Source organism: Undibacterium sp. KW1 (assembly GCF_009937955.1).
Taxonomy (GTDB): Bacteria; Pseudomonadota; Gammaproteobacteria; order Burkholderiales; family Burkholderiaceae_D; genus Undibacterium.
Map to the genome: position 1 here is coordinate 5,822,074 of NZ_AP018439.1, position 57,671 is coordinate 5,879,744.

Annotated in this window: 43 protein-coding genes (1 of these 43 running past the window's edge); 11 read left to right on the top strand and 32 right to left on the bottom strand. The window is 50.6% G+C overall.

Annotated elements, in window-relative coordinates; all coding sequences use genetic code 11:
- The 9 genes from UNDKW_RS26305 to UNDKW_RS26345 form a co-directional block, all read right to left on the bottom strand.
- Positions 1-48, bottom strand: partial view of an HlyD family type I secretion periplasmic adaptor subunit gene (locus UNDKW_RS26305; protein WP_162061171.1) — the beginning only. It extends 1,308 nt beyond the left edge of the window; the window shows 48 of its 1,356 coding nt (coding positions 1-48); its start codon is at positions 46-48; the stop codon falls past the left edge of the window.
- Between the two features lie 2 nt (positions 49-50).
- The gene (locus tag UNDKW_RS26310) at positions 51-1,841 is read right to left on the bottom strand and encodes a type I secretion system permease/ATPase (protein ID WP_304941434.1); all 1,791 of its coding nucleotides are present in this window, start codon (positions 1,839-1,841) and stop codon (positions 51-53) included.
- A 707-nt stretch (positions 1,842-2,548) separates the two neighbouring features.
- On the bottom strand, positions 2,549-3,856 hold the full coding sequence (locus tag UNDKW_RS26315) for a glycosyltransferase family 4 protein (RefSeq protein ID WP_162061173.1): 1,308 nt from the start codon (positions 3,854-3,856) through the stop codon (positions 2,549-2,551).
- A gap of 101 nt (positions 3,857-3,957) precedes the next feature.
- Positions 3,958-5,604, bottom strand: a complete 1,647-nt coding sequence (locus tag UNDKW_RS26320) for a tetratricopeptide repeat protein (protein ID WP_162061174.1) — start codon at positions 5,602-5,604, stop codon at positions 3,958-3,960.
- Positions 5,605-5,620: 16 nt separating this feature from the next.
- Entirely contained in the window at positions 5,621-6,214 is a 594-nt protein-coding gene (locus UNDKW_RS26325) for a methyltransferase domain-containing protein (protein ID WP_162061175.1), read from the bottom strand.
- 84 nt (positions 6,215-6,298) lie between these two features.
- Positions 6,299-7,003 (bottom strand): SapC family protein, encoded by a 705-nt coding sequence (locus UNDKW_RS26330; protein ID WP_162061176.1) that lies wholly within the window; start codon positions 7,001-7,003, stop codon positions 6,299-6,301.
- A 348-nt stretch (positions 7,004-7,351) separates the two neighbouring features.
- Positions 7,352-8,791, bottom strand: coding sequence for a tetratricopeptide repeat protein (locus tag UNDKW_RS26335; RefSeq protein WP_162061177.1), 1,440 nt, complete (start codon positions 8,789-8,791; stop codon positions 7,352-7,354).
- A 276-nt stretch (positions 8,792-9,067) separates the two neighbouring features.
- On the bottom strand, positions 9,068-14,191 hold the full coding sequence (locus tag UNDKW_RS26340) for a DUF4214 domain-containing protein (RefSeq protein ID WP_162059052.1): 5,124 nt from the start codon (positions 14,189-14,191) through the stop codon (positions 9,068-9,070).
- 512 nt (positions 14,192-14,703) lie between these two features.
- Positions 14,704-16,068: a FecR domain-containing protein gene (locus UNDKW_RS26345; protein ID WP_162061178.1), complete on the bottom strand. Its 1,365-nt coding sequence runs from the start codon at positions 16,066-16,068 to the stop codon at positions 14,704-14,706.
- Between the two features lie 203 nt (positions 16,069-16,271).
- On the opposite strand from UNDKW_RS26345, the gene UNDKW_RS26350 reads away from it, so the two are divergent.
- From UNDKW_RS26350 to UNDKW_RS26375, 6 genes are all read left to right on the top strand, one after another.
- A complete protein-coding gene (locus UNDKW_RS26350; protein ID WP_162061179.1) occupies positions 16,272-16,448 on the top strand; it encodes a hypothetical protein in 177 nt (58 codons plus the stop codon).
- Positions 16,449-16,481: 33 nt separating this feature from the next.
- Positions 16,482-18,362, top strand: a complete 1,881-nt coding sequence (locus UNDKW_RS26355; RefSeq protein ID WP_232063127.1) for a CHASE2 domain-containing protein — start codon at positions 16,482-16,484, stop codon at positions 18,360-18,362.
- A gap of 38 nt (positions 18,363-18,400) precedes the next feature.
- Positions 18,401-19,600 carry a M48 family metallopeptidase gene (locus UNDKW_RS26360; protein ID WP_162061180.1) on the top strand — a complete coding sequence of 400 codons (1,200 nt, stop codon included), beginning with the start codon at positions 18,401-18,403 and terminating at the stop codon, positions 19,598-19,600.
- A gap of 117 nt (positions 19,601-19,717) precedes the next feature.
- A complete protein-coding gene (locus UNDKW_RS26365) occupies positions 19,718-20,527 on the top strand; it encodes a Crp/Fnr family transcriptional regulator (RefSeq protein ID WP_162061181.1) in 810 nt (269 codons plus the stop codon).
- Positions 20,528-20,566: 39 nt separating this feature from the next.
- Positions 20,567-22,090: an MBOAT family protein gene (locus tag UNDKW_RS26370; RefSeq protein ID WP_162061182.1), complete on the top strand. Its 1,524-nt coding sequence runs from the start codon at positions 20,567-20,569 to the stop codon at positions 22,088-22,090.
- Between the two features lie 12 nt (positions 22,091-22,102).
- On the top strand, positions 22,103-23,080 hold the full coding sequence (locus UNDKW_RS26375; RefSeq protein ID WP_162061183.1) for a hypothetical protein: 978 nt from the start codon (positions 22,103-22,105) through the stop codon (positions 23,078-23,080).
- A gap of 34 nt (positions 23,081-23,114) precedes the next feature.
- Here the strand turns inward: UNDKW_RS26375 and UNDKW_RS26380 are convergent, their stop codons facing one another.
- Both UNDKW_RS26380 and UNDKW_RS26385 read right to left on the bottom strand, forming a co-directional pair.
- Positions 23,115-26,474 carry a glycosyltransferase gene (locus UNDKW_RS26380; protein WP_162061184.1) on the bottom strand — a complete coding sequence of 1,120 codons (3,360 nt, stop codon included), beginning with the start codon at positions 26,472-26,474 and terminating at the stop codon, positions 23,115-23,117.
- Between the two features lies 1 nt (position 26,475).
- Complete coding sequence (locus tag UNDKW_RS26385) at positions 26,476-27,765, bottom strand: bifunctional 2-polyprenyl-6-hydroxyphenol methylase/3-demethylubiquinol 3-O-methyltransferase UbiG (protein WP_162061185.1); 1,290 nt, start codon at positions 27,763-27,765, stop codon at positions 26,476-26,478.
- Positions 27,766-28,107: 342 nt separating this feature from the next.
- On the opposite strand from UNDKW_RS26385, the gene UNDKW_RS26390 reads away from it, so the two are divergent.
- From UNDKW_RS26390 to UNDKW_RS26400, 3 genes are read left to right on the top strand one after another with little or no spacing between them, the layout of a single operon-like run.
- A complete protein-coding gene (locus UNDKW_RS26390; RefSeq protein ID WP_162061186.1) occupies positions 28,108-29,562 on the top strand; it encodes a mannose-1-phosphate guanylyltransferase/mannose-6-phosphate isomerase in 1,455 nt (484 codons plus the stop codon).
- Positions 29,563-29,585: 23 nt separating this feature from the next.
- On the top strand, positions 29,586-30,380 hold the full coding sequence (locus UNDKW_RS26395; RefSeq protein WP_162061187.1) for an ABC transporter permease: 795 nt from the start codon (positions 29,586-29,588) through the stop codon (positions 30,378-30,380).
- A complete protein-coding gene (locus UNDKW_RS26400; protein WP_162061188.1) occupies positions 30,377-31,621 on the top strand; it encodes an ABC transporter ATP-binding protein in 1,245 nt (414 codons plus the stop codon). The genes UNDKW_RS26395 and UNDKW_RS26400 overlap by 4 nt, the downstream gene beginning before the upstream one ends.
- Positions 31,622-31,635: 14 nt before the next feature.
- On the opposite strand, the gene UNDKW_RS26405 is transcribed toward UNDKW_RS26400, so the two are convergent.
- The 8 genes from UNDKW_RS26405 to UNDKW_RS26440 all read right to left on the bottom strand — a co-directional run bounded on the left by UNDKW_RS26405 (position 31,636) and on the right by UNDKW_RS26440 (position 40,201).
- Complete coding sequence (locus UNDKW_RS26405) at positions 31,636-32,760, bottom strand: glycosyltransferase family 4 protein (RefSeq protein ID WP_162043801.1); 1,125 nt, start codon at positions 32,758-32,760, stop codon at positions 31,636-31,638.
- Between the two features lie 12 nt (positions 32,761-32,772).
- On the bottom strand, positions 32,773-33,957 hold the full coding sequence (locus tag UNDKW_RS26410) for a glycosyltransferase family 1 protein (protein WP_162061189.1): 1,185 nt from the start codon (positions 33,955-33,957) through the stop codon (positions 32,773-32,775).
- Positions 33,954-34,850: a GDP-mannose 4,6-dehydratase gene (locus tag UNDKW_RS26415; RefSeq protein WP_197893225.1), complete on the bottom strand. Its 897-nt coding sequence runs from the start codon at positions 34,848-34,850 to the stop codon at positions 33,954-33,956. The genes UNDKW_RS26410 and UNDKW_RS26415 overlap by 4 nt, the downstream gene beginning before the upstream one ends.
- An 8-nt stretch (positions 34,851-34,858) precedes the next feature.
- Positions 34,859-35,896: a GDP-mannose 4,6-dehydratase gene (gmd, locus tag UNDKW_RS26420; protein WP_162061191.1), complete on the bottom strand. Its 1,038-nt coding sequence runs from the start codon at positions 35,894-35,896 to the stop codon at positions 34,859-34,861.
- A 253-nt stretch (positions 35,897-36,149) separates the two neighbouring features.
- Positions 36,150-36,821, bottom strand: coding sequence for an orotate phosphoribosyltransferase (gene pyrE, locus UNDKW_RS26425; RefSeq protein WP_162043805.1), 672 nt, complete (start codon positions 36,819-36,821; stop codon positions 36,150-36,152).
- 82 nt (positions 36,822-36,903) lie between these two features.
- Positions 36,904-39,480 (bottom strand): glycosyltransferase, encoded by a 2,577-nt coding sequence (locus UNDKW_RS26430; protein WP_162061192.1) that lies wholly within the window; start codon positions 39,478-39,480, stop codon positions 36,904-36,906.
- Complete coding sequence (locus tag UNDKW_RS26435; RefSeq protein WP_162061193.1) at positions 39,480-39,908, bottom strand: glycosyltransferase family 4 protein; 429 nt, start codon at positions 39,906-39,908, stop codon at positions 39,480-39,482. The genes UNDKW_RS26430 and UNDKW_RS26435 overlap by 1 nt, the downstream gene beginning before the upstream one ends.
- 14 nt (positions 39,909-39,922) lie before the next feature.
- Positions 39,923-40,201, bottom strand: coding sequence for a hypothetical protein (locus tag UNDKW_RS26440; protein ID WP_162061194.1), 279 nt, complete (start codon positions 40,199-40,201; stop codon positions 39,923-39,925).
- 137 nt (positions 40,202-40,338) lie between these two features.
- Between UNDKW_RS26440 and UNDKW_RS26445 the strand changes: the two genes are divergently transcribed.
- Positions 40,339-41,112: an exodeoxyribonuclease III gene (locus tag UNDKW_RS26445; protein ID WP_162061195.1), complete on the top strand. Its 774-nt coding sequence runs from the start codon at positions 40,339-40,341 to the stop codon at positions 41,110-41,112.
- A gap of 73 nt (positions 41,113-41,185) precedes the next feature.
- Here the strand turns inward: UNDKW_RS26445 and UNDKW_RS26450 are convergent, their stop codons facing one another.
- The 3 genes from UNDKW_RS26450 to UNDKW_RS26460 all read right to left on the bottom strand — a co-directional run bounded on the left by UNDKW_RS26450 (position 41,186) and on the right by UNDKW_RS26460 (position 46,818).
- Positions 41,186-42,820, bottom strand: a complete 1,635-nt coding sequence (locus tag UNDKW_RS26450; protein WP_232063128.1) for a bifunctional UDP-sugar hydrolase/5'-nucleotidase — start codon at positions 42,818-42,820, stop codon at positions 41,186-41,188.
- A 182-nt stretch (positions 42,821-43,002) separates the two neighbouring features.
- Entirely contained in the window at positions 43,003-45,387 is a 2,385-nt protein-coding gene (locus UNDKW_RS26455) for a TonB-dependent receptor (protein WP_162061197.1), read from the bottom strand.
- A 528-nt stretch (positions 45,388-45,915) separates the two neighbouring features.
- Positions 45,916-46,818 carry a M48 family metallopeptidase gene (locus UNDKW_RS26460; RefSeq protein ID WP_162061198.1) on the bottom strand — a complete coding sequence of 301 codons (903 nt, stop codon included), beginning with the start codon at positions 46,816-46,818 and terminating at the stop codon, positions 45,916-45,918.
- Positions 46,819-47,134: 316 nt separating this feature from the next.
- Here UNDKW_RS26460 and UNDKW_RS26465 point away from each other — a divergent pair, with 316 nt between their 5' ends.
- Entirely contained in the window at positions 47,135-48,286 is a 1,152-nt protein-coding gene (locus UNDKW_RS26465) for an acyltransferase (RefSeq protein WP_162061199.1), read from the top strand.
- A gap of 29 nt (positions 48,287-48,315) precedes the next feature.
- On the opposite strand, the gene metW is transcribed toward UNDKW_RS26465, so the two are convergent.
- From metW to UNDKW_RS26515, 10 genes are all read right to left on the bottom strand, one after another.
- A complete protein-coding gene (gene metW, locus UNDKW_RS26470; protein ID WP_162061200.1) occupies positions 48,316-48,918 on the bottom strand; it encodes a methionine biosynthesis protein MetW in 603 nt (200 codons plus the stop codon).
- Entirely contained in the window at positions 48,915-50,102 is a 1,188-nt protein-coding gene (locus UNDKW_RS26475) for a homoserine O-acetyltransferase (protein WP_232063129.1), read from the bottom strand. The genes metW and UNDKW_RS26475 overlap by 4 nt, the downstream gene beginning before the upstream one ends.
- 241 nt (positions 50,103-50,343) lie before the next feature.
- Positions 50,344-52,110, bottom strand: coding sequence for a phosphoenolpyruvate--protein phosphotransferase (gene ptsP, locus UNDKW_RS26480; RefSeq protein WP_162061202.1), 1,767 nt, complete (start codon positions 52,108-52,110; stop codon positions 50,344-50,346).
- Between the two features lie 325 nt (positions 52,111-52,435).
- Complete coding sequence (locus UNDKW_RS26485; protein ID WP_162061203.1) at positions 52,436-52,705, bottom strand: HPr family phosphocarrier protein; 270 nt, start codon at positions 52,703-52,705, stop codon at positions 52,436-52,438.
- Positions 52,706-52,724: 19 nt separating this feature from the next.
- Positions 52,725-53,132, bottom strand: a complete 408-nt coding sequence (locus tag UNDKW_RS26490) for a PTS sugar transporter subunit IIA (RefSeq protein WP_162061204.1) — start codon at positions 53,130-53,132, stop codon at positions 52,725-52,727.
- A 70-nt stretch (positions 53,133-53,202) separates the two neighbouring features.
- The gene (gene gshB, locus UNDKW_RS26495) at positions 53,203-54,147 is read right to left on the bottom strand and encodes a glutathione synthase (RefSeq protein WP_162061205.1); all 945 of its coding nucleotides are present in this window, start codon (positions 54,145-54,147) and stop codon (positions 53,203-53,205) included.
- A 52-nt stretch (positions 54,148-54,199) separates the two neighbouring features.
- Positions 54,200-55,498, bottom strand: a complete 1,299-nt coding sequence (gene gshA, locus UNDKW_RS26500) for a glutamate--cysteine ligase (RefSeq protein ID WP_162043818.1) — start codon at positions 55,496-55,498, stop codon at positions 54,200-54,202.
- Between the two features lie 133 nt (positions 55,499-55,631).
- Positions 55,632-55,934: an antibiotic biosynthesis monooxygenase gene (locus UNDKW_RS26505; RefSeq protein WP_162061206.1), complete on the bottom strand. Its 303-nt coding sequence runs from the start codon at positions 55,932-55,934 to the stop codon at positions 55,632-55,634.
- A gap of 41 nt (positions 55,935-55,975) precedes the next feature.
- On the bottom strand, positions 55,976-57,010 hold the full coding sequence (locus UNDKW_RS26510; protein WP_197893029.1) for an AI-2E family transporter: 1,035 nt from the start codon (positions 57,008-57,010) through the stop codon (positions 55,976-55,978).
- Positions 57,007-57,396 carry an MAPEG family protein gene (locus UNDKW_RS26515; protein WP_162061207.1) on the bottom strand — a complete coding sequence of 130 codons (390 nt, stop codon included), beginning with the start codon at positions 57,394-57,396 and terminating at the stop codon, positions 57,007-57,009. The genes UNDKW_RS26510 and UNDKW_RS26515 overlap by 4 nt, the downstream gene beginning before the upstream one ends.
- Between the last annotated feature and the right edge of the window lie 275 nt (positions 57,397-57,671).

Here is a 57,671-nt window from a genome sequence, read left to right on the forward strand (position 1 = left end):
AGTTGCCACATCCGTGACATCACCTTTTTTGACCAATGCATTTTTCATGATTATTCCTCTTGTGCAGCTGTTGCATTAATTCTTTGCTGCGTATCTGCTGGTGGCTCTGCAGCTGCTGATTGCAGACCGCCCTGAGCCTGCTGTGCAGCCTGTTGTGCTGCTGCAGCTTGCTGAGCTTGTTGCATCTGCTGTGCCTGTTGTTGATTTGCCTGATTCAGCGCGGCCAATACCTGATCACGCGGACCAAAGGCCTGGGCTACACCATCGCGTAACAACAAGAGCTTGGTGGTGGCGCCCAGAATCGTCGTACGGTGAGTGATCAGTACAATTGTTTTACCACGTTGGCGCAAATCATTGACTGCCATTACCAGAGCTTGTTCACCGACATCATCCAGATTGGAATTTGGTTCATCAAGCACCAGCATGGATGGATCGTCATACATGGCACGTGCCAGACCGATACGCTGTTTCTGGCCACCAGAGAGGCCAGCGCCACCGTCACCCAGACGTGTGTCATAGCCTTGCGGGAAATGCAGGATCATGTCATGGACACCGGCGCGCTTGGCAGCCAGGATAACTTTTTCAGAATCCACTTCACCAAAACGGGCGATGTTTTCAGCCACAGTGCCGCCAAACAATTCTATGTCTTGTGGCAGGTAACCAATATTTGGTCCGAGCTGGTCTTTGTTCCATTGGTAGATATCAGCACCATCGAGACGCACTTTACCAACTGCAGCAGGCCAGACGCCGACCAGTAAGCGTGCCAGCGTGGATTTACCCGAACCTGAAGGGCCGATCACACCAAGTACGTCACCTGGCTGCAAGGCCATGGTCAGACCTTTGATCACGACAACGGTAGAACCCGGTGCAGCGGCGGTAACGCCTTCTACAGACAGGGCGCCCAGTGGCTTAGGCAAGTCCATGCCAGCCTGACGTGGTGGATTGGATGCCAGCAATTCATTCAAACGACCATAGGCACCCTTAACTGTGCTCCATTGTTTCCACACACCGATCAGTTGATCGATAGGACCAGTTGCCTTACCCAAGAGGATGGAGCCGGCAATCATCATACCTGGGGACATCTTGCCTTCAATCACCAGCAAGGCACCAAAACCCAGCACCAGCGACTGCACGGAAACACGCACAAATTTACTCAAAGCGGTGATAATGCCTGACTTCTCGCTCGCTTCTGCCTGCAATTGCAGGAAACGGCCATGCAGTTTGAACCAGCGCGACATCAGGTTAGGCAGCATGCCCATGGCTTCAATGACTTCTGCATTGCGCAGATTATTCGTCGCCAGATTGCTGGAGACGATGGCCATGGTATTGGCTTCAGTCAAAGGTTTTTTGGAAACCACTTCATTGGCGTACGCCAGGATCACCATGACGATCACTGCAGCCAGCGCAAACAAGCCGAGATAAGTGTCAAACATGAAGATCACGGCCAAATAGAATGGGAACCATGGTGCATCGAAGAAAGCAAACAAGCCTGCACCTGTGAGGAACTGACGGATTTGTGTCAGATCCTGCAAAGCCTGGCCGGCATTACCGCCACCACGCTTCAGGTTTTGTTCAAACGCAGCAGTATAAATGCGCTTGTTCATTTGCATGTCAAGCTTGGCACCCAGACGTATCAATACAAAACTACGGATATATTCAAGCGCACTCATCAAGGCGTAAGCACCCAACATCAACAATGTCAACATCAACAATGTGATTTCGTTGCGGCTTTGCAAAACACGATCGTAAACCTGTAACATATACAGGGAAGGTGCTAACATCAACAAGTTGATGATGGCACTGAAGATGCCAACGGTTCTGAAGGCACTTTTAAAGGTCATCAGAACCTGTGCAATTTCAGTTTGTGGAAGTTTTAGTTTCGAGATCATTTGTATTCTTTGCACACTGAAGTGCTAAAAACATCGCAATATAATAGGTGGCCGCTTGATGAGTAATCTCTTTGGAGGAGGAATTCATCGGCATTTTTAGGGCAAGGCGGCATTATCCCTGTTCACAACTCAATTAAATGTGACGTACATCACATTTTTCGAAAGCGTAACACAAGTTTTACGCTTTTAAAACGTGTTTCGTGTATCGAAGCCGATATATTTTGCATACCCCCCTCCTGTATATCAAAAATCTCCATATACTCTCTGCAGCGCTATTGATATTCCCGGGATACTCCCCATATATCGGTATCGCAAAAATTTTTGCCAATTGCTTCACATGCTCAATTGACATGCTTTTTAAGCATAAAATGCTGTTGATTTACAATCAGATATGCACATCCGGCACTTCGTTGAATGAATATCTCGCACTTGAAATTCTGCAATTTGCTGTGACTTAGCCAGGAATCACACCTGATGATGCCTAACTGACATTGAAGCTTGTCCAAGAGATATTGTTTTGGTGTCCAGCAGGGGGCGCACTGCACTGCAGAAGTTTAGGAATGCTTAAAGTCGCGAACGCGAAGTGGTATGGGAAAAAAAACGCCCCGCAATATCCGTTGCGGGGCGCCGAGTTCTTAATGGTCTTGCTGGCTACAGTTTTATTTTAACTCAATTACCACCGTGTTTACCAGCGGCTGTGCAGATATATCATTTTGAATGTTAACTTTTGTGTCTTCTGCCATGCCGTATACCCATTCAATTTGTGCTGGCAGACACACTTTTTGCAGGTCATAAAATTCACAGGCAAAACGACGGGCATTTTCGCCCAGACGCTGCCTTTCTTCGGGCTGGTCCAGCAAGTCACAGACCTCTTTGCTCAGCGCTGCCACATCAAAGAAATCAACCAGTCTGCCTGTCTCATTGTGACGTATGGCTTCACGCAAAGGCTGGGTATTCGACGCGACGATGGCGCATCCTGCACTCATGGCCTCAAGCAGGCTCCATGACAAGACGAAGGGATAAGTCAGATAGACATGGACACGCGACAATTGCAGTAAGGGAATAAAATGCTGGTAAGGGATATTTCCCAGGAAATGTATGCGTTCAAGTGCCCCCTCTGGTAATTGAGCACTTACTTCGCTGAGGAAAATCTCTTTCCATGACCTCCCACTTTCTGACTTGGCACCGTAACTGACATCATCTCCACCCACCATCAGTACGTGAGCATTGGGGCGCTGTGCCAGTATCTGTGGCAAGGCGCGCATGAAAATATGATAGCCGCGGTAGGGTTCCAGATTACGGTTGACGAAGGTAATGACTTCATCATCACGCGTCAGTTTCAGCCCTCCGGCCAGGGCCAGAGCCACGCCGGGATTGGGTGCGATCAGATCCGTGTTGATGCCATCGTGAATGACGCTGATGTGTTCACGGAAGGCGCTGGGGAAAGTGCTTGCTTGCCAGTGTGTAGGAGAAATGGCGGCATCCGCCATTTCTATATGCAAGAGGTTATTGATATTCTTGAGCTGTATCTTGCAGGCTTGCTCAATCGCGTTAGAAGAGAATTCAGGATCAAACCCGACATCTGCCCCCTGCGCGTGATAAAAGAATTCGGCATAGATGCCAAGCTTGGCTTTGGGCCATACTTTTTTCAGGAACAGGCTTTCACCCCAGCCTGGATGGGCGATGATCACATCAGGTACAAAACCCTGTTCGCGCAACTGGAGTGCGGCGCGCATGGCAGCCTCACCACGGATGACCTTGGGTTCGCTATCTGCCAGCCAGGGATGAATTTCTGCACTGGTGCCACGCGCCACCTGGTATGAGAACACCTTGACGCCATTCCACAGCGCGGGAGCAGCCTTTTGCATGGTCAGTGCGACAACTTCATTCGCCGGGTCTGCAGCAAGTGCTGGCGCAAGATGGACAAACTGCCCTGGAAAATTTTGGTGAACGAACAGGATTTTCATAGCGCAAATTGAGTAGGAATACGAACTTCGTAAATTGCTACAGTATAAACGCTATTCGGCAGCACAGAGTCATGCCGATGCACTCATGCTGCAGGCAAATCTCAGGAAGTGAGCAAATGACGGGAGAATGCTTCAATAATGCCATCCGGACGTAAATGATGCTCGTCTATATGCCATTGCTGATTCGATTTACCACCACCGCCATCGGTCAGGGTAAACACATCAAGAAAATCCAGACCCCGCTCTGCTACCTGCTGCTTCAGACTGGCATTGAACAATGTCAAAAACTGACCAAATTCCTGCAACTGATCTCCCGTATAGCCATTTTCATTGATGAAATAGGCAGGAACACCGCTGATGATGAGCTTTAGCTGGCACAGCCGCGCATGGGCAACAATAAAATCCAGGAAGGCCACTATGACATCCTGCACCCGCTGCGCCAGGCTGATGTTGGGAGTGTTGTGGGCATCAGTAGTGCCGGTGTTTGCAGATTTTTTACTGGCTTTCAGGATGCCGCTATCAATGCGGCAATCAATTTCACCTATGGTAATCAATACGCTGGACGCGACAGGCAGGGCCTGCAGATAATGCCGCATTAGTTGCTGGTAATGATTGGTTTCGACTTTACCGATTTGCCATTGTGTACAGCCTTCTATCCATAGCCCTTTGCATTGCAGATGTTGGCCCTGATAAGTGACCGGCAGATTATGGGCCGACAGGATGTGACTCTCACCTATGACATAGAGCGTGCCTTGCGCTTGCGGGTTTTGTGCCTGCTGCCTGTAAATCTGCCACCATAATTGGATTTTCAACATGAAGGCGCAGTAAATCAAAGAACCCTTGTCTTTAATCAGCGCATTGCCCAGCATGTCTTTTGCCACATGCAACAAAGCATCTACATTGGCCTGGTTACCAAAGACATAGTGCAGGATCGCCAGCTGTAACGCAGCATTTTGCCTGGGAAAACCGACCGTGGTCAGTTCCAGCACTTTGGCATAATGCTGAACCGCCTCATTTAACTGTCCAGTGATTTTATAAGCGTGAGCCAGGCAAGCGTGCAATTCTGGATTGTCGGGCGCGATGCTTAATCCCTGCTGGTAACTTTGCCTCGCCTCAGGCAGTCTTTCCAGTTTCAGCAGCGCGTTACCACGATTATTCCAGGATTGAAAATGACCAGGATGACTACGCAGCACATGTTCATAGTCAGCCAGGGCCTGCGCATACTGGCGCATGTCCATGTAAAGATTGCCACGGTTAAAATGCGCATCAGAAAAATCTGGCTGTTGGCGCAGCACATGCTCGTAACATGCCATGGCCTCTGCTTCGCGTCCCAAGGCACTTAATGCATTCGCCTTATTGTTGAGAACTTCGGCAAAATCAGGCATGGCTGATAAGAAGCGGTCATAACTGACAATAGCATCGGCGTGACGCTCAAGGTCCATTAAAACATTGCCGAGCGAAGCATGTATGATGGTATTGGCTGGCTTGATGGAAGCCGCCAAGGTCAATAAATCAAGCGCCTCTTGCAGTTGACCCGTACTTCGCCTGATCATGCCAAGGAATTGCAAGGCTTCAAAATGCCGGGCATCAATGGCTAGTATCTGCTGATAGATGGCAGCAGCATCAGCCAGGTTCCCGGCCTGATGTACCAGCAATGCCTTTTGCAACAACTGCGCCGCCTGGCTTGCCCCTGCATGGGAAGCAGGGCTAGCGTTTTTGGCCGCAGCAGGTATTTTCTTCTTATGCATATTCAGCGCTTGAAGTTTATTTCAATTGCGTACGCAACAAATTCTCCATCTCAGGAATAGGCCTGGCACTCTTGCTGCCTACCGCCCACAAATCAAAAGCTGACGGGCGCGATGCCGCTACTACAGTCTGAAAGCCTGCACCAGCGAGGGTATTCATCAATACTTTTTGGGTAAAACCACAACGGTGGGCCATAAACAAATTGCCTCTTTCCATGGCCGCGCGGTGTCCGTACAGAATATCGATAGGTGCAATCGGCCCGGCGGGGGATATGTAGGCAGGTTCGAGTAATTTGTCCTCAGCCACCAGTTTGCAGACCGATACCATATCAGGACAAGTCACCACAAAGATGCCGTCATCCTTGAGCACGCGCAAGATTTCCTTGAGCGCAAACGGCACTTCATGCGGATACAGGTGTTCAATATTATGGGAGGAATAGACTGCATCGATGGAGCCTGTTTCGACAGCACTCATATCTGTCAGAGTACCTTGTATGTCGGGATTGACCTTGGGATCGATATCAAAACGTACTTCCTGCCATTCATCTGACTGAAAGAAAGGTGTAGTACCAGATTTGTTTTGCGGGCCGCAGCCTACGTGTAGTAATTTCAAAGTATCACCTGTAGTTTAAACCAAAAGAAAATGGGGCATATAGCCCCATTTTCCATGCACATTCTATATCAAGTCAAATACAGATTACTGAACCTGATTTGGACGTGAAGAAGCCAGTGCCACTTTAGGCAGGTGACGGAAAGACGCCCAGTGCAATTCCAGCAGGGACATCAAACCACTACGTACCCAACGTGCCAGTGTTGCATCATCAAGTGCCAGTACTTTTTCACGATCGACAATACGGAAGCCACCGATCAGGTGAACTTCATCGCCTTCACGGAAGTTGAGGTCTTTGGCAACCAATACGCCTGTGGTTTCCAATTCATTCAGAATGAGGCGGCCTTCACGCAGGTTTTTCTCATAGCTGTTCAGCAGTTCCAATACCTTGCCAAAGCTGGGATTGAATTCAGATTTTTCTGTAAATACCAGTTCGCCTTCTTTGGTATTGAACTGTGGCGCATCCATATCAGCAGCCAGCACGTAGTCATCAGTGTCACCGATACGACCCAGGATGAATGGGTAGCGACGTACATGAACTGGTACATAGGCTTCAGTCCATTGATTTTTTTCATTCAGGAATACGTTGCGTTCTCTCAAACCCAGCACGGCAATCGGGTTGAGCAAACCGGATTGCGAGAACAAGACTGGATAGAACTGAGCGGCCTCAGGGATTTCTGTCGGTGCCAGTGGGGCAGTGGTCAGGCTACGAGCAAAAGCAAAGTCAGCAGCTGGTTGAAAGCGCAAAGAGGCATGCAGGTTCTTGTCCAGGGTTTGAGCATTTTGAAACATAGTAAAACTCCAATAACTAGAAAAAGCCCATTTCCATTGACGGCATGGGTTAAGCGCCAGGCTTAGATGACATTAAATCGCAAATCAGTATTTATTTTGATCAAAACACGCAAAAAGCGACTACTTATATTGAAATGAAGACGTTTTGGTCAAAATCAAGTGCAGTATTGTATCAGCAGCTTAAAGCGATGGCGCTTTTTTCAGCATACAGGCAGTTTCGGGGTGCTACGTGCTGCAAAATCAAGGCAGACCCTGGGTTGCAGGTGCAACGTTATTCACAAAAACGGTCAATGCCTGATTTTTTCATGCCAGAGCGATAATGGCATCATCACAGTCCAGTCGCCAATGCTAGCGCTTACGCCATATCAGCAGATAACCCGGAATGGCCTGCAAATTTTCCATTCTGATGGTCTGTGGCAAACATCGCAAAGATGCTAATCCATGTTCAGAGGCCAATTTGTCCAGATAATTGAGTTGATGCGCATAACGGCCACTATTGCGTAGCGTATAGCCGCCTATGCTACCGGGAGTGGTAGCAAGACCTGCATCAGCAGCTTCGACAGAAAAGGCAAACACGCCATCGGTGACCAACAAACGGCTGACTTCGGCAATGATGTTATCAAGCTGCCCCAGATAGACAAAGACATCTGCCGCCGTCACGACTTCATAGCTTGCATTTGCTTCTTGTTGCGTCATGCTCAGCAAATCTGCTTTGATCAACCTGTGATACAGCTGCCTGGCCTGGGCTTTTGCCAGCATTTTTTCAGACAGATCAACCCCAACGAGACTCACAGCCAGCGGTGCAAGTTCTTTCGCGACCAAACCGGTGCCGCAACCCAGATCCAGTATGCGCCATGCCTTCGTGTCAGCCACGCGTAATTGCCTGAGCTCCTGCCCAATAATGACAGGAATCTGGTATTCCAGCACTTCTTGCAAATGCTGGTCAAAACGCTCGGCATAATCATCAAATACTTTACTGACATAGCTGACTGGTGCCTGGGCACTGGCCTGGCCACTGAGAACATGGATGAAATGCTGGGCATTGCCGTGTTCCGGATCAAGGGCGACGGCACGCTGATAGCTGCTGATTGCCTGTGCAGTCTGACCGGCATCCTTGTAAATATTTCCCAGACTATTATGAATCTCTGCATGGTTGGGCTGCAGCACAGCAGCACGCTCTGCACATAGTATGGCCTGATCTATGTCCTTACGCTTTTGATAAATCAAGGCCAGGTTATTCCAGGGCTCGGCCAGTGATGGATTCAGGCTGCTTGCCCGTTTGTAGGCGGATATCGCCTCTTCCTGCTGTCCCATGTCCTTGTATACATTGCCAATATTGCTGTGTGCCTCGGCATAATCGGGCTTGAGCTTGCAGGCTTGCTGGAAACATGAGAATGCCTGCTCCGGCTGACCGGATTCCCGCAATGCCGATCCAAGATTATTCAGGGCGTAAAAATTCCGGGGATTGGCTTGCAAAGAGCGTTGGATAAATTCTATTGCATTTGCATACTCTCCAAGCTGGTGAGCAGTCACTCCAAATAAATGCAGGGTATCTGCGTGGCCCGGCTGTAGTGCCAGGATTTGCTGATAGATTTGCCTTGCCGCCTCAATTTGCCCATTGTGGTGCAAGCCCATGCCCTGCTCCAGCCAGGCAGCAATCTGGATTTGCAAGTCTTGCTTTTGCTTGCCTGCCTGCGCCTGAGCGGCGTCGTCTGCAGCCATACAACATTGCTTGTATTTCTTCCCACTGCCACAGGAACAGGGATCGTTACGGCTCAATTTTTTCATAGACGTTCGCAGGGCTGGCAAAACCAGGAACTCAGGATAGATGAAGCTGCATGCTAGCAAAGACTGGGCTTGAACTGCAGAATTTAATCGTCAACATTAAACAAAAATCTCAAACAAAAACCTTCAATAAAAATACTGCTGTCAGGAAGGATCAGCAATCATAAAAAAACCCACCGCTGTACAGAGGTGGGTTTTTTATTTTTACACAGCAGGGAGAATCTTCCCTCCCTGCTGCATGGGTAGCAAGCTACCCATTTTCCTGCATAGCTTACTGAATTAAGCGATGAAGTCGCCAGCGACGATGGAACCTGCGCCAGTGATTTTAACGATAAAGTCAGTTGCATCAACTGCACCAGTAGTGCCACCGATGTTTTGGAAGGCGTATGTACCAGCTGCTGTACCTGCGGCTACAGTGATGATGTAAGCCTGAGTGTTCGCTGCCAGAGCCGCGCCAGCACCAGTTGCTGCTGTAGCGATTGCTGCTGCCAGAGTTGCTACGTCAGCGTTAGCGATGTTCAGTGCGTTCAATGTTGTTGCATTAACGCCTGTTTTGAACACGTCAGCGCCAGCAACTTTGAAGTTTGCCACTGTATCGATAGAACCGATGTTGGAACGTGTTCCAGCAGTAGTTGCATCGATAGTTTCAGCACCAGTTGCAGTTGCAGACAGGTTAATTGTATCAACGCCTGTGTTACCGACTACTGATACTGCTGTAGCAGCTGTGCCAGCCAAGTTCAGAGTTTGGCCGCCTGTACCCAGAGCGACTACGTCGGCTACTGCGCCTTTGTTGAAGTTCAGTGTTACACCAGCACCGTTTTCGTTAGTGAAAGTGTAGCCAGTTGCAGCAGAGCCAGTCACGTTCAGAGTTTCAACGCCTGTGACCAGAGCATTGATATTCAAGTTAGCACCGATAGCACCGATGTTCAGTGTATCTGCACCCAAGCCGCCGTCCAGTGTTGTTGCGCTGGCGATTTGTGTTGCTGTGTAGTTGAATGTATCGTTGCCTGTGCCACCAACAACGCTCACTGTGTTAGTACCAGCAGTGAATGTGTTAGTACCGTTAGCCAGTGTGAAGCGTTCCAGCGCTGCGTTAGCAACGATAGTACCAGCTGTAGTCAGAGCGATAGTTTCTGTGTTACCAGCAGAGAATGCACCTGTGAAGCCATTGTACTGAGCTGCTGTCATGGTGTACACGCCAGTTGCTGCCAATGTCAGGTTTTCAAAGCCAGTGATGTTGGAACCAGCAACGTTAGCGCCAGCTGCCAATACCAATGTATCTGTACCTGCACCTGCACTGAAAGTACCAGTGTAAGTGAATGCACCCAATGTCAGTTGGTTAGTACCTGTACCCAGGTTTACATTACCAGCTGCGAAGGATGTACCAGCACCTGTCAGGTCAACAGTATCATTGCCTGTGCCACCGTTCACTGTAGTGATACCAGTGGTAGTTGCACCGAAGTTGAAGCTGTTAGCTGCGTTAGCCAGGTTCAGAGTCTTGATGTTGGTGATAGTACCGCCTGTTGTAGTGTTGCCGATATTAACAGTCAGTGCATCACTCAAAGTGATGACATCTGTATCAGCAGCATTACCGTTGACAGTTGTGCCACTCAAAGTTGCAGACAAACCTGTGAAGTTGTCGTTCACATTCAATGTGCTATTGAATGTTTGACCAGCTACCAGCGCTGTTGGGTTCAATGCTGTACCGCCACCGTTGACTGGGTTAGTACCAACAACACCTGTTGTTACTGTTGCACCGCCAGACAATGTCACTGCATTGGATGTAGTGATGTTGTTGACGCTGCCACCAGTTGCATTGGAGGAAGATGTTGTGTCGATGACCAATGTGCCGCTAGTGACAGAGATCAGGGACAGATCGATGTTGTTCACGCCAGCGATGTCATCAACGATAGTCAGTTGATGTGGAACATTGCCTGTGAATGTGATGACTGGTGTGCTCAGGGACAGAGCAGCACGGGCAGCAACCAGAGCAGCGTATTGGGAAGCAGTGATCACAACAGCAGAGTTTGCTGTGATGTTTTCAATACCGGACAGAGTTGCACCAGCCAGGTTGATCGCACCGTAAGTGACCAGTGTATCGTTACCTGTACCCAGGTTGATCGTGTCTGTCACAACACGTGCCACGGCATTTGCTGTGGATTGTGCGTTCAGGTTCACACCGTTTTCTGTCGTGTTGTAAGTACCGGCAACATAGTTACCCAGCAAGACAACGCGGTCAGCACCAGCACCCAGGCTCAGGAAGTTGGCGCCACGGGCCAGAGTCACGTCCAGAGCAGATTGTGCTGTCAATGCGCCTGCATCGATCGATACACCAACAGTGGCGTTAGCAACGTTGACGTTGTCCAGTGCGCGGATAGTCAGACGTTCTACGTGTGTTGTTGTGTTAGCAGCCTGGTAGCCGTCAACCAGTGCATCAACGATCGTGTCGTTCAACTGGATTTGGGACACTTGGGTGACTGCTGTGTCGTTGGTCAGTTCGATGTTACCGATGTTGCTGATACCGTTGAAGTCACCGATCGCTGCGTTTGTTGCATTGCGCAGTTCGATGACGTCATCATTCTTCTGGCTGTTGTTGGTGGTGTTGTTGTCCACTGCACCGCCGTTGATGGCGTGTGTACCATTGAAGTTGGCATCTGTGAAGATGATACGGTCTGCTGTGCGGCTTGCACCTTCTTCGCCGTTGTAGCTGAAGCGGCTTGTGGCGCTCAGGCTACGGGCGTCGATGACGACTGCGCTTTCAACGGCTGTACCAGCTGTGTCTGCGGCGTTAGCTGCATCATTGGCTGTGTCGTTGTCGTTGACGATAGCCAGAACACCACCGTTGTTGTTGGCAGCGATCAGGGCATCTGTCAATGTCAGACGGTAGTTACCTGCACCGTCAACACCGGCGTTGTTGGAGGTACCAACCAGACGGATTGTTTCGAAACCGGAAACGTTAGTCCATTCAGACGCGCCCAGAGCGATGGTGTCGCCCAGTGCTGCACCTGTCAGGTCGCCGTCGATGACGAGTGTGTCTGTACCAGCACCACCTACGACTGTGTCGGAGATTGTCAGGCCAGCACGTGTGTCTTGCAGGTTATCGAAAGTGACTGTGTCGTTACCAGCACCCATCTTGATGTTTTGCGCGCCGTTAGCTGCACCGCTGGTGGAAACACGAACGATAACGCTGGCTGTTTCTGCGGATGCATCGATGTTAGCGGCGATCAGTTTGATCTGGCCAGCTGTTTTGGACAACTCTTGTACGCCAGCGATGTTGGCTGCGGCGCCGCCTGTTGTGTCGATACGGTACAAACCACCGTTACCAGCGACTGTGGTGTCGAGGTTGAGGAATGTTGTTGTGGAACCAGCACCTGCTGTTGTACCAATCGTGATGGTGCCTGTGTGGGCAGCAACGTTGGCGAGAGCAACTGTGTTGGATTCTGTATCAGCATCGACCAGAGTGATGTTTTCAACAGCGTTGGTGTTCAATACGAAGTTGAAACGTGGGTCAACGTTCAAGCCTTCAGCGATCGTGACAGCAACGGTATCGGATGCACCAGTCGCAGTCGCCAGGTTGGCGTTGATGGTGGATTGGCCGATGGCGTTGGAGCCTGTGTCGCTATGACGGATGGTGATGGCTGCAGCTTGACCAACACTCAGGTTGTTGAGTGTGAACACGTCTGTACCAGCGACTGGTGCGGAGTTCGCAGGAGCTGCGACGTTGGTGTTGGAGACGTTGCGAACCAGTACGCCTGTGACGTCTGGCAGTTTGGCGAAGTCAACTGTGGAAGCGGCGTTGTTCAACAACACTTGCACTGCTTCTACTTTGGTGATGATGGAGGAACCAGCTGCACCGGCTGTGACGTTACCGCCGTTGACGATGACCAGGGTATCTGTACCGTCGCCGCCTGTGATGCTGTCGCCTGTTTCTACTGTGTCTGCCAGGTAGAATGTGTCGTTACCAGAACCGCCAGTGATGGTGACGTTTTGAACGGAACCGGATGTGTCAGCTTTACCAGTGGTGAAGATGCCATTGCCGAGGTTCAGGGTCAGGTTGCCTTTGAATGCGGATGCATCAATGGCGGACAGACGGCCTGCTGCTTGGAGGATACCACCGGAGAAGTTGGTGGATTCAATGGTTGTTACACCATTAACAACATTGGATGTTTGGGCCAGTGTGAGGTCTTTGTCGCCAGTGATGATGACTTTGCCTGCTGTACCTGTGTCCATTGGCAGGTTCAACGTGCCGATGTTGTTGGTGTTGCCTGTGCTGTTGATGGTCAGTGTTTCGTAACCTTGGTTGCCTACGCCTGCGGCGGATGTGCCGGAGGTGTTTTGACCAATGTTGACGGTACCAACTTGGACGTCGGACAGGTTCAGTGTACCTGCATTGGCGCCGAGCAGTGTGCCGTTGCCGAAGGAGAATTCAACGACGCCAGCGTTGTTGGCGTTGGTGCTTGTCAGGGACAGTGTGTCGAGAACGGATTTGATGTTTTCGATACGGGCAACGTTTGTACCTGCTGTGGAGGCGATACGGTTGATACCAACATTCTTCAAGCCAGTGGCATCTTGCAAGTCAACGGCAACAACGGCGTTGTTGTTGACGTTTTGTGCATCAGCAGAGCCAGTGAACGTGAAGTTCGCTGTCTGGATGTTTTTGAGCGTTGGGGTGATGATTGGCGCGCCGTTGTCATTGGAGTTACCCAGTGTGGCTGTCAATTTGTTGTTGGCTGTGGCGGATGTGTTGGAGCCTGTCAGGACGTCTTCGTCTTGCAGGGCGTTGACACGGGAACCACCGTTTGGTGTGTAGACGAGGCCAGCTGTGAAGTTTTCTGCTGTAGCGATGTCTGTGTTGCTGGTCAGTGCGAAGTCTTTAACACCACCACCGTTGACGATGGATGTCAGGACTGCATCTTGAACTGCGATCTGGGATGCTTGTGTGGCGGAATCCAACACTTTGCTCAACCAGTCCTTGGCCAGGGCTGTGTTGGCTGGCAGGGAGTAGGCAACGATTTCTTCGTTGGTGTCGATGGCTGTTGTGAAGGATGTCGCAGCGGCAACTTTGGAGTCAACGGCAACTTTGTCTGCACCAGTAGCACCACCGAGGATGGCCAGAGCGGCTTGACCCAGTGTGACTTTGCCGTTCAACAGTTGACCTGTCCAGTAGTTGAGACCGGCTACGTCAGCTTTGTGGCCGAACAGGTTGTTGTAGATGGTGTTGACGGTGTCTTCTGTTGTTTTACCAGCGAATACGGTGGCGTATTCTGCTTGTTTGGAGAAGCTGTCGGCGATTTGGTTCAGTGTCAAACCTTGGGCCATCCAGTAGGCCAGACCATTTGGGTCTGCTGGGCGGTTGAAATAAGCGATGTAAAGCTTTTGGATATCAGCAGCTGTATTAGCCATTTAGAACTCCTAATTTATGATTTAAAAGGTGCGAAGCTTGCTTTTTAGGCACTTACTCGCGTTACGGCAAGCAGATAATCGCAGAAGCACCCAACTGAAGATGTGACTGAAATCACATTTTCAAAAAAAAGCAAAACTTAACAACATTTGGCTTGTATTCCGAAATTTTTCATTTGCTCTGCAGAAACAGCTTTCAAATGAAAAGCCTAGATATGACTTTGCCAACCTACAATTATAAGGCCTGACTTGAAGTAAACCAAAATGAATATTTCGTTACATCAAATTACAAAACCATTTACATACTTCAGTATTAAATTAAGTACCAGAAAAGCTTGGCAATACACTGACCTGAACGACACTTTTAAGTTCAAGGCATATATATATACAGTCAATATTATTTATGCACTTAATCGTGTCATACAAATAAAAAGGGCTTCCGCAGAAGCCCTTTTTATTTAAGACTGTTTAAGACTGGTTTGGGCTAATTATTTAGCAAAACCTGGCACGAGCACTTATTGCTTGCCCCAATTTGTCACCCCGTACACCATACGGGTACCATCTTCATTTAATTTGGACTGGAATATATAAGCAGCTGTACCACCCTTTTCATTGGTCACAACACCTTGTACCGACATGTTGGCAGCAGGCACATATTGGTTAGCACCATACAAGATACCGGTGCTGGTCACAGAGCCCTCACCTTTCAAGGCGAATCTTTCGCTACCAGAAACAACATCAAATCCTGTAGTGAAGGTCGCCTTGGCAAAATCCAGTTGCAATTTGGCGTTTTCCAGCTTCGCTGCTGACTCCAGGCTCTTGATGTTATCAACAACAACTGCCTGGCTATCTTTCAGGGCAAAGCCCATAGAACCTGTCGTTGGTACTTGCCATTCGGTGTTTTTAGCCTGGAAAATAGCAAAATACGAATTAGTACCACGTGGCGATGCCCCATTCTGATCTTGCTTGGTAATATCAAAATCAGCCTTTTGGCCAAACAGCTCAAACCAGCGGCCCCAGATAATGGTATTCGTCAGGGCAGCGCCATTATTATTACCTGCACCGGTATTGTTTGGTGTCTTGTTGGCATTGGAAGCCAGTGTCTGTTTGACACCGCCAACCTTGCTGGGATCGAGATTAGGATCCGTTGCAGCAGGAGCGATCAAAGCAGCGCTGCTACCAGTTGCAGCCTTGCTAGCCGGCTCATCCGCCCTTGGAGGGGCGATGGCGTCTGGCGTCAATCCTGGCGCAGATTGCAATAATTGCGGCTTGTTCTGACCTTTATTAATCTGCAACAACACACCTTGCTGGCGGGCAAACAATTCGGCTGCAGCCGCGCCTTCACATGGACCTGCACCCTGTGGAGAGCACGCGCCGCCGAAGCCGCTGACGACAATACCGCCATCGACTACGACTACCCGTGTTGTATCCTTGTCAGTGAAAACCGTGAAATCCGTACCACGCACACCAATAGCGGCAACCGGCGTATTAAAGCGGAAATTTTGCCTTGCCTGCTTCACCGCATTACCCGACACACTACGCGCCACGCCAGAAATTAATTCCAGCTTGACGCGGGTATTCGCAGGATTTTGCTGATCAATATGGTAATTGACAATACGTGCCTCGCTATTCGGACGCACGATCAGCAAGCCATCATCTGCGGCTTTCAAATAAATATAGCCATCTGCACCGGTTTTGATAATGGCACCCTCGGCAACCGCGCTATCAACACTAGCGGATTTACCATTGATCTCAACCTTACCCCACACCTGAGACACTTTGACAGCATCCTCTGCAAATGCCATCGCAGGAATCGCCAGCACGAAAGCCAGCGTCCACCTGACCGCCTGGCTCAGCACATTCTGTGTTTTATTCTTCATATTTCATCCTCGCTTGCCCTGAAACCGGCAAAGTCTTTCATACCGTCGCACATTGCGCCGGTTCGCACAGATCTACACCTGCACATATTTTTAGCATTATCCTCTGATACGCAAAAAATATTGTGACGACGGTCACAATTTACAAATTCAAGCTACTATAACAGTTTTTTGCTAAGCCATTGAAATCAGAAGGATTATCATGGATGCGCAAAGAAATACAGGACAAGCAAGTATTTTCACAAAAATCGGCTTCCGGTTTATTGCTGCTCCGCAAAAAGATGTACAAGCTTCAACATATTTTATTTAATCCGGCTTATGATGCTGCCAAAATCATTTTGACTGCTATGAACTTCCAGATCACCTCATTGCCCAGTGAATAATTCAACGGACCTTATTACGCAATCATGAGGCCTGTGTCTGAGTTTTTTTTGCGTATTTCTGCCAAAACCTATTTGTGGCTGCTGATCGCTGTCATGGCAGTGGGCTTGTGTGCGCTGAATGAATATTTGCCGGAAAATGGCAGGCCGCTACCAGGCGATGAATGGCTGCGGGATCAGTTTGTGCAATTGCGCGCAAAAGACCAGGCAGAAGAACGACTGGCATTGATCGATATTGACGATCACAGTATTTCCGTTTTGGGAGCAGCCCCATGGCCGCGGGAGCGCATTGCCGATCTGATAGAAAAACTCATCACCGAGTTTGATGTACGCGGCGTAGCGCTAGATATTTACTTTGAAGAACATAAAGACACGGTAGGAGACCAAAGACTGGCGGCATTGGCGGAGCATGGCCCGGTGGTGCTGGCACAAGCCTTCGACTTTGACAAAAACAAGCAGACACCGGCACGCAATGGCCAACTGACAGGTGGCAAACCAGTTGCGGCTTTTAACCAGGCCGAACTTGCCAGTATGGCGCAGGCTACCGGCTATATTGCCAATCACTCTGGTCTTAGCAATGCGCGTTATGTCAGTAATATTGGATTTGTACCTGATCTTGACGGAACTTTAAGACGGATTCCGGTTCAGACTCGCTTCGACGGAAAAGTTTATTCAGAATTGTCACGTGCTTTACTGGAATGTTGCTCCAAACTGAGCGCGAATCAATTGTTTGCGCACAAAAGCCGCTTTTCAGATGTGGATGAAAATGGATTTTCGCGCGTTGAGTACAGCCGGACATTGTCTTCGTATGAAGTCGTACCCGCCTTGAGCGTATTGCAAGATACGGCTCCGCTTGAAGCTTTGCGTGGCAAATACATCATCATCGGCTCGTCCTCTCTGGCACTGGCTGACCGGGTACCGACTCCCCTATGGTATTCAACCAGTGGTTTTCTGGTACATGCCCAGGCCCTGAGCACCATGCTTGATGAGCACGAAGGCAGGGCGTATGTGAGGTGGCCAGGACGTTTGATCGCTTTATTGTTTACAGTACTGACAGCAGGGGTGGCGATGTTCATGTTTCCGCGCTTTTCTGCCTGGTCAAATACCCTGATGCTGGGCCTGGCTTCGGTGGCTTGGGTAGCACTGGCTTATCTGGTGGTTGATCACGACATGTGGTTTTCCCCGGTTGGTCCTCTGGCAGCAAACTTTTTTTTATTGGCGGTTGCGGTGCCTTTTGGCTGGCAGACTGCACAACGCAAGTCGAGAAGATTATTAGGAACCCTGCAACAATATGTCGCCAAAGCAGTGGTGCAAGAATTATTACGCAGTGATTTGAAAGACCCGCTGGCACCAAGGCAGCTACATGTGACGACCCTGATTGCGGACATGGAGGGGTATACCAGCCAGGTAGAAAACCTGCCTATGGAAGGGGCGGCCAATCTGACACGGGAATTTCTGGAATGCCTGACCGGCCCTGTACTGGCCAAGGGCGGCACTCTGGATAAATATACTGGTGACGGCCTGGTAGCATTTTGGGGAGCACCGCTGCCGGTAGAAAACCATGCCGACCTGGCCCTGGATGCCGCGATAGAAATTGTCAGAAATGTCAGGAAATTGAGTGCCCAATACGAACAACAAGGGAGAAAAAAGATTAGAGTCAGAATCGGAATAGAAAGTGGCATTGCAATTGCAGGAGATTTTGGCAGTTCTTTCCGCAGCATCTACACTGCCGTTGGCGACAGTGTCAATACGGCCTCACGTCTGGAGGATGCGGCACGTCACTACCCGCACGACATCATCATTGGGAAGGGTACGGTTGAAGGTTCAACCAGACATCAATTCCAGGCGCTGGGTGAGCGCCTGCTGAAAGGCAAGGAAAAGCCAACTACCATCTACACGGTAGAGGTTACTGCATGAGGATGATGCACAGAATAGCGCGTCAATTACCATTGCTGATGCTATTGCTCATCTTTGGCAATACAGTCGCAAAAGCCGACAACGAAGCTGAAAGCGAAAACCTGTATCTGGAAGCATTAAAAGCCATCAGCGAAAAACGCAATGATGATGCCAAAGCCATGCTCAGCACCCTGATAGAGAAAAAACCCCTGCATGCCGGTGCCTGGCTGGATCTGGCCATGCTGCAATGCAAATTGGGCAACAAAGAAGAAGCCGACAAAGTATTACTTAAAATGAAGCAATACCTGCCTTTATCAGAAGAACAATTGTATAAACTGGAATTATGGCAACCCAAGAGCTGCATTCCCGCCACGCCAGAGAGGCGCATCGCCATTGCTGTAGAGGCCGGATATGACAGCAATGTGAATCAGGGGGCTAGCAATCCTTTTTTCACTTTCGGTAGCGGCACTGAGCAAATTACCTTGCAGCTTTTACCAGAATATCAGCCCAAAGCGGACCGGTTTGCCGGATTGTCTGGCAATATCTCCCAGGAAATCAACAATAACGGCACCATAGGTTTTGCCCAGGCACGTCTGCGCAGTTATGACAGCCTGAGCGCCTACAATACTCTGGCACTTGCCCTTGGCGTGGAAAAACCATGGAAATGGCGGGATTACGGCATCCGGGGTACTGCCCTGGTCAGCGCACTGAGCCTCGGTGGTACGCTGTATCAAAAACAGGAAATTGTACAATTACGCCTGTCACCAGCAGTCAGCCAGGGCAGCTCCTGGCGTTTCAGTACCATGGCCGGATTCACCAATGTACAGTACCCTACCCTGGGAAATTTCGATGCACACACCTGGGAATTACGCGGTCTGCTATCCTATGAAACCCAGAAATACCAGCTGCAAGCTGGTTTGGCAGCCATGGCCGACCGGGCTCATGCAGACAGACAGGGTGGTCACAGGACTGGCTACTATGGAAATTTGAATCTGAGACGACAATTGACCCAGCAAAGCGAGCTGGAATTAGGCTGGAGCAAACAAATATGGCAAAGTGCTGAAATTTACTCGCCCAACCTGATAGATGTAGCAAGGCGACAAGATCTACAGCTTGTAAAAGCGGGATTGAATTGGTATTTCACGGACAAGCAGTCGCTGCAACTGGAATTCCGTGCGATAAATAACAAGGAAAATATCTCCATCCTTCAATACAATAGCAAGTCGGTACAATTGAGCTGGCAATGGCAGAATTTCTGAATCTGGATTTTTATGCCGATGTCACCATTTACTATATCGATGAATCAAGAAATATTGAAAACGAATGAAGGGCCATCACCATCGCAAGTCATGGGTTCTTCACAATCGGATTGACCAATGACGGTATCAAATAACGAAGTCGCTGTTATTCACAACAAGGCACCGGCCGGGGAGTCGCAAGCGCCCCTGCCTGGGCAACTGCAATTAAATGTTCCCATACAGACCAAAGTGCAGGTCAAGGTCAACCAGATCACGGTCAACTTGCGCAACATCCCTTTGTTAATGGGTTTGAGCGATGAAGACATGAACAAGGTGAAGAGTGACATGCGCGTGCGTCACTTCAATAAACGGGATGTGGTGTTGCAAAAAGGTGGTATTGGTGACAGCCTGTTATTTTTGCTCTCAGGACAATTGCAAGTCGTCGATGTGACTGAAGATGGCCGCGCAATTGGCTTGCGCATGCTCAAGGAAGGTGATTTTTTTGGTGAAATCGCCATCATCAATGGCACGCCACGTTCTGCCTCGGTAGTCGCTCTGAGCAACGTGCTGGTGGGGTTTTTACCTAGTGCTACGGCACTGCATTTGTTTTCACATTCACCAGCAATGGCAAACATGATGTTGCGCCATCTGGCCGAAAAAATACAACGCGATTCCGAATTCCGTGCTTTGCTCAGCATAGGCAATACCTCACGCCGCATCTATGCCTTCATCGCCCTGTTCAAGAAAATCATGCCCGGCAATCTGGAGGTTATAGAAAACCTGCCCACCCATCAGGATATTGCCATGATGATCAATACCAGCCGCGAAACAGTCACCCGCGCGCTCCTCCATCTGGCCCAGCAAGGCATAGTCGAAAAAGACTTGCATCGCCTGATCATACGCAAACCCGACGAATTGCAGAAACTGGCGCTGGGCGTTACTGCGTGAACGCAGTAACCGGCATGACCCCAGGCCTGACTGCACACCATGTTATTTAATTCCTTTGCATTCCTGTTCCTCTTCCTGCCCGTCACCCTGGCAGTATGGACGCTGTGCAAACGTCAATGGGGATTAAGGCCCGCACTGGGATGGTTGGTGCTGGCTTCACTGGTATTTTATGCAGTCTGGGATGTGCGCTATCTGGTGGTGCTCCTGAGCTCAATCAGCATCAATTTCTGGCTTGGTGGCCGTATCTTGAAAGCCAGGCAGCAAGCGCTGGACCTGCATGCAGCAAGATGGATGAAAGCAGGCATCATCTTTAATCTGCTGGTACTGGGCGGTTTCAAATACACCTATTTTTTGCTCGCCAATCTTTTTGCTGTATTCCATGCGACACCACCAATAGACCCCATCGTTCTGCCGCTGGCTATCTCCTTTGTCACCTTCCAGAAAATCGCCTATCTGGTTGATTGCCGGCGCGGTGACGTGCAAAGACATAATGCGCTCGACTATCTGTTTTTTGTTTCTTTTTTCCCGCAACTGATCGCCGGGCCTATCGTCCATCACAAGCCTCTGATTGCGCAAACCAGAGCAAATGACAATCCTCTGTTCAGACAAAAAGAAGCACTGATCACTGGTGCCTGTTTTCTGGCCCTGGGCCTGTTTAAAAAAACCATACTTGCTGACAGCATGGCGCGCTATGCCAGCCCGGTATTTGAATTGGCCAGACAGGCAATACCGGGTGGCGAAGCGGCATGGCAAGCCATGCTGGCGTATACCCTGCAATTGTATTTTGATTTTTCTGCGTATTCCGACATGGCGATAGGCCTGGCACTGATGTTTGGCTTCAAGCTGCCTGTCAATTTTTTCTCGCCTTATAAAGCCACTTCCATCATCGATTTCTGGCGGCGCTGGCACATGACACTGTCGAGTTTCTTGCGCGACTATCTGTACATTCCCCTTGGTGGAAACCGTCACGGCCAATTCATGCGTTACCGCAATCTGTGGCTGACGATGTTGCTGGCGGGTGTGTGGCATGGTGCAGGCTGGAATTTCTTCTTATGGGGTGCTTTGCATGGCAGCGCGCTGCTCATCAATCATTTCTGGCACCATGTATTGGAAAGCAGTCCCACGCTCACTAAACTCTGGGGCAAGCTGCCGAAGACAATTGCGGTTGCTGTGACTTTCATTCTGGTCGCTTTTGCCTGGGTACTGTTCCGCTCACCTGACATGACAAGTGCGGCACACATGTATGCCGCCCTGTTGCAACCTGGTTCAGGTACATATCTGCCTGCCTTGCCCTGGCAAAATCTTGCCCAGGTAGTTGAAGGATTATTGAGCACTTCACCGGATGTCGGCTGGTTGTGGATAGGCATAGGCATGGCTGTTGTCTGGCTTTTGCCAAACACCACGGAATTACTGAATTACGACCCCAGCCCGAATATCGCCGTCACACCACTCAGCGAAAAAAGACAAATCGCTTTGGGCATCATTGCAGGTACTTGCCTGTGGTTTGCACTGAAATGGATGGCCGTCCGGCCATCCACAGAATTTTTGTATTTCAATTTTTAAGCGGGCGAGGACATGAAAAAATTCTTGCTCGCTTTGACTGGCAGTTTCCTGGCTCTCAGCCTCTTATGGGTAGTCGGTATCAAATACCAGCTTGGTTCGCCGACTGCCAGTTCACGCTGGGTTTATGATGCCTACCAACATAAAATCCACGCAGCACAAGAAATCAAATCACCACGTGTATTGGTCGTGGCAGGTTCAAACGCCATGTTTGGCATAGATTCAGGCATGCTCGAAAATTACTGGCAAAAACCTGTCATCAATCTTGCGGTGAATGCAGGGCTAGGCCTGCCTTATATACTGGATGTATCGCGTCGTGTTGCTCGTCCCGGCGACACCATACTCATGCCCATGGAATATGCGCTCTATCTCGACGAGGGCAAAGCCAATTCACAGATTATCGACTATGTCATGGCCAGGGATCTGGATTACTGGCGCAGCCTGTCGCGCATTACTCAACTACAGTATGCAGCAGGTTTGGGAGCAGACCGCTGGCTGCATGGCCTGCGGCATTTGGCTGATGGCCCGGTCACCATCGGTACTTATGGCGCCCATCATCTCGATGCAAGAGGTGATCAGACCCACACCAGCGCAGCAGACCGCAGCGCTGGCGATATCGCCGCAGTCAAAGCGACCAAGGCCTGGGATTACGCGCACAGGGCAGCCACAGAGACCGGTGGCTGGAAACTCATGGAAAATTATGCGCAATGGGCAAAGTCCAACAACATCTGCCTGATCGCCATGCCCACGGTACTTTTGCATCATGCCAAATACGATACGGATGCTGAAGACCTTGCCTTTTATGCAGGGCTACCGGAGCGCATGAATAAGCTGGGCATAGAATATCTGGGAAAGCCAAAAGACTTCATGTATCCAGAGAGCTGGTTCTTTGACACCGACCATCATCTGCAAGACTGGGCCAGACAAAAGCATACTGCAAAGCTGATCGCTTTACTACAAACACGTTCTCAGGCAGCTTGTGGCCGACCATAAAAAACGGCGGAATATATCCGCCGTTTTTGTGCGTTCAGATGCGACCGATATCAATATCTAAAGCATTCGCAATCCCATCAATCGTATTCAACAAGCGTTGCGATAAAGCTGGCCATTGCCTGGTGGCAGTCCAGGCTTTCGCCTGTATTGCTTTCTGTTTCAGCCTTAGCCCATCATGCAAAATGGCAGTGATGCCTTCAGCAATATCCGCAGGTTCAGTACCTGGCAAAACATGTACCGCATCTTTGACATCATCAAAAATCGATAGCGGCGTCACTGCGACCGGACGGCCAGAAGCCAGCCCCATACGCACAGCAGCGCTCGAAGATTCCTGCGTTTGCTGATACGGATACACAATCAGGTCTGCCTGTTGCAGCCATGACTGGCTGATCTCATCACTCAGATAATCAGACAGGAAAGTCACATGCGTTTCCAGGCCAGACTCATGGATCAGGTGACGGCACTGATGGTATTCATGGTCAGACAAGCCGGATGGATAGAGCGAATTCACCAGCAACAAATGACAATTTCCACCCTGCCCGCGCAATTTTATGAATGCCTTGATCAATGCCTGCACGCCTTTATGCGGCAGCAAGAATCCATAAGCAGCAATCACGGTCTTGCCAGCCATACGCGCAGTATCCACCCTGGCTGCAGCATGTTCCAGCGTCGGCATCAGGCCCTGCGGGAAAAACACCAGATTATCGGCAACACCAAGGTTCTTGAGCCAGTTCATGTCATCCAGGCCATGCACGAAGATGCGGTCAGCCAGCTTCAATTCCGCAGTGATTGTAGACAAGCTGATCAGTCCATCTTCTCTTTGCACGTCGGCTGTCGAATGGAAGAATACATGGATGGCTTTGCCATCTTCCTTGGCTCGCCTGATCAGGCGCGCCATGGCAGCCAGTGAAAAGAAACCGAAATTGTATTGAATAACAATTACATCCAGTTTCTGCTCCTGTATCATCAACCATGTGTGTTCCAGGTCCTCCTGCATGCTGGCATCCCAGCTGCGGATGACATTCTCGGCATCACGTGCCGTTCTTTCAGGGATATGACTGCTCAGATAAACCACCCTGTCCTGCGGCATGCCAGCAGTCAGGAAAGATGAATAAGAAGCGATGCCACAACGCGCATTCCAGCTACTGATCCAGCCTATGCGTGGCTCCTTGCGCAACAAGGGCTGCTGTTCAAGTGCAGCAATCGCCTGGCGGGTTCTGCTGGCGACATCTGACCAGGCGTAGTGCGTCGATATAAACGCATGCGCTGCCGCAGTTTTGCTGGCGATGACATCTGCCGGGCTGGCATGCACTTCCCGCATCAACGCAGCCAGATGATTAACATCAGGGTCAGCCCAGGCTGAATGCGTGGAACTGAAATGCGAAGTTGATTTGGCGTATTGATAGTCGCACAGCCACACCCTGCTGTTGTCGCAGAAATCCATCTGCCCGCTCCATGCGGTAGCGATCACCGGCAATTTCAGCCACATGGCTTCAGCTATCGGCAAGCCATAACCTTCGCCACGGCTGGGTGCAACCAGCACATCACATGCCTCATACAGACCACGCATTTGCGCCTGGCTATAATCATCCATGATGATCAATACATGCGGGAAATCCGGGTCAGCAGCCTGCAGTGCTGCCAATTGCTCAGCCACATCATTATGCGGATTCGGGAAAGTCTTGATGACCAGGCTGACATCATCACTGGCCCGGTAAGCCTGTCCATAGGCAAGCAACAAGGCATCCGGGCCCTTGCGCGGGAAGCACGACGAGACATGCAGGAAACGGTAAGTTTTGAGGCTCTCCAACACAGCCTGCGGTACCGGCAACGCAGCAACGCGCATGACATGATCAACACCATTGCCAACGGCAGCAATCGGCACACGCACGCCATTGTCACGCAAGACTGTGCCGACAAAGCGCGACACCACCAAAATCAAATCCAGCTTGCGGTTGAATTCATTGACAAACTCTTGCGGAAAACCCGTCTCTTCCCAGCCATAAGAATTCACCACCCTGACCCGTGCCTGCATATCATCCAGTGTCGGTGGATAGCAATTGCGCAGGGCCAGGTCAGGCATATTTACTGCCTGTTGCGATACGGTTTGCAATTCAGCGATATCGGGATTGGCTGCCAGGAAATCTGCCGAGGCCACGAAATCACCATAACCTTCGCGGCTGCGCAAACCCAGTTGCACAGCCTCGCCCTTTTGGGACGCCAAGGCACGCGCCAGTTCACGGTTGACGATAGCCAGGCTATAGGTGGAATCAAAAGGCCCCTCTATCTGCCACAGAGGTTTTTGCTGCTCATTGCCAGTTATTGCATCTTGAGGAATTTTTGCGCCCAGCTTTTGCAAAAATTGCTGCAAATCTGCCTGAATTTTCTGACGCGAGAAGCGCTGGATATTTTGCCGCTGACCAGCAATGATGCGACGGCGCAACGCGGGTTCAGTCAAGAGCATATGCACATGCGCGGCACATGTGGCCGGAGTCACGTCAGCATCGAGCAAGATACCTGCACCGCCCATGGTGGAAGTAACGCCTTCAGTAGCACGCGCAATCACAGGTACATCATGCAGCATGGCCTCAATCAAAGGCATGCCAAAACCTTCATGCTCGCTAAGGCTGACATAGGCATCAGCATTGCGGTACAGGGCCAGCAAATCTTCATCAGAAATTTTGCCTGTCATCAGCACCTGGGCATCGAGTTTCAATTCAGCGATGCGGGCACGTACTTTTTGCTCATATGGCATGCTGGTGACACCACCGGCCAATATCAGGCGTACGGGCTGGCGCGAGAAGTGGCGCAATTCATCGAGCATGTCCAGTAATTGCAACTGGTGCTTGTGCTCGCACAAACGGCCAACAAACAGGATATTGTGGGCACCACGCAAGCTGTTCATCAGCGCCGTGTTATAGCTGTGATGCTGCCAGCGCGTCACATCGACCAGTAAGGGAATCGTCGTCACATCGGTATGACCAGCGGTACGCAACTCTGCGCTATTCAAATCAGAGTCACCAATCGCAGCCTGAAAATCCTGCGCCCACAAGGCCAGTTGCTGTCTGCCCAGCATGCTTAATTCAGGCAGGCCATTGTCGGGTAAAAACTGCGGTGGAGTGATGTTGTGATACACCATTACCTTGCGTGCCTTGATGTCTTTGAGCCACCCGCAATTCTCATAACCCAGACTGTGATGCACCAGCAAAATGTCATCATCAGCAAGCTGCAATTCACTATAATGCCGCACTTCATCACGGACTTCATCCTGCACCAGGTCGCAATAAATGGCGGAAGTAAAACCCATCTCGTGCAAAAGCTTGCGTGTAAAAAACATGCCATTGCTGACGCCGTCACCTCTTCCACAGGAAGGGCTGAATTGATGTATCTGCATCTTATTTACGACCTATGACAGCGTAATCCTGGGCACCAAATAATTCCTTATTGAGCAGTGCTTCAACCTCGGTACCACCGTGCAGCAAGTGGTCATCAGGGTAAGGATGCAAACGCAAAATTTCTGCATGGCTAAAGCCACGCTGCCGCGCCATGAATTCAGCTACCTGTGGCACGATAGGATGCAAATGGGTAGGATCAAAATAAAAATTGCAGGCACCCACTTTAAGATTTTCCGGATTCGGTGTTTCAAAAATGATGACGCCACCTGGGCACAACGCATGACGGGCTGCATCAAACAGCGCAATCAATTGCTCGAACGGCAAATGCTCTATGATCTGGAAACCGGTCACTGCACCTATGCTGCCAGCGGGCTGTTCGCGCAAATAGGCAATGGCATCAGCATGGCGGCACAGGAAACCCTGATCCAGACAGGCGTTAACCATGGAGATATTCATGTCCACGCCCATCGCAGGTATGCCCTGCTCATCAAGTAATTCCAGCCATTCACCACGGCCACAACCAACGTCGATGACGAGCTTGCGTTCGTCTTTTGCCTGTTCGCTGATATGCGCAAGATAGGGCAGATAAACTTTCAATCTTTCCTTGATATCAGCGCGCGAACCACGGAACAAGGCTTCGAATTCCAGATAGAATTGGTCCTGATCAAAATCGCTGGCAACTTTGGCTACAGGCTGGCTAGTGCTTGCAGTGGCAAGCTGACTTGCTGGCTCTGCCGTCGCGACAACATTTTGCTGGATCTGCCTAGTCCCATTTTGCAAACCCTCACGCATCATCAGATTCATGGAACGCAACTGGCGGCCTATATGTAAACGATCCAGTTCCATGAGCCTGTTGCCGACATCCAGCGCATCAAACTTGTCCAGCCGTATAGAAAGTTTTTGCTCTTCCATTTGCAGCAGTTTCCGCTCCTGGCTGCGTAATTGTATGTTCAGGTCATCAATTTGCTTTTGCAAATTTGTTAGCGCTACTTCAGTCTGGAAGCGGGTGCGCGGCAGGCGCAGCAATGCCTGGCACCAGGCCAATGCGTAACCCAGACCAGGTATTGCACGCAATTTCTGGCGCAAACCTTGTGGCGCAACTGGCATTGCTACTTCTGCCCCTGCATTATCTTGCTGATTCAACATGATCTCCCTTGCATCATCCTGCCCCGCCCCCATTTCTTTCGAAGGAATATTGACGGGTGTTGAATGCTTCCTGCTTTTCAATATCAAACTGGTCTTGTCGGCCAGTTGCTGTGCTTCGCATTCAGATTTGTTCTGTGTTGCCATATTCGCCATATAATCCGGATGTTTTATTCATAATTGGCGGCAAATGATTCGTGTTTGGGCCGCTAAAAGGCTAGAAAAAGGGGTAGAAGTATAAATGATGATGTAAACTGCGACGAAATTATCAGCGTCTGCAAATTTCCAGATTATTTCAGCTTCAGACTTTTTGCCTGGCTCTGGCTCTGGCTTAGCCTTCAGGTCTTACAAGTTTAGCCTATTCAGCAATTGCTCACATCTGACCAGCATAGCCTGAGGAAATTGCAGCTGATTGCAATATATTAAATATTTTATAATGATTTGCCCAAAGGCATAAACCCGAAGGCATAAAGAATACGAAAGTTATCCATGTTATTACAGCCTGTCATTCTTTCAGGGGGATCTGGAACCCGGTTATGGCCGCTATCGCGTGAAAAGCATCCCAAGCAATTGCTCGCCCTGATAGGCGAAGAAACCATGCTGCAGGCCACTGCAACGCGCGTCAGGGATTTTTCTGGTGCCTTGGGCGTGGCCGAAAGAATGATCGTGGTCTGTAATGAAGAATACCGTTTCATCACGGCAGAACAATTGCGCGTGGCCGGTTTCAGCAACTGTAGCCTGTTGCTCGAACCGGCAGGCCGCAATACGGCCCCGGCATTGACGCTGGCAGCCATGGCAGCAGTGGCCTCAGACAATGATGCAGTCCTGCTGGTGATGCCAGCAGACCATGTCATCAATGACAAGCAGGGCTTTCACCAGGCCATACAAGATGGCCTGCAACAGGCCATAGACGGTGCCATGGTGACCTTTGGTATCGTGCCTGACCGTCCTGAAACCGGTTATGGCTATATCCAGACTGGCGATGTGTTACCAGGTCAGGCTGTACGCGAACTGCAGGCCTTTGTCGAAAAGCCGGTATTGGAAGTGGCACAGCAATATCTGGATGGCGGCCGCCATTTATGGAATAGCGGTATTTTCATGATGCGTGCGACTACCTGGCTCAAAGCCATACAGCACTTCCATCCGGCCATGCATGAGGCCTGCAAACTGGCGATGGACAAGGCCAGCATCGATAGCGACTTTGTCCGCGTGGATAAAGAAGCCTTCCTGTCTTGCCCTTCTGACTCCATCGACTATGCCGTCATGGAAAAACTGGCCAAAGACCAGGACTTGCATATCCCTGGCTATGTCGTGCCTTTCAATGCAGGCTGGTCAGATGTTGGTGCCTGGGATGCAGTCTGGCAAGTGTCGGACAAGGATGAGAACGGCAATACCGCCCATGGCGATGTGCTGCTGGAAGATTCCCGTAATTGCCTGGTGATTTCTGACAGCCGCCTGGTTGCCTGCCTGGGTCTGGAAGACGTCATCGTGGTCGAGACTCCAGATGCGGTACTGGTCACCAATAAAGCCAATACCCAGAACATCAAGCGTGTCGTAACCCGCCTGAAAGATGAAAACTATACCCAGACCGATAACCACCGCAAGGTCTATCGCCCATGGGGACATTATGATTCCGTCGATAGTGGCGAACACTTCCAGGTCAAGCGTATCGTGGTCAAGCCGGGTGGCCGCCTGTCGATGCAAATGCATCATCACCGTGCTGAACACTGGATCGTGGTCAGTGGCACGGCGCTAGTGACGCGTGGCGAAGAAGTCATGACCCTGGTCGCCAATCAATCCACCTACATCCCGCTGGGCGTCAAGCACAGGCTGGAAAATCCCGGTGAAACCGATCTTGAACTGATAGAAGTGCAATCCGGTACTTACCTGGGTGAAGATGATATCGTCAGATTCGATGATATCTATGGACGTGTTGCAGGCTGATCCCTGCTAAGGAAAACCAAGCTTTGAAAGCTGTACTTATCTCATTGTGGCACTACCGTCACTTTATCCTGTCGTCCATCAGGGCCGAGTTTGCCGGACGCTTTGCGCGCAGCAAACTGGGTGCGCTGTGGATGATTTTAAATCCTCTGGCGCAGGCCACCATCTTCGCCATTGTCTTGTCTGAAGTACTGGTGACCAAGATACCAAATATTGAAAACAAGTCGGCCTATGCGATTTACCTGATGGCAGGTATGTCGGCCTGGGGTTTGTTCTCTGAAATCATGACGCGCTGTACCACGGTGTTTATTGATTATTCCAACACCCTGAAAAAAATCTCTTTCCCCAGGCTGTGCCTGCCGGTGATCGTTGGCGGCAGCGCCCTCATCAATCACTTGTTATTGCTGGCAGCGATAGCCGTCGTGTTTTTGTTCTTTGGCCATATGCCGACAGCAGCATGGCTGGTACTGCCACTGGGCATGCTGCTGATTATCCTGTTTGCCTTTGGTCTGGGCATCATACTCGGGCTGTTGAATGTATTTTCACGTGACGTTGGTCAGGTCATGGGCATCGTGCTGCAACTGTGGTTCTGGTTCACGCCTGTGGTCTATCTGATGGACAATATGCCCAAGCGCTTTATCGCGGTATTGAATCTCAACCCGATGACACCGCTGGTCAAGATCTACCAGAATGCGCTGTTGTACGGCGCAGTACCAAACATGGCAGATTTGCTGGTTCCCGTGCTGATTTCAGCGGGCATGTTTATATTTTCATTCTGGATTTTCCGCCGTGCCAGCGCAGATCTGGTGGATGCATTATGAGTCAAATTGTATTGAGTGTCTCTGGCGTTGGAAAATGCTATTCAAAATTCAACGGCCTGCTGTCACGCCTGATGTACTGGGCTGGCCTGCCGGTGAAACCGGCGTACGAATACTGGGCCAACCGCGATATCAGTTTCAATGTGCCTGCGGGCCAGGCGGTAGCCATCATAGGCCAGAATGGTGCCGGTAAAAGTACGCTCCTGAAAATGATTACCGGTACAGTGCGACCAACGACCGGCAGCATCGCTGTCAATGGCCGCATCAGCGCCATGCTGGAACTGGGGCTGGGTTTTAATCCTGAATTTTCTGGCAGGCAAAATGCTTATATGGCAGGCGGCCTGATGGGTCTGAGTGGTGAGCAACTGGACCAGCTCATGCCTGGCATAGAAAGCTTTGCTGAAATTGGCTCCTTCTTTGACCAGCCCTTGCGCGTGTATTCCAGCGGCATGCAGGCACGCCTGGCTTTTGCTGTTGCCACGGCAGTACGCCCGGATGTACTCATCGTCGATGAAATCCTGTCGGTCGGTGACAGCTATTTCCAGCACCGCAGTTTTGACCGCATACGCCAGTTCAAGGAACAGGGTACGTCCATCATCCTGGTCACCCATGGCATGGGTGACGTGCGCAGCCTGTGTGACCACGTCATCCTGATCGACAAGGGCTGCATACTCAAGCAGGGTGCGGCAGATGAAGTGGTCGATTACTACAATGCGATGATCGCCCGTAAGGAAAACGAGAATTTCTCCGTAGAACAAAACCGCAATGAACAGGGCTGGCTGCAAACCCGTTCAGGCACAGGCATGGCGACCGTCAGCAAGCTCACCCTGCGTGACCAGGACAGTGATCAGGTACTGGCCGCAGCGCATGTAGGGCAAAGGGTCAAGCTGGTGGCTGAAGTGCAATTGCGTGCCGACATCCCCGAGTTGGTGCTGGGCCTGATGTTGCGCGACAAACAGGGCAGCGTCATCTGGGGCAGCAATACCTGGTATTCACAACAGGTGCAAAATGATTTGCGCAAAGGTGACTCACTGGAATTTGTACTGCCTTTTGAATGTCCTTTGGGGCCAGGTTCTTATTCTGTCACCACCGCATTGACCAAGGCAAAAACCCATCTTGATGAAAACTATGAGTGGTCAGATAATCTGCTGGTGTTTGATGTCATCAATGTGGATCACACTGAATTCATCGGCAGCAACTGGCTGCGTGGCGAATTTGAAATCAGGAAGTTGACGGCAGGTTAGGCGAGCTGCCTGGCTTACTTGCGCTTATGCTCGTCTATAACTTGCTGGTAAAGGCGGGCATAATTGCTCGCCATTTTATCGGCGGTGAATAAATCCAGGTAACGCTGGCGCGCATTGATACCCATTTGCGCCGCCTCTTGCGGATGTGCCAGCAGATACTCCATGGCCTGCCTGAAAGCTGCCGGATCACTCGGTGGTACTACCATGCCAGTCTGGCCAGCGACGTTGATATACGTCGTGCCTGTGCCAATTTCACTTGATATCATGGGCTTGCCATACATCGCGCCTTCCAGCAATGAAATGCCAAAAGCCTCCGAGCGCAGATGCGAAGGAAAGGCCAGTGCATAACACAGGGTCAGCAAGGCGACCTTGTCAGGCTCTGGCAAGGCACCAAGGAAATGCACGTTCTTCAGTTGCAGGCTTTCTGCCTGGCGCTTGAGTTCAATTTCTTCCGGGCCATCACCAACGATGACGATGGGGATATCCGTTCCCGCCGCCGCTTCCAGCAAGATATGCAGGCCCTTGTAGTAACGCAGCATGCCGACAAACAGGAAAAAGTTTTCCCCGACGATGGCACGCCATTTCGCCAGCAATTCTGCTGAAGGAACTGGGTAAATGCTGTTATCCAGACCATAGGTGATCACCTCGGTCTTGTCTTTATACAGTTCCAGCGTCGGGCTGGTCGCCAGGTAATTGGGTGACGTTGCCACAATACGGTTTACATCGCGCAAGAACTGATGCTTGAGCGGCGAATACAGCTTCAGCAAATATTTTTGCCTGACGATATCCGAGTGATAAGTGACGACGCTGGGCTTCTTGATGCGCCCCAGGAAATGGGCGATATCCATGAAGGGCCAGGGGAAGTGATAGTGAATCACATCCGCCTGCTTGGCCAGTTCAACAAAGCGCGATAAGGCCGACCAGGAAAAACCGGTAGAAGCGATCTCGAAATTCAAATGGGCGCGGTGTACCTTATGCCCTTCAAATTCTATCAGCGGGCGGTCCGCATCGCGTGTCAAGGTCAGCACTTCATTTTCCACACCCAGACGTGCCGTACCCACCGCCATCTGGCGTATGACTTGCTCAACGCCACCAAAAGTGTCGGGGTAATAGGTGCGGTAGAAGTGCAGGACTTTCATGGCGCGCTGTCCTTAACTGGCCTTGACCGTCTGATAGGCTGCGACAGTATTGCGTACGCAGGCATCCCAGGTCAGCTCGGCAGCACGTTGCAAGCCACGTGCTTTGGCCATGCTGCGCCATTCTTCGTCTTCCAGCGCCTGGCGCAAGCCATCACGGATGGAATTCACATCCGCCGGGTCTACCAGCATGGCGGCACCAGCGGCGACTTCCGGCATGGAAGAACAATTCGAAGTCAATACAGGTACGCCACTGGCCATCGCTTCAGCGATAGGTAAACCAAAACCTTCATACCAGGATGGATAGGTGAACAAGCGGCAACCGGCATATAAAACCGGCAGCAATTGCTGATCGACGAAACCCAGGTATTTGATCCAGCCTTCACGCTGGCCTTTTTCTATGTCGTCATGAATGGCTTCACTCTGCCAGCCCTCACCACCGACCAGCACCAGCGGCCAGCGCTGGCGCATGGCGTCTGGCAAGGCACGATAGGCTGCCAGCAAATGTGTCAGGTTCTTGCGCGGTTCTATGGTAGAGACAAAGAAACTATAGCCATCTGGCTGCAAACCAAATTCATGCAAGACTGGTGCAGTCTCTTCCGGGGTATAGGGATGAAACACTTCATCGACCCCCAGCAAGACAGCACGCACCTGCTCAGGGCCCAGGCTGAATTCCTGCATCACTTCATCGCGCGTTGCCAGGGAGTCGGTTAACACCAGGCTGGCGCGGTTTATCGCTTCTGGAATGGCTTTCCGCATGCGGTCTATCCTGGCCTTGGGATGCCACTGCGGATAACGGTAAATCGACAGGTCATGCACTGTCACTACGCTGGGTAAACGGGTTTTGGGTACAAAATAATTCGGCCCATGGAAAAGACCGTCCTGCACACCATTCAACTGGCGGCCAGCAAGCAGGGGCAGTAATTTGCCATACAACCGCGCCACCATGGGCAGTTGCCCCAGTTGACGGCGCAGGCGGCTTTTGTAACTGGCTTTGGCTGATGCCGCAGGTACCGCTCCCGCTGTGCCTGCGCTGGCAGGCTGATCCATACGCGGCAAGTCGCGCCAGAAACCATCTGACAAATAGCGCACTGACTCTATCTCTGCCTGCATGGGCAGGCGTGTGGCAAGTTCCCATGCGTATCTGCCTATACCAGCCAGCGGTGGATGTATGGCCTCGATAGACAGGACGACGTTCATGTTGCGTCCTCGTGTTGCAGCATCCAGGCCAGTGTATCGCGCAAGGTGATAGCAGGCAGCTCGCCTATGCAAGCTTGCAAACGCTGCCCATTACCCATGAGTTTATGCACTTCATTGGCACGCACAAAGGCAGGGTTCACATGCACCTTGATTTCATAGCCAGCAAGTTCACTGGCCATTTGCAATACCGAGCGCAAGGTGTATGCAGTGCCGGAACAGATATTGAAAGTCTGGCCTGCAGGTGCTTGCTCCAGCAAACGGGCATAGGCCCTGGCGACAGTACGTACGTCAGAAAAATCCCTGGCAACATCCAGGTTGCCAAGTTCTATATCGGTAGCCTTGCGGCGGTAATGGTTGATGATTTTAGGCAGCAGGAAATTTTCTGTCTGGCCTACACCGGTGTAATTGAAGGGGCGTGTCACGATGATGGGCAGCTTGTCCATCCACAGACGTGCCACATGCTCCATTGCCAGTTTGCTGACGCCATAATCATTGGCGGGCTGCGCTGGTTCGGTTTCGGCAATTACTTCTGTACGGGTATTGCCATAGATATTGGCACTGCTGGCGACCAGCACGGCCCGCGGCTTTTTCTCCAGGCTGGCCAGCGCTTCCAGCAGGTTGCGTGTACCAAGCACATTGACGCGGTAAATTTCTGCTGCGTCGCCATGGGCAACAAAAGAAATGGCGGCAAGATGGGCAACCACATCGGGCTGTATTTCTGCCACCAGCTCGGCCAAGCGCTGCTTGTCACTCAGATCGACGGCAAAATTGTCCTGCCCGGGTGCTTCTGCTCCGTGGGTAGTACCAAAAACCCGGTAACCAGCCTCTTTTAATTCTTGCGCCAGATAACGACCTGTAAATCCCTTGATACCTGTGATCAGGGCGCGTGGCATCGCAGACATCAGAACGACGCGCCGTTCTGGTTACGGCGCAAATCTGCTTCTACCATCATCTGGCACAGCTCTTCCAGTGTGGTCTTGGGTTCCCAGCCCAACACTTTTTTGGCCTTGGCAGGATCACCGATGAGCAATTCAACTTCAGCAGGACGATAGAATTTGGGATTGACGCGTACCAGCAATTTGCCGGTTTTTGCGCACGTAGCGGTTTCGTGCTCGCCTTCGCCTGACCATTGCAACTGTATGTCTGCTGCCTTGAAAGCCATGGTGACAAAATCACGTACAGTTTCTGTGCGGTTGGTCGCCAGCACAAAAGTGTCGGGCTTGTCGGCTTGCAGCATGCGCCACATGCCTTCTACATATTCCTTGGCAAAACCCCAGTCGCGCTTGGCATCCATATTGCCGAGTTCCAGCACATCGAGTTTGCCCAGCTTGATCTTGGCGACAGAATCAGTAATCTTGCGCGTCACAAATTCGCGGCCACGCAGTGGGGATTCATGATTGAACAAGATGCCGCTGCAGCCAAAGATGCCGTAGGATTCACGATAATTGATCGTCATCCAGTGCGCATACAGTTTGGCTACACCGTAAGGGCTGCGCGGATAAAAGGGGGTCGATTCGATTTGTGGCACGGCTTGCACCTTGCCAAACATTTCTGAAGTTGAAGCCTGATAGAAACGGATTTTGGTATTGACGATGCGTATGGCTTCAAGCAAGTTCAGCGCGCCGATGCCGGTAATTTCTGTCGTGGTCAGTGGCTGTTCAAACGACACGCCCACAAAACTTTGCGCTGCCAGGTTATACACTTCAGTCACACCCGTCGTTTGCAACAGACGTATGCTGGCCGACAAATCGGTAAGATCATACTCAACCAAATGCAAGGCAGGGTGAGTTGCAATACCCAGCTCTTCTATGCGCCAAAAATTGACTGAACTGGTACGGCGATAAGTGCCATAGACGGTATAGCCTTTTTCCAACAGCAACTGAGCCAGATAGGCTCCGTCCTGACCAGTAATACCAGTGATTAACGCTTTTTTACTCATTCAAGAAAACCTCTTCGCCGCAGCGAACATTCAAAATTCTTCGTTCAAAATTCTTTTTGCTAACCAGATAATGGACTGCTACTTTGAATCCATCTGTGACCGTGATCACAATTTATCCACAGTTGCACAGTATACAATGACTGTTCGCCGCACTGCGGAAATTTAATGCAAGCGCATGTAAGTGATACTACGCAAGGGCAGGCAAACCACGGTCACAGTCTTAATTGCCAGTTAATTTTTTAATATCATTTACTCAATCAGCCAAAGCGCCATAGCGTTTGCGGTAAGCAGCGACTGCCTCTTTATATTGCGACAACTGCGCGTCACCACCAGCAACTGACAGATAATCAAATAAATCATTCAGGCTGGCGATCGAAACCACAGGCATGTCATACGCCTTGCCGACTTCCTGCGCTGCCGAATGCACAGACAGGGCATCATCCTTGCCAGAACGCTCCATGCGGTCCAGCGCGATCAGCACTGCACTCGGGGTAGCGCCAGCATGACGGATCAAATCGACCGATTCACGTACTGAAGTACCGGCAGAAATAACGTCATCAATAATCACGACCTTGCCTGCCAGTTTGGCGCCAACGATGTTGCCACCTTCGCCATGGTCCTTGGCTTCCTTGCGGTTATACGCAAAAGGTACATTCCTGCCCATGCGTGCCAGTGCCACTGCAGTAGCCGAAGCGAGGGTAATACCCTTGTAGGCGGGGCCAAACAGCATGTCAAATTCCAGGCCGGAATCGAGCAGCGTGCGGGCATAAAAATCAGCGATGCGGCCAAGATTGGCACCATCATTGAATAAACCTGCATTAAAAAAATAGGGGGAGGTACGCCCGGCTTTGGTGACAAATTCGCCAAAGCGTATCACTCCAGCCTCGACTGAAAACTGTATAAAATCTTGTCTCAAAGTACTCAAAATAACCCCAATCCTTATAATTTATGCCGTTTACTGCAGTTTTGCGCCAAACCTAGAGCATAACATGCGTGCATATTTGAATTTAGTCTGTTTCAAGTGGCAAAACCGCTAAAAATTCTGCCAGCAGGGCTGGAGACGCTGACAAATCCACCATATTTGCCTGCATTTGAGCAGCAATAGCGTGACAAGTGACGCCAAGTTGCTGTAATTGCATGGTCTGCATTTGCAAATCTTTACATCCGGATAAATCCAGATACAAGTCTCCGGCACGCACTGTGACGAAATCATCAGCGGGTGCTGGTCCGGACAGGGAGAGTTGCTCATAAGTCCAGCTTCTGGCATAGCGAAAGTCCGGGCCTGCATAAAAGACAGGCTCAAAGCGCAAGTCCTGACGGGCGAGTATCATGCTTTCCAGAGCAGCTTTCCAGGCTGCAGGCAGCGCCTGTTGCGACTGGCTCCATGCGCCAACATCCAGCATGACCATGCGTTTACCGGGACGCGGTGTGCTATTGCCGAGATGACGCGCCAGCTCGCGCAAATCATCAATGGCGACCTCTGCCTGCAAATGCGGATGTTGAGGCGACACTGCCGGGATGTCGGCAATGGCCGACAGACTGCGGTGCATGCGGGCAGCCGTTTCGGTCTGCGCAAATTCTTCTATCGCTTCCGCATAACTGCGTGCAATCAATGCAGGTGCATGATGTGCCTGCACAAACTGCCTGGCGGCCTGGCCTGTCAGTTGGCTACTCTTGCTGTCCTCATGCAATTTGCCGATGGCCTGCAAGAGTTCTGCCTGCGTAAACTGGTCAGGCATGCCCAGCACGGCATCTGCTGGCAACTCTGCCATGGCACCGTTGCGGTTCAGGATCACGGGCAGGCCATAGGCCATGCACTCAAGGACAGCGGCGGAAGTTTCGCCCCTTGACAGCGTGCGCAACTGCACGGCACCGTCGGCGGCCTGCAGATATAAGGCAAATTCTTCTGCGGTGGTAAAGCCGGTGATACGCACTCGCTCGCCATTGCCGATGCGCTTTTGCAGTTGCGCGCCATATTCACCCGGATCATTTTTGCCTACAAAAACCAGATGACAATGTGCGTCCTTGCTGAGAGCGGATTCCAGCCAGGCATCCAGCAAGACATGATTGAGTTTGGTCGGCCCCAACATGCCAAAGCTGCACAAGACAAAATCCTGTTCGCCCAGTCCGAGTTTTTTGCGGGCGAGCTGCCTGTCAGATGCGGCTGGAATGCGGCGCAGCAAAGGCACTTGCTGCCATTGGCAGGCAGGCCAGCCTGTCAGCCAGGTACGCGCCAGTTCCCGGGCATAGGCAGAATGGACAATCACGCCCTCAGCACGCTCCAGTATGCTACTGCTACAAGGGTATTTAGCCATTACCACCTTGTAATCCACCGCGTCGCGTCTTTCCAGCAAGGCCGCATAGCCGTGGGATAGATACAGATGTTGTGCCCATAAGCCAGGCATGAGTGAACTCATCTCCAGATTGGCGAGAGCGTCACTCAAAAAGTAATCATGCAAGACCACGGTGCCAGGATAGCTGGCAAACAATGGGTACATATAGGCATGCGCAGGAGAATTACCAAAATGATAGAGCACACGGTCAAAGCTGGCCGCATTGGCTGTGAACCACTCGCTGTCGTGTATGGCAAAGTTGGCTGTCAGCCAAGGTGCATTGACTTCACTTTGTTGGGTAATCAGGGTGATGTCGTAATAATCGGCGAGCTCAGGCAGCAGGTCTGCGCTGTAACTCGCAATACCTGACGCCACCTGCGGTAAAGGCGAGACATAAGCCAGCCTGGGTTTGATCACTGGCAGGCAAACATGGACTTTGGCTGCCGCTATTTGCTGAAGATGCGCATGGCTGGCTTCAATCGCGCGCAAGGCCTTGTTAGCCGAGGCATCCCACGAGAATTTCTTCGATTGCTGCAAACCATGTTCGCGCAAGCGGGCAGCGAATTCTGGCTGCTCCAGTACCTGCAAGATTTTCGCCGTAATGGCCTTGATGTCTCTGGGGTCAAACAAGGCTTCGGGGCATTCCAGCACTTCAGGCAGGCTGCTGGTATTGGCTGCAATGACAGGCGCACCGCAGCACATGGCTTCCAGCGCGGGCAAACCAAAACCTTCATGCCAGGAAGGGAAGACAAATAATTTGCAATCCTGGTATAGCAGCGGCAAATCTTCATCCGGTACAAAACCGGTCAATATGATTTCATCCTCTGCCAGTCCTAGTTGTGTGATCAGCGCTGCAATACGCTCACGGTCTGCTTTTTGTACGCTGCAGACGATCGCCAACTGGTGTTGCTGGCGCACTGCCACAGGCAAACCGGCATAGGCCTGGATGAGGCCATCGATATTCTTGCGTATATCGATACCGCCGGTATACATCACCATATCGCGGGTAATGCCATAGCGCGCGCGCAAGGCCTGCATGGCTTCATCACTGCAACTGCGCAACTGGAAATGCTCATCTACGGCAGACGAAATGCTGACCACGCGCTCTGGTGACAACTGCAACAAATCCATGCCTTCCTGGCGCGACGAATCAGAGATCGCCAGCAGTAAATCAGCCCGTTTGAGACTGGCCAGCTTGCGGTAATACCAGGCCCTTTGTGCCGGATCGTTGAGGTACTGCTTGTCGTACATCAGGGGATCAGATCATACAATGTCACTGCTGTCGGTATGTGCTCACCGGATATCGCAACACTGGATACCGCATCATCGCCCGAGCCTTCAAACAGGCTGGTGACGTGAACAAAATCAGGACGCAAGGCTGCCAGCCCCTGTTCCCTGAGTATTTCTGCAGCACGGCTGCGCCAGTAATTTTGCGGCACCAGTTCGGCCACCGGGCCGGGTGCGCCCCAGATGACGATACGTTCTTGCGGCACCATCCCTGAGAAAGCCTCACGCAGCGGCAATATGGTTTCAGGAAACAGGCTGCTGAGCATCAGCCATATCTCGTGGTCACCTGCATTGCGTACCATGGCCTTGGCCAGCGCCAGTGAATAGCGGCCTATGCCACGATGGCGGCTACCAGTGGATTGACAAGCTTGTAAATCAATAACGATACGCATGTTGGGATAGTCGTTTACTTTTGTCGGTTGCGGCTATGCTTCCTGCGGCTTTGCAGCTCATTCAGGATACGTTTGCCTTCTTCATTGAGCCGGTCTGGCATGGCCTCTGATGCCCTTGCCTTTACGGCCTTGACAGGCATGAGCTTCTTGAGCAAAGCCCTGATATCCCGCAGCAATTTGGGCAGGCCGCCACTCTTTAACAGTTGCACTGCATAGCGCAGGGGAGCGGTCAGTTTCCAGGAGGTACTGGCATAGACCGCATTGAGTTCAGCACGTAATTGATCTTCGGTCATGATTGGGCAAAAGCCGGGCTACGCTGTGGGAAAAGTAGGCAAGTATAAACTATCTGCAGGCTTTCTCCCTCCAAATACACGGACTGCCGCACTATCTGGTATGCTTTCTATCCCACTTTAAGTCACTACTTACCAGCATGACTAAAATCATCTCTGCCAACCTGAATGGCATACGCTCCGCCGCCAAAAAAGGCTTTTTTGAGTGGATGCAAAAAGAAAACCCTGACGTCGTCTGCGTGCAGGAGCTGAAAGCCCAGGAAGCGGACATGACGCCAGACTTCCTGAATCCGCACCAATATCATGGGCATTTTCATTATGCCGAGAAAAAGGGCTATTCCGGTGTTGGCGTGTATAGCAAAAAGGAACCGGACGCCGTCGTCATCGGTTTTGGCAGTCCGGAGTTCGATGCTGAAGGCCGCTATGTGCGCTGTGATTTTGGCAAGCTGTCGGTGATATCCCTGTATTGCCCCTCCGGCTCATCCTCGCCTGAACGGCAGGAAGCCAAGTTCCGTTTCATGGAATTATTTTACCCTCACCTGGAGCAACTGATTGCCGAAGGCAGGGAAATCATCATCTGTGGTGACTGGAACATCGCCCACAAAGAGATCGATTTAAAAAACTGGAAGAGCAATCAAAAAAATTCCGGCTTCTTGCCTGAGGAACGTGCCTGGATGACGCGGCTGTTTGACGAGCAGGGCTGGCTCGACGTTTACCGTCACCTGCATCCAGAGACAACGGCTGAAGCCTATACCTGGTGGAGTAACCGCGGCCAGGCCTGGGCAAACAATGTGGGTTGGCGCATTGATTACCATGTCGCCACCAGTGGCATAGGTAAAAAGGCGCACAAGGCGTCAATTTACAAGGAAGCACGTTTCTCTGATCACGCACCGCTGATCATAGAATACAAATAAGCGCTGAGCCCATCATGAGAAATGCCCGTCAATTCACTTGACGGGCATTTTTTACTTTTGGAATATCTATAGATTAACCAGGTAAACGCTTGACGCGGTCACGCTTGACCTCATTCAATTTGCTGCCCTGCTCCCGCACATAAGACTCAAAAGCTTCGAGGTCACGACCTATCAACTCTTTGTCTTTGGCTTGCTTGAGCACAGCAAAACCATCACCGCCATCGGCCATGAAGCTGTTGACCACCACGCTGTATTGCTGATTCAGGTCCAGCGGTTTGCCCTTGACCCTGACATCTTTGACGCGTTCATTGATCCCGGCACGAGGGTCGTAGCTGTAACTCAAGGTGTGCGATACAAACAGTTTTTTTGGATCATTGACTTCCCGGCCCGACCATTGCTGCTGTAGCAGCGTCAGGATTTGTGCGCCTGTCAGCTTCATGCGTACCAGGTTATTGCCAAATGGCTGTACCGCATATAAATCACCATACGATACCGCCACCGGACCGGTTGCCTTGCCAGACGGCAGGTCACTGCGTATGCCACCGGCATTCATGAAGGCGACATCAGCACCACCCGCATGTTGCCCATGATGCAGCTGGGAGTCAGCAATGATATTACCCAGGCTACTGTCAAACACACCTGCTTCACTATTACGTGACAAGGGTGCACTCAGATTGACAATGGGACGCTGGCGCAAACTCGCAGTTTGGGTCGCCACCTGATCGACCAGTTGCTTTGCGGCGGGGTCAGCCTGCAAGACTTGCTGGTCAATCAGGTGATTGACAGCGACCGCATTGATGACCTGATTGGTCTTGCGGTCTATCGTCAGGGTTGATTCTGTCAGGAAGGAGCCATAGCTGCGCCCCTGTACCACCAGCCTGCCATCGATCTTGCAGGTATAACCCTGATGTGAATGGCCAGAGACCACCAGGCTGATGGCCTTGTCGAGTTTTTTGCTGATCTCTATGATCGGGCCCTGCAAGCCTTCACAGCGATAGCTGGGATCATTCTCTGAACCCTTGTAAGTTGCGCCTTCATGTATCAGCACCACGATGGCAGCGACGCCCTGCTTTTGCAGTTCTGGCACATAACGGTTAATCTCCGTTGCCTCATCTTCAAAACTCAGATGTTTCACTGCATCGCCTGCCACCAGATTGGGTACATCGGCGGTGACCGCACCGATGAAGCCAACCTTGAAGTCACCGACCTGGCGTATTACATACGGCGTCAGCCAGGGCTTGTTACTACCAAGTTCATGGATATTAGCACCGAGGTAGGAAAAGCGCGCCCCTTTGAATTCTGCATAGGCGCAACCTGTTTGCGGACATTCCCCCTTGATTTTGCGTATCAGGTCGGCAGTGCCATTATCAAATTCATGATTACCGACAGCTGTCACCGACAGATCAAGACGGTTCAGTGCTTCGATGACGGGCTCATCTTTCATCAGTGCTGAACCCATGGGTGAGGCACCAATCAAGTCACCAGCACCAACAAAGATACTGCTGCCCACGGCCTGGCGGCGTTCTTTGAGCTTGGTAGTCAGATAGGCATAACCACCTGCAGGTACAGAGATTTTTTCACCGGGGCGTGCCGGGTCAGATTTGGTAGCGACATAGGGCACAGGCTGGTCGGCCTGTAAATTGCCATGGAAATCATTGATACTGAAGATCGTGATATCCGTCGTTGCTGCCTGGTTCGCCGTAAGCATTTTGTCAGTGCTGGCACAGGAGGCCAACATTACTGCAGCGATGGATATGCTGATTAATTTTAATTTTTGCATAGAAAATATTCTTAAATTAAAAAGAATAAGGCCTGCAACAAGTGTTCTTGTTGCAGGCCTGTATCAAGTCTGTGTGGTGAGATTTTGCTTCACCACCTCATCCCTCCAGATTAGAAATCTGCCTGGAAAGTGACCGAGCTAAAGCGTGGTGCACCCAGATAGTAGAACACACCTTTTGCAGTAATACCGCCTGGGTATGGCTGCGCGTTAGTGATGTTGAAGCTGGATGGGTTACGATACTTTTCGTTGGTCAGGTTACTGATGCTCAGACGGATAGTTGGTTTTTTGAACCAGCTGGTGTTCGGGAATTGATAACCAGCATCAAAGCCCAGCAATGTGTAACCAGGTACGAATTCATCATTCGTCATGGTGGCAAACTGGCCGCCTGTATATTTCATTTTCAAACGTGTGTACCACACTGCTGTTTCATACTGCGCGCTCAGACCAGCTTTCCATTCTGGCGTCAAGGTCATTTGCTTGCCAGCTGTTGGAATATAGAGGCCTTTGCCAACTTGCAGATCGTCCTGAATTTCGCTCTTCGCGTAGCCTACGGAACCGTAGAAGGACCAGCCATTCACTGGTGTATTACCCAGTTCAACTTCGAAACCCTTGGTCTTTACTTTACCGACATTGGTAACAGAGCTTTGAGCCGCCACAGGGTCGTAAGCAGTTGCTTGACGTTCACTGAAGTTGACAGAGTAAGCTGTGACTTGTGCTGTCAACTTGTCACTTTGCAAGCGATAACCCACATCAAGGTTATAAGAAGTTTCTGGAGGTACTTCTGCGAAAGTAAGTACGCCGTTATTGATCGCAGCATTATTTGTGGTTGCATAAACGAAGTTCGGCGGTACCTTCATATTACGCGCCAAACTTGCAAATACCTGATTGTTATTATCAATCTGGTAGCGTGCTCCCAACTGTGGCAAGGCTTTGGTATAACTACGTTCGATGTTGTAAGTGGTACCGGAGTTCGTACCTTCGTTGGCGTAGTTAGTGAAATTACGCTTCATGGTTGGTACGCGCAGACCCAGATTGATGGTCAGCTTGTCATTCAACAGACTGATGGTATCTTGCAGCGAGAACTGGTAAGCAGTACTGATCGTTCTCCAGTCACGGCTTTGGAAAGGTGTGCCATCTGGACGGGTGATACGGCCTTCTTTCAACCAGATATCAGCTGCGTTACCGTTGGCATCAACAGCAACCATAGGGCCGAACTGCTCATGAGTTGCACGTTCATACCAGACACCAGCCAGGATTTGGTGGTTGTCGATAGTGTGAACGACAGAAGCAGTTACACCAGGACGGTTGGTACGTGTCACACTACTGTTGGCAACAATGACTTTATCCAGCGTATCGCCGTCACCGTTCAGATCAACAGCGGCAGTTGTTTTGCCTGTCGTTGGATTCAGGAATGCAGATTCAGTTTGCAGACGTTGTTGTACGCCACCTGTACCATAACCATACCAGTAGTAAGGCACAACTTTGACATCAGTATTTTCACCGATACGGAATTTGCCAGTGACAGAGAAAATCGCGTTTTCAAATGGATTTTTTGTCAATTGGTAGAAAGTGTCAGCATTGGCTACACTTGGATCATTGTCAGCCTTGCCCTTGGTCGGTGTGACGTGACCAATGAACTTGGTTGAATAATCATAGTAGTAACCATTTTTTGCCAGGTCAGCCAAATTGAATGTGCTGATGTTCTGGTTGATTGCGCGGTTATACAACAAAATTGCATTGATGGAGTTGAACTTGTCGAAGTCGATGCGGTAACCAGCGTCTACGTGGTTACGGTCTGCGCCGCCTTCGCCTTTCCATTTGTCAGCTTGCGCATGGGAAGCGGAGATGAAGAAACGGGAACGGCCATCAGCCCACAGGCCTGTGTCGTAACGCATGAAAGTCTTGGACAGTTTCAAACCACCCAGAGTCTGCATGACGCGGAAACGTTTTTCCTTGGTTGGATCGCAAGTTGTAATACCGAAGTTACCACCAGTTGCACCAATCTGTGGGGAATCAACGTCAGTCGAACCTTGAGTCACAAACTGTGTACAGGTATTTTCCTGATCCACGAATTCTTGTGGGAACACAGAGAAGCTACCAGAGTCATTGACTGGTACGCCATTGATGGTCGCACCGATCTGGTCACTGTTAAAGCCACGCAATGTCAGACCACCACCAAACAAACCGGTTGCATCGTAGTTGTAGCTGTTAACTGCTGGCATCAGTTCCAGCGCTTCATAGGCATTGCCTGTAGGACGCTGTTTGGCCAGTTCTTCCGCTGTAATAGTACTACGTGCTTTTGGTGCATTCTCTTGTACCATCAAGCCCATACCAACTTTTTTGCCGGTGATGGTGACGCGGTTTGCATCAGGCTGCTCATTGGATTCTGTCTGCTGCGCATAGGCAGAGGACATGCTCAGGCATACCAGTTGGCATGCGACTGCAACCATCGACAAACGCGATGGAAATGCGGACGATTTGTTTGATTGTTTCATTGAAGCTCCCGAATCATTTTACAAATGGAAATAAAAATTAGTGCAAAACCCCGTCTATCATCTCAAGCCACCGCAACTGCCTGATGACATCCCCTTCACCGCTCGCTTTTTCGCCAAATTTTTTGGCTTTTTTTGTAACTGGTTGTAATTCCACAACAAACACCTGCGATGACATGTCACATTAGAAATACTTCTGGCTATTCATGCCGCGCAAACGATTGCTTTTTTTGAAAACTGAAAATTTTCAACTGCGCAAACGATTGCTATTTCTAAACAAAAAACAGACGGACCTTTTTAAAGTGCGTCTATCTCCTAGTGACATCTTTAAACTTGAGCAATTTGCCGGGGCAAATGTCTGTCGATCAGATATTTTGATATGTGAAAATAGTCTATCACATAAAATTTTGAACTTGCAGAGTGTCCCATCCAATTATGAAAGGATGATGACAAAGTGGTCTTAGGGGCAAGATTTTGTCACAATTGCGCGACAAATTATTATTTTGACACCAACTTTTATTCAAAAAACACTTAATTACCCGAATATACGACGGGAGCAATGCCTTTGACATTGGTTTGATAAGGCGGCAAGGCACTGATACTGACACCTTTGGCGCGCGCGTACAAGGGCATGACTTCAGGGAAGTGGTTGCGGATTTCTGCAATACGGGTAGTACCGGCGGGGTGGGTAGATAGCCATTGTGGCGGCGCGCCCTTGCTGACCATACCCATTTTTTGCCAGAGTGCGACACCGGCACGTGGGTCATAACCGGCCCTAGCAGCAATATCGAGGCCGACGATGTCGGCTTCAGTCTCGTCACCACGCGAAAATGCCAGCATGCTGAACTTGGCCACACCACCAGCTACGCCACCCGCGATATTGGGGTCGTAACCCTTGGCACCAGCCCACAGTTCAGCCAGTTTGATACCCACATTCGCAACGGTTGCCTTGCCTGCACGTTCAGCGCCATGTTCGCGCAAGGCATGGGCAATTTCATGACCCATGACTATCGCGACTTCATCATCAGTCAGTTTCAAGGCATCGAGGATGCCGGAGTAAAAAGCAATCTTGCCGCCTGGCATGCAGTACGCATTAACCTGTTTGGAGCCGATCAGATTGACTTCCCATTTCCATTGCTTCGCCCTTTCATTCCATTTCAGCGCATGCGGTATCAATTTATCGGCAATTGCCCGCAGACGGATAACCTGGGGATGGTTGGCCGGCCCCAAAGCACGCTTTTGCTCCGCCACCTGCATGGTCTGTGCATACTGCGCCGCAGCCTGGCTTTCCAGCGCACCGGTCGGGGCCAGTTTCCGCAGGACCGACATTTCACCTACCTTGACGCCTTCCTGCTGCCCGCTATTTTGCGCATGAGCCGCAGCGCCCAAGGCAAACAGGCTGGAAAATATGAGTGCAGCGTGGTTCAGTTTCATGGCGAATACAGGGCAAGAAGATACGCAGAATGATAAGCGCAAATGGGAGCCGTCTGGCTTTTTTTAAAGACCCTGCCTCTTTAAAAATTAAATACTAGCTACATAGGACCGCCTGCTCATCTTGACTCCAGAAGCTCACGCGGCATTGCCAAACCTCTCCAGATCACTCACGCAAATAGCTCAATTACATTTTTCTGATAAAAAAATAAATATTTCCGGAACAAAATAGTTTCAAATATGTCTATTCCTTATCTGCCTGTCCTCTAAACTATTTTCAGGGCGCAGGGGAAATATTACAAATAAGATAAGAAGCTCTATGAACACCCTTTCCACTCAGCGCTCTAGCGGGCGCTATCAATATATTGATTTCCTGCGCGGCTTTGCAGCCCTGCTCGTGATTTACCAGCATACGATTGATTTTGCGTCGATGGCACAAGCAGATGTGCAGTTGAATGCCGTAGAAGTCGCCATCGCTCATTTCTTTTCCAAACAGATAGGCATAGGTGAGATAGGTGTCTGCATTTTTCTCATGGTCAGCGGCTTTGTCGTGCCTTTCAGCTTATCGACTTATCCTGTAGAACCGCTCAAGACTTTTGTAATACACCGTTTTTTCCGACTGTATCCTGCCTATTGGCTATCAGCAGTCCTTGGTCTGGTGTTTGTATGGTGGCGTTGTGGTGTCAGCCAGGGTGGTAACAACATAGACTGGCTCATGTTTGCCGCCAACCTGACCATGTTCCAGGCTTTTGTCGGTATCGACAACATCATCGGTTCTTACTGGACCCTGGCACTGGAACTCTTGTTTTATTTTTTCTGTATCTATCTGTTTTCACGCGGAAAAATGACTTCTTTAAAGAGCATAGTGCTCTTGATGCTGGCAGTCTTGCTGTTACCTAAATTGTTCCACCGCCTGATGACCGTATCTGCTTATTCCGCGAATGTTCTGTTTTATCTGCGTTACATAGGCTATATGTTCTTCGGCCTTTTATACCGCGACTGGTTGCTGAACAAGAATAACGCGTCTGGAAGGAAAGCCTTGTTTGTGCTCGTATGGACTTTTTTAATCTTTACCGGCCGGGACATACTGCACTTCTGGAATCTGGATACCGCTCAATTAAGATCCCCGGCTGCGCAACTGATTGCCATCACTATTTTCATTCTGACTACGACGATATTCAAGGTACAGGGAAAGCTGGGTAGTTTTTTAGGAAAAATCAGTTATTCCATGTACCTGTTCCATCCGGTAATTTTTTATCCCTTGTATACCTACGTCTGGAGAAGCTTGCCTACTGACTGGCAATCGCACCCTAACCTGTTCTTTGTGATGTCAGCCTTGTTGACGATTGCCTTTTCTTATTGCACCTACCGCTGGCTGGAGGAACCCTCCATCGCCCTGGGTAAAAAGCTCACCCGGCAACGACAGGCAAGTGTGCTACCAACTATGAGCAATATGAAGGTTCACGTGTGATGTTTAAGACAACCTGATGGAAAGGCAGCCTATTTTTTCCGTAAACGGAAAACCGCCAGGCTGCCACGCAAATTGGGCAGCCAGGTCACGGGCCGTCCCTCATGCAGGGCGACACATTCCATCACCTCAAGGCCAACTTCTGCTGCCAGCTCAGAAAAATCGAGTATCGTAGCGCAACGCACATTGGGAGTGTCATACCATTCATACGGCAGGGATTTTGATACAGGCATCTTGCCGCGCAATAAGGCGGTACGGTGTGGCCAGTAACCAAAATTGGGGAAAGAGACGATAGCCTCGCGCCCTACCCTGGCAATATCCCGCAACAATGGTTCCACATGTTTCATCATCTGTAGCGAAGACAGGCACATGACGGTATCAAAGGCATTGTCTTCAAACATGCCCAGGCCATTTTCCATATCCTGCTGTATGACATTCACACCGCGCGTCGCGCAGGCAAGCACCTTGTCGTCAGCGATTTCTATGCCATAGCCATTGCATTGCTTGTCACTTTGCAGGTAATCAAGCATGACGCCGTCACCACAACCGACGTCGAGCACTTGCGCCTGTGGCTTGATCCAGTGGGCGATGAAAGCCAGGTCAGGTCGCAGGACATTCAATTCTGAAAAATTCATGCTGCTACTCCCAACAGGTCGGCTTTTGGTTCAGCTTGTAATTCAGCTCGCAATTCTGCTTCTATACGCTGGTAATACGCAGCAATCAGGTTCAGGTAACGCGGGTCGTCGAGCAGGAAGGCGTCATGCCCATGCGGTGCATCGATTTCTGCATAACTGACGGTGCGCTTGTTGCTGACCAGGGCCTTGACGATTTCACGGCTGCGCTCTGGTGAAAAACGCCAGTCAGTAGTAAACGAAGCGAGCAGGAACTTGGCCCTGGTCTGCGCCAGTGCCTTGGCGAGATCGCCTCCGGTATGACGGGCGGGATCAAAATAATCGAGTGCCTTGGTGATCAGCAGATAAGTATTCGCATCGAAATAATCCGAAAATTTGTCGCCCTGATAGCGCAGGTAAGATTCAATTTCAAAATCCACACCATAACCAAACTGGTAGTCACCGCCTTTGAGGTCACGGCCAAATTTTTCTGCCATGTCATCATCTGACAGATAGGTTATATGACCTATCATGCGAGCAACCCGCAAGCCACGGCGCGGCACAACATTGTGGGCATAGAAATCACCGCCATGGAAATCCGGGTCAGTCAAAATCGCCTGGCGCGCCACATCATTGAAGGCAATATTCTGGGCTGAGAGTTTTGGAGTAGAAGCCACAACTACACAATGACGCAGACGGTCCGGGTACAGAATGCTCCAGGCCAGCGCCTGCATGCCACCGAGTGAACCACCCATTACGGCAGCGAATTGCGCGATACCCATGCGCTCCGCCAACCTGGCTTGCGCATTGACCCAGTCTTCGACGGTCACCACCGGGAAATCTGCACCATACGGCTTGCCCGTGGCAGGATTGGTATGCATGGGGCCGGTGGAACCAAAGCAGGAACCGAGGTTATTAACACCGATGACAAAAAACTTGTTGGTATCGACTGGTTTGCCGGGTCCGACCATATTGTCCCACCAGCCTACATTCTTGGGCTGGTCTGCATACACGCCAGCCACATGGTGCGAGGCATTCAGGGCATGGCAGATCAGGACTGCATTGGATTTGTCGGCATTGAGCTGACCATAGGTTTCCACCATCAGGGTATAGCCCGCAATCGAAGTACCGTTTTGTAAGGCTAAAGGCTCGTCGAACTGAAACGCTTGTGGCGTGACGATTCCAACTGATCCAGGTGAGGATGACATACACTCTTCCATCGGGACTTAACCCGTTATCAAAAAACTCAGGAAGGCTAAAAGGTGGGCTGAATGTGGGAAGGTGAAAGCTGCATTCAAGCTCGCTTTAGCCGTATTTATCATTCGGGATGTTTTCCGAACCGCGCCCGCAAGCTGATTTTCAAATCGGCGCAATAGGTGAAGGATAAACCAAATCCGGCACCTGGGTCAAACCCCGGTGCCAGTGCCATGACAATTTCTATGCAAGTCTTTAATGCAAAGTCGGCAATTGTGCGCCCATAGCCGCCAGGGTTTCCCTGATGGTTGCCGAATCATAGCTGCGCAGAATTTTTTTGACATGGCCCTGCAGCGCATCTAGCCGGGTATTCAGGATCTCTTGCTTGATCTCTGGCAGCAATGCTGCCGGCATCGACAATTCACGGAAACCCATGCCTGCCAGCAAGCGCGTCAGGCGGATATCGCCCGCCATGCCACCGCAGATGGAGACAGGGATACCTGCCCTTTCACCCGCTGTGATAATCATTTGCAAGAGTTGCAAAATAGCCGGGTGCAAATCATCATACAAGTGGGCAACCTCATGATCTGCCCGGTCTATCGCCAGCGTGTACTGGATCAGGTCATTGGTACCGACTGACAGGAAATCGAGTTTCTTGACAAACATGGGCAGCGACAGAGCAGCCGCCGGAATTTCTATCATGGCACCGATGGCGATCTCTGCATCAAAATCCTTGCCCTCCTTGCGCAGTTCAGTCTTGGCCTGTTCTATCATGGCCAGGGTCTGGTCTATCTCAAAACCATGCGCCATCATCGGTATCAGTATCTTGACCTTGCCAAAAGCCGAGGCACGCAAGATAGCACGCAATTGCGTCAGGAATAATTGTGGCTCTGCCAGGCAATAACGTATGGCCCGCAAACCCAGGGCAGGATTGAGGATATTGTGCTCAGTAGTATCCAGTGGCTTGTCCGCCCCGACGTCAAGTGTGCGTATCGTCACCGGCCTGCCTTTCATGGCTTGCACTGCCGTGCGGTAGGCATCAAACTGTTCTTCCTCTGTCGGCAGCTTGTGTTGCTGGCCGCTGCTTTCCATAAACAGAAACTCTGAACGGAACAGGCCTACCCCACTGGCACCTGCCTCCAGCGCATGGGCAGCATCCTGCGGCAGTTCAATATTTGCCAACAAGGTAATCTCGACACCATCCTGGGTAATCGCTGGCGTCTTTTTGAGTTTATGCAGTTTTTTCCTGGCCTTGGCCAGTACTGCCTGGCGTTCGCGGTATTGTTCCAGAACCAGGGAACTTGGGGCAACGATGACGACACCGGCATCGCTGTCTATGATGAGCCAGTCATCCTGTTCTATCAGGCGAGATGCATTGCCCATGCCGACTACGGCGGGTATGCCAAGGCTGCGCGAGACGATGGCCGTATGGGAATTATGCCCGCCTTCATCCGTGACAAAACCGGTGAAAGCAACATCGCGGAACTGCATCATGTCAGCCGGTGAAATATCTCTGGCAACGACGATCATATTGGCACTGCGCTCATCAATGCCATCGGAGCGTATGGCGCTGCCAGCAGTGCCGGTCAATACCTTGAGTACCCGCTCTGCGACTTGCTGGATATCGGCCTTGCGTTCGCGCAGGTAATCATCTTCGATTTCATCGAACTGGGCAGATAATTCATCAATCTGGCTAACCAGTGCCCATTCGGCATTGTAGTGGCGGGTGCGGATGATATCGAGCGGCGCTTCCGAGATCATGGGGTCGGACAGAATCAGGACATGTACGTCGATGAAAGCACCAAGTTCAGTGGGTGCATCTACTGGCAAGTCTGACCAGATAGCCTGTAATTCCTTGTGTACCTGGGCGATTGCCAATTGCAGCCTTTGCACTTCGGCTTCGACCTGCTCCTGTCCTACCAGATAATGTTGTACATCCAGTGCTGCCGGCCGCAGCAGATGAGCGCGCCCGATTGCTATACCGCGTGAAACGGGGATGCCTTGCAGTGTAAAAGATGCCATGCTGTGTCCCCCCAAAATACTTAATCTCCGGGCCTTGTGATCTTGCCGCCCTGTCTTATTTCTAGCGTAACAATCCAGTGTACCGATGCATCGTTAAACCTAAGACCATCAGCAAACCTGATGCCTGTTTTTGCTGATTCAATCAAAGAAGGACAAGGTAAACGAATAGAGTCAAAACAACAATGAAAAAGATGTTGCGATATGTTGCCAATTGTATTATCAGTTGTTTTACACAGAAATTCTGCTTACAAATTCACCTTTGTTCATCGCAAAAAAATGATTGCTCATGCCGGATAATTTTCATTGATCCGTGTTTGTTTTCTCTTTATTCGCCTTCACCAAACTTGTCATTGATCAGCGCTTGTATGGCATCAAAACAGGCTTGTTCATCCGCACCATCGGTTTCTAATAGAACTTTACTGCCCTTGCCCGCTGCCAGCATCATGACACCCATGATGGACTTGCCATTGACGCGACGGCTATTGCGGGTCAGCCATACTTCAGATTTGAATTTGCTGGCAGTCTGGGTAAATTTTGCCGATGCGCGTGCGTGCAAACCCAGCTTGTTGATGATTTCGATTTCCTGTTGAATCATGCTTTACTTTCTTTCTCAATTAGTTGGGTGATAAACGTACACGATTGTCCAGTCTGATCGCGCCATTCTGGCCACCAGCCAGCGCCATTTCCACTACGACATCGAGTACATCACTACGATAAGTTATAGCCCGCAACAACATGGGCAGGCTGATGCCGGCAATGATCGCCACGCGGTCCGGGTCACCCAGTTGCCTGCAGCAATTCGAAGGTGTCCCGCCCATGACATCGGTGATCACCAGCACACCGGAACCATCGTCCAGACGCTGCACGGCTTCACGTGCGAGGCGGTTGACTTCATCAATATTCTGGTCGGCAATCACGTCTATCGCTTCAAAGCGCTCTGGCATGCCACGAAATACATGGGCCGCAGCCTGCATGAAGGCCGTACCCAGGGGCGCATGCGTCATTAAAAGTATGCCAACCATCGTTCTTTAACTCTCTTGTGACAACCGGCTTGGGCCAGCGTCTTCCATTTATGTTATGTAAACTACAAATTCAGGCTGCAACTGCCGTTTCAAGGGCATCAATGAACATGCCAGCAACATTGAAGCCTTTTTGCTGGGTAATTTCCTGGAAACAGGTAGGGCTGGTGACATTGACTTCCGTCAAATTAGCACCGATAACATCTAATCCTACCAGCAACAGGCCTCTTTGATAAAGTTCGGGTGCCAAAGTCTGCGCAATCTCAAGATCACGGGCAGACAATTCCTGCGCCACACCCAGGCCACCTGCCGCCAGGTTACCCCTGACTTCACCGTTTTGCGGAATACGCGCCAGGGAAAACGGCACGACCTTGCCACCGATCAGCAATATCCTTTTGTCACCATGGACAATTTCCGGGATATAGCGCTGCACCATGATGGTAGAGCTACCATTCACCGTCAACGTCTCAATGACAGAACCGAGGTTCATGCCATCGTCACGGATGCGGAAAATACCGGTGCCACCCATGCCATCGAGTGGCTTGAGGATGATGTCCCGGTGCTCTTTATGGAAAGCGCGGATACGCTGCTCATCGCGCGTCACCAGCGTGGGTGCAGTGAACTGGCTGAACTGGGCAATGCTAAGTTTTTCATTATGATTGCGGATCGCTGCCGGCTTATTGAACACCCGCGCGCCCTGCTGCTCTGCCAGTTCCAGCAAATAAGTCGCGTAGATATATTCCATATCAAATGGCGGGTCTTTGCGCTGCAGGACGGCATCAAAAGCACTCAGGGGTAGTGACTCAGGCTCAGACAGGCGGAACCAGTCCTGGCTATCGCCGGTCAGGGTGATACGGCTGATATTCGCAATGACCTTGCCACTTTCCAGCGCCATATCTGCCGGGCCAAAGGCATAGATGGCATAACCACGTTTGTCTGCTTCCACCATCATGGCGTAGGTGGAATCCTTATACGTCTTGAAGTGAGACAGCGGGTCGGTCAGGAAAGCGATTTTCATGAATGTGCTCAATATTCTCGGCTAGATAATGATCTGATTAATGATTTAAGAATCAATAAACCTCAGGATTTGGATCTGTCTTTTCCAGCTCCAGTGACGCCGCCAGCAAAGCCAGGCGCGCTACGACACCATACATGTAAAATCGATTTGGTGCTGCCGTGCCCGGTTTTGCCTTCATGTCAGGTACTGCGTGTTGCTGGGCAAAGGCCAGCGGCACAAAGTGCATACCGGGCGCATTGAGGTTTTCATCAACGCCACGGTCTTCGTGCACGCGGTAAAAGCCGCCAACGACATAGCGGTCTATCATATACACCACAGGCTCAGCCACGGATTCATTGATTTGCTCAAAGGTATACACGCCTTCCTGGACGATGACATCGCGCACTTCCATGCCGTCCTTGACGACCGACATCTTGTTACGCTGTTTGCGGTTCAGGTCGCGCACTTCGCTGGAATCATGCACGGTCATGATGCCCATGCCATAGGTACCGGCATCGGCCTTGACGATGACGAAGGGTTTTTCCTTGATACCGTATTCCTTGTATTTCTTGCGTATCTTGGCAAGTATGGTATCGACAGCAGCCACCAGCGTGTCTTCACCGCTGCGGTCGTGGAAATTCACATCCTTGCATTTGATAAAGAAGGGGTTCAGCATCCACGGGTCAATATCCACCATCTTGGCAAATTTCTTGACCACTTCATCATAGGCATGGAAGTGATTACTCTTGCGGCGCAAGGCCCAGCCTGCATGCAGAGGCGGCAGCAGGGTCTGTTCATTGAGTTCTTCGAGTATCGCCGGTATGCCTGCCGACAAATCATTGTTCAGCAGGATGGTGCAGGGGTCGAAATTCTTCAGGCCCAGGCGGCGGCCATTGGCAGAGCGCTCCAGCGGTTCCAGTATCAACTGGCTGCCATCTGGCAAGTCTATGGGTGTTGGTTCGGTGATATCGGCCGACAAGGAACCCAGACGCACATTCAAACCAGTCTGACGGAAAATCTGCATCATGCGGGCAATGTTTTGCAGATAAAACACATTACGGGTATGGCTCTCAGGGATGACCAGGAGATTTTTGGCATCCGGGCAATATTTCTCTATCGCCGCCATCGCCGCCTGCACGGCCAGTGGCAACATTTCTGATGCCAGGTTATTAAAACCACCGGGGAACAAATTGGTATCGACAGGTGCCAGCTTGAAACCGGCATTGCGCAGATCGACAGAGCAATAAAATGGCGGGGTGTGTTCCTGCCATTCAAGACGGAACCAGCGTTCTATTGCTGGTGTCGCTTCTAATATCTTTTTTTCAAGATCGAGCAGGGGGCCGTTGAGAGCGGTGACGAGATGCGGAACCATAATGACCTTTTGGAGAGCAAGCTGTTGCCAAAAATGAACGCCGACCTCAGCGCCACAGGCAAATCATGACTTGATAAGCTTGGGATGAAATCCCGGTAATCAAGTCGGAATTATCCCAGGCTACGCAAAAAAATCACTCGGACTTGGCTAAAAGATCAAAATGTTCGACCACAGGGGCGCTGGCAAAATAAGGGCCGACAATCGCTCGCCATTCTGCAAATGCTGCAGACTCACGAAAATCAACGGTATGGTTTTCCAAAGTTGCCCAGTAAATCATGAGCAGGTAACGCTCTGGCGACTCTATGCCCTTTTTCACCTTGAAACCCAAAAACCCCTGGGCATGACGTATCACTTCATCAAGACCGCGTTGTATGGCGACATCAAACTCGGCTTGCTTGCCAGCTTGTATGCGTATATCTGCTAACTCCAGTATCATTTTTAAGCCTTTTATGTTGAAAAATTCACTACTGTGTTTCATTAAACCAGACCCCGGTCACTCAGCTCTTTCTTGATATAAGCATAAAACACCGGGGCCGCAACCACACCGGGAACACCAAACAGGGTTTCCATGACCAGAATAGCGGTCAGCAATTCCCAGGCCCGGGCATTCACCTGTGCACCGATGATGCGTGCATTCAAAAAGTATTCTGCCTTATGAATGACGATCATGAATACCAGCGATGCTATCGCCACATTCAGTGATTGTGACAAGGCTACAATCACGATAACGGTATTGGAAATGATATTGCCCGCTACCGGTATCAAACCCGCCAGAAAGGTAATGGCGATCATGGTCTTGGTCAGCGGGAGATGTATACCGGCCATGGGCAGGATAGCAGTCAGGTAAATTGCAGTAAATACGGTATTGATCAAGGATATTTGCACTTGGGCAAACACGATTTTATGAAAAATCTGACCCAGATTGCTGATCCTGTGTTGCATGGCGGCAGCAAAGGGCTTGTGATTGCTGTCGCCACTGACATCCCTGAGGGCAATCATTGCGCCTATGATCATGCCCAGCAATAAGTGTACGATCAGATGACCTGCTTCTGGCACCAGTTGCTTGGCTTCACCAGCATGTTCACGTAGCCAGTGTGTCATCATCAGTCTGAGTGCCTCGACATCCTCCGGCAAGTTAGTACTCACCCAATCAGGTAATTGATGACGTGAGGTTTCAATGATGTCGGCCAGTTTCTGTAACAGGCTATGCAAATTCCCGGCATCGCTGCGCAAAAAGCCATGGATGGCCCAACCACTCATTATCAGACCGGCTATCAGTAAAATTGACAGAAAGGCAACAGCGATCATGCGTGGTTGCTTATGCCGGAAACGCAGGGCGATTGCCGGTGCCAGCACATGAATGATGGAAAATACCAGCAAGCCAGAAAACAGGGCAAGCAGCAAGCCTGCCTTCAACACCATCAACAGGGCTATGCCCATGAGGATGTAAGAAGCATAGATGGATGGCGATAATGCCTGACTGGCCAGACTGGTCAATGATTTAGTCTTCATTTCAATACCCCACTCAAACCTACCACTGCTCCCAGCAGCAAGGCTATTGCCGCCAGAGTAGAAACCAGGAAACCCATGGAGCGCTTACTGGCATCTTGCAGATAGGCCAAAGCATACATAATGCGCCCAAGCAACCATACTACCCCCAGTAAAGCTGCCGGTATATCACCGCTCCAGATGGCGCATAACCATAGCGCTGGAAAAAAGAAGACCATTTGCTCTACGGTATTTGCCTGCACCCGCATGGCCCGTAAAAATTCTGGAGGCCCATCCATGGCCGGAGCCTTGACCTGAAGTTTCACCCGCAGCCGCCCTACGGTCATCACATTCCAGACATACATGCAGAGTACTGCAAGGCTTAACCAGGATGTCCATTGCAAGTGCATAAATTCTCCAGTAGAGGGTATAGATGGGGTGAATGCGAGCGGCATAGATGAGGCCAATGGTGTAAAGTACAAGAATACAATACCAAAAGTACATTGAAACAGACACTTACATTTTCATGTCTTCTAATTTCATGGTCAGGGCGTTATATACACACTAGCAAGAGACTATCACAGGACATAAACAGAATTACCAGAACCCAGCTGCCCGTTTTTGCCAGTTTGACAAATTCAGAGGCCAAGGCAATGTTGATCACATGATCCAAATCGAAAGAGGT

Bases quoted from the DNA above. Each gene is read 5' to 3' on its own strand.
- UNDKW_RS26430 (WP_162061192.1), bottom strand. From the start codon at position 39,480: ATGTACGACAAGCAGTACCTCAACGATCCGGCACAAAGGGCCTGGTAT.
- ptsP (WP_162061202.1), bottom strand. From the start codon at position 52,110: ATGGCATCTTTTACACTGCAAGGCATCCCCGTTTCACGCGGTATAGCA.
- UNDKW_RS26440 (WP_162061194.1), bottom strand. From the start codon at position 40,201: ATGACCGAAGATCAATTACGTGCTGAACTCAATGCGGTCTATGCCAGT.
- UNDKW_RS26460 (WP_162061198.1), bottom strand. From the start codon at position 46,818: ATGAAACTGAACCACGCTGCACTCATATTTTCCAGCCTGTTTGCCTTG.
- UNDKW_RS26370 (WP_162061182.1), top strand. From the start codon at position 20,567: ATGTTATTTAATTCCTTTGCATTCCTGTTCCTCTTCCTGCCCGTCACC.
- UNDKW_RS26310 (WP_304941434.1), bottom strand. From the start codon at position 1,841: ATGACCTTTAAAAGTGCCTTCAGAACCGTTGGCATCTTCAGTGCCATC.
- UNDKW_RS26360 (WP_162061180.1), top strand. From the start codon at position 18,401: ATGCTATTGCTCATCTTTGGCAATACAGTCGCAAAAGCCGACAACGAA.
- metW (WP_162061200.1), bottom strand. From the start codon at position 48,918: ATGAATTTTTCAGAATTGAATGTCCTGCGACCTGACCTGGCTTTCATC.
- UNDKW_RS26350 (WP_162061179.1), top strand. From the start codon at position 16,272: ATGCGCAAAGAAATACAGGACAAGCAAGTATTTTCACAAAAATCGGCT.
- UNDKW_RS26405 (WP_162043801.1), bottom strand. From the start codon at position 32,760: ATGAAAGTCCTGCACTTCTACCGCACCTATTACCCCGACACTTTTGGT.
- UNDKW_RS26385 (WP_162061185.1), bottom strand. From the start codon at position 27,765: ATGGCAACACAGAACAAATCTGAATGCGAAGCACAGCAACTGGCCGAC.
- UNDKW_RS26435 (WP_162061193.1), bottom strand. From the start codon at position 39,908: ATGCGTATCGTTATTGATTTACAAGCTTGTCAATCCACTGGTAGCCGC.
- UNDKW_RS26515 (WP_162061207.1), bottom strand. From the start codon at position 57,396: ATGCACTTGCAATGGACATCCTGGTTAAGCCTTGCAGTACTCTGCATG.
- UNDKW_RS26400 (WP_162061188.1), top strand. From the start codon at position 30,377: ATGAGTCAAATTGTATTGAGTGTCTCTGGCGTTGGAAAATGCTATTCA.
- UNDKW_RS26450 (WP_232063128.1), bottom strand. From the start codon at position 42,820: ATGCTTACGGCGAACCAGGCAGCAACGACGGATATCACGATCTTCAGT.
- UNDKW_RS26390 (WP_162061186.1), top strand. From the start codon at position 28,108: ATGTTATTACAGCCTGTCATTCTTTCAGGGGGATCTGGAACCCGGTTA.
- UNDKW_RS26510 (WP_197893029.1), bottom strand. From the start codon at position 57,010: ATGAAGACTAAATCATTGACCAGTCTGGCCAGTCAGGCATTATCGCCA.
- UNDKW_RS26365 (WP_162061181.1), top strand. From the start codon at position 19,718: ATGACGGTATCAAATAACGAAGTCGCTGTTATTCACAACAAGGCACCG.
- UNDKW_RS26455 (WP_162061197.1), bottom strand. From the start codon at position 45,387: ATGAAACAATCAAACAAATCGTCCGCATTTCCATCGCGTTTGTCGATG.
- UNDKW_RS26465 (WP_162061199.1), top strand. From the start codon at position 47,135: ATGAACACCCTTTCCACTCAGCGCTCTAGCGGGCGCTATCAATATATT.
- gmd (WP_162061191.1), bottom strand. From the start codon at position 35,896: ATGAGTAAAAAAGCGTTAATCACTGGTATTACTGGTCAGGACGGAGCC.
- UNDKW_RS26505 (WP_162061206.1), bottom strand. From the start codon at position 55,934: ATGATACTGGAGTTAGCAGATATACGCATACAAGCTGGCAAGCAAGCC.
- UNDKW_RS26335 (WP_162061177.1), bottom strand. From the start codon at position 8,791: ATGAAAAAATTGAGCCGTAACGATCCCTGTTCCTGTGGCAGTGGGAAG.
- UNDKW_RS26415 (WP_197893225.1), bottom strand. From the start codon at position 34,850: ATGCCACGCGCCCTGATCACAGGTATCAAGGGATTTACAGGTCGTTAT.
- UNDKW_RS26490 (WP_162061204.1), bottom strand. From the start codon at position 53,132: ATGGTTGGCATACTTTTAATGACGCATGCGCCCCTGGGTACGGCCTTC.
- UNDKW_RS26485 (WP_162061203.1), bottom strand. From the start codon at position 52,705: ATGATTCAACAGGAAATCGAAATCATCAACAAGCTGGGTTTGCACGCA.
- UNDKW_RS26345 (WP_162061178.1), bottom strand. From the start codon at position 16,068: ATGAAGAATAAAACACAGAATGTGCTGAGCCAGGCGGTCAGGTGGACG.
- UNDKW_RS26380 (WP_162061184.1), bottom strand. From the start codon at position 26,474: ATGCAGATACATCAATTCAGCCCTTCCTGTGGAAGAGGTGACGGCGTC.
- gshA (WP_162043818.1), bottom strand. From the start codon at position 55,498: ATGGTTCCGCATCTCGTCACCGCTCTCAACGGCCCCCTGCTCGATCTT.
- UNDKW_RS26475 (WP_232063129.1), bottom strand. From the start codon at position 50,102: ATGTCATCCTCACCTGGATCAGTTGGAATCGTCACGCCACAAGCGTTT.
- UNDKW_RS26445 (WP_162061195.1), top strand. From the start codon at position 40,339: ATGACTAAAATCATCTCTGCCAACCTGAATGGCATACGCTCCGCCGCC.
- UNDKW_RS26320 (WP_162061174.1), bottom strand. From the start codon at position 5,604: ATGCATAAGAAGAAAATACCTGCTGCGGCCAAAAACGCTAGCCCTGCT.
- UNDKW_RS26330 (WP_162061176.1), bottom strand. From the start codon at position 7,003: ATGTTTCAAAATGCTCAAACCCTGGACAAGAACCTGCATGCCTCTTTG.
- UNDKW_RS26315 (WP_162061173.1), bottom strand. From the start codon at position 3,856: ATGAAAATCCTGTTCGTTCACCAAAATTTTCCAGGGCAGTTTGTCCAT.
- UNDKW_RS26410 (WP_162061189.1), bottom strand. From the start codon at position 33,957: ATGAACGTCGTCCTGTCTATCGAGGCCATACATCCACCGCTGGCTGGT.
- UNDKW_RS26340 (WP_162059052.1), bottom strand. From the start codon at position 14,191: ATGGCTAATACAGCTGCTGATATCCAAAAGCTTTACATCGCTTATTTC.
- UNDKW_RS26375 (WP_162061183.1), top strand. From the start codon at position 22,103: ATGAAAAAATTCTTGCTCGCTTTGACTGGCAGTTTCCTGGCTCTCAGC.
- gshB (WP_162061205.1), bottom strand. From the start codon at position 54,147: ATGAAAATCGCTTTCCTGACCGACCCGCTGTCTCACTTCAAGACGTAT.